The sequence below is a fragment of the Streptomyces sp. NPDC002680 genome (assembly GCF_042889145.1).
GTDB lineage: Bacteria > Actinomycetota > Actinomycetes > Streptomycetales > Streptomycetaceae > Streptomyces > Streptomyces adonidis.
Genome location: NZ_JBIAQP010000001.1, coordinates 1138173 through 1195209, shown reverse-complemented (window position 1 = coordinate 1195209; position 57037 = coordinate 1138173). Strand labels below are relative to the sequence as shown.

50 protein-coding genes and 2 pseudogenes (2 of these 52 only partly in view) are annotated in these 57037 nt (G+C 70.8%); 26 read left to right on the top strand and 26 right to left on the bottom strand.

Going from position 1 to position 57037, the window contains the following annotated elements; genetic code table 11:
* From ACFYXF_RS05415 to ACFYXF_RS05390, 6 genes and pseudogenes are all read left to right on the top strand, one after another.
* A protein-coding gene (locus ACFYXF_RS05415; protein ID WP_389348208.1) for an alpha-ketoglutarate-dependent dioxygenase AlkB family protein crosses the window boundary here: on the top strand, positions 1 to 348 show its 3' portion. The gene continues 294 nt to the left of window position 1, outside the view; only the last 348 of its 642 coding nucleotides appear in the window; the start codon falls outside the window, past its left edge; its stop codon occupies positions 346 to 348.
* 177 nt (positions 349 to 525) lie between these two features.
* A complete protein-coding gene (locus ACFYXF_RS05410) occupies positions 526 to 1746 on the top strand; it encodes an ROK family protein (RefSeq protein ID WP_389348207.1) in 1221 nt (406 codons plus the stop codon).
* Between the two features lie 53 nt (positions 1747 to 1799).
* Positions 1800 to 2288 (top strand): annotated as a pseudogene (locus ACFYXF_RS05405) (ketol-acid reductoisomerase); the annotation flags it as partial.
* 153 nt (positions 2289 to 2441) lie between these two features.
* The gene (locus ACFYXF_RS05400; protein ID WP_389348206.1) at positions 2442 to 2762 is read left to right on the top strand and encodes an SHOCT domain-containing protein; all 321 of its coding nucleotides are present in this window, start codon (positions 2442 to 2444) and stop codon (positions 2760 to 2762) included.
* Positions 2759 to 3511, top strand: coding sequence for an ABC transporter ATP-binding protein (locus ACFYXF_RS05395; protein WP_389348205.1), 753 nt, complete (start codon positions 2759 to 2761; stop codon positions 3509 to 3511). The genes ACFYXF_RS05400 and ACFYXF_RS05395 overlap by 4 nt, the downstream gene beginning before the upstream one ends.
* Entirely contained in the window at positions 3508 to 6090 is a 2583-nt protein-coding gene (locus ACFYXF_RS05390; RefSeq protein ID WP_389348204.1) for an ABC transporter permease, read from the top strand. Before ACFYXF_RS05395 ends, ACFYXF_RS05390 begins: the two co-directional genes overlap by 4 nt.
* 47 nt (positions 6091 to 6137) lie before the next feature.
* Here the strand turns inward: ACFYXF_RS05390 and ACFYXF_RS05385 are convergent, their stop codons facing one another.
* Both ACFYXF_RS05385 and ACFYXF_RS05380 read right to left on the bottom strand, forming a co-directional pair.
* Positions 6138 to 6686 carry an ATP-binding protein gene (locus ACFYXF_RS05385; protein ID WP_389348203.1) on the bottom strand — a complete coding sequence of 183 codons (549 nt, stop codon included), beginning with the start codon at positions 6684 to 6686 and terminating at the stop codon, positions 6138 to 6140.
* Positions 6687 to 6925: 239 nt separating this feature from the next.
* Positions 6926 to 7249 (bottom strand): hypothetical protein, encoded by a 324-nt coding sequence (locus ACFYXF_RS05380; protein WP_369031904.1) that lies wholly within the window; start codon positions 7247 to 7249, stop codon positions 6926 to 6928.
* Positions 7250 to 7585: 336 nt separating this feature from the next.
* Here ACFYXF_RS05380 and ACFYXF_RS05375 point away from each other — a divergent pair, with 336 nt between their 5' ends.
* Positions 7586 to 8713, top strand: coding sequence for a PLP-dependent cysteine synthase family protein (locus ACFYXF_RS05375; RefSeq protein ID WP_389348202.1), 1128 nt, complete (start codon positions 7586 to 7588; stop codon positions 8711 to 8713).
* Positions 8714 to 8794: 81 nt separating this feature from the next.
* Here the strand turns inward: ACFYXF_RS05375 and ACFYXF_RS05370 are convergent, their stop codons facing one another.
* A complete protein-coding gene (locus ACFYXF_RS05370) occupies positions 8795 to 9610 on the bottom strand; it encodes a DeoR/GlpR family DNA-binding transcription regulator (RefSeq protein WP_369031903.1) in 816 nt (271 codons plus the stop codon).
* Positions 9611 to 9989: 379 nt separating this feature from the next.
* Here ACFYXF_RS05370 and ACFYXF_RS05365 point away from each other — a divergent pair, with 379 nt between their 5' ends.
* On the top strand, positions 9990 to 12356 hold the full coding sequence (locus tag ACFYXF_RS05365; protein WP_389348201.1) for a hypothetical protein: 2367 nt from the start codon (positions 9990 to 9992) through the stop codon (positions 12354 to 12356).
* On the opposite strand, the gene ACFYXF_RS05360 is transcribed toward ACFYXF_RS05365, so the two are convergent.
* The 4 genes from ACFYXF_RS05360 to ACFYXF_RS05345 form a co-directional block, all read right to left on the bottom strand.
* Entirely contained in the window at positions 12326 to 14764 is a 2439-nt protein-coding gene (locus ACFYXF_RS05360) for a right-handed parallel beta-helix repeat-containing protein (protein ID WP_389348200.1), read from the bottom strand. The genes ACFYXF_RS05365 and ACFYXF_RS05360 overlap by 31 nt on opposite strands.
* 117 nt (positions 14765 to 14881) lie before the next feature.
* Positions 14882 to 15487, bottom strand: coding sequence for a hypothetical protein (locus ACFYXF_RS05355; protein WP_389348199.1), 606 nt, complete (start codon positions 15485 to 15487; stop codon positions 14882 to 14884).
* A gap of 159 nt (positions 15488 to 15646) precedes the next feature.
* Positions 15647 to 16471, bottom strand: a complete 825-nt coding sequence (locus ACFYXF_RS05350) for an MOSC domain-containing protein (RefSeq protein ID WP_389348198.1) — start codon at positions 16469 to 16471, stop codon at positions 15647 to 15649.
* Between the two features lie 40 nt (positions 16472 to 16511).
* Complete coding sequence (locus ACFYXF_RS05345; RefSeq protein WP_369031898.1) at positions 16512 to 16958, bottom strand: DUF6643 family protein; 447 nt, start codon at positions 16956 to 16958, stop codon at positions 16512 to 16514.
* 284 nt (positions 16959 to 17242) lie between these two features.
* Between ACFYXF_RS05345 and ACFYXF_RS05340 the strand changes: the two genes are divergently transcribed.
* Positions 17243 to 18523, top strand: a complete 1281-nt coding sequence (locus tag ACFYXF_RS05340; protein WP_389348469.1) for a TerD family protein — start codon at positions 17243 to 17245, stop codon at positions 18521 to 18523.
* Positions 18524 to 18533: 10 nt separating this feature from the next.
* Here ACFYXF_RS05340 and ACFYXF_RS05335 read toward each other — a convergent pair whose 3' ends face one another.
* A complete protein-coding gene (locus tag ACFYXF_RS05335; protein ID WP_389348468.1) occupies positions 18534 to 19700 on the bottom strand; it encodes a glycosyltransferase in 1167 nt (388 codons plus the stop codon).
* Between the two features lie 70 nt (positions 19701 to 19770).
* Between ACFYXF_RS05335 and ACFYXF_RS05330 the strand changes: the two genes are divergently transcribed.
* Together ACFYXF_RS05330 and ACFYXF_RS05325 are read left to right on the top strand one after the other, a co-directional pair.
* Positions 19771 to 20556 (top strand): glutamate racemase, encoded by a 786-nt coding sequence (locus ACFYXF_RS05330; RefSeq protein WP_389348197.1) that lies wholly within the window; start codon positions 19771 to 19773, stop codon positions 20554 to 20556.
* Between the two features lie 62 nt (positions 20557 to 20618).
* Positions 20619 to 21170 carry a hypothetical protein gene (locus ACFYXF_RS05325; RefSeq protein WP_389348196.1) on the top strand — a complete coding sequence of 184 codons (552 nt, stop codon included), beginning with the start codon at positions 20619 to 20621 and terminating at the stop codon, positions 21168 to 21170.
* 24 nt (positions 21171 to 21194) lie between these two features.
* Here the strand turns inward: ACFYXF_RS05325 and ACFYXF_RS05320 are convergent, their stop codons facing one another.
* Positions 21195 to 22265, bottom strand: coding sequence for an O-antigen ligase family protein (locus ACFYXF_RS05320; RefSeq protein WP_389348195.1), 1071 nt, complete (start codon positions 22263 to 22265; stop codon positions 21195 to 21197).
* 361 nt (positions 22266 to 22626) lie between these two features.
* Between ACFYXF_RS05320 and lnt the strand changes: the two genes are divergently transcribed.
* Both lnt and ACFYXF_RS05310 read left to right on the top strand, forming a co-directional pair.
* Complete coding sequence (gene lnt, locus ACFYXF_RS05315) at positions 22627 to 24237, top strand: apolipoprotein N-acyltransferase (RefSeq protein ID WP_389348194.1); 1611 nt, start codon at positions 22627 to 22629, stop codon at positions 24235 to 24237.
* Positions 24238 to 24303: 66 nt separating this feature from the next.
* A complete protein-coding gene (locus ACFYXF_RS05310; protein WP_389348193.1) occupies positions 24304 to 24798 on the top strand; it encodes an NUDIX domain-containing protein in 495 nt (164 codons plus the stop codon).
* 46 nt (positions 24799 to 24844) lie between these two features.
* Here the strand turns inward: ACFYXF_RS05310 and ACFYXF_RS05305 are convergent, their stop codons facing one another.
* Together ACFYXF_RS05305 and ACFYXF_RS05300 are read right to left on the bottom strand one after the other, a co-directional pair.
* On the bottom strand, positions 24845 to 26020 hold the full coding sequence (locus ACFYXF_RS05305) for a PucR family transcriptional regulator (RefSeq protein ID WP_389348192.1): 1176 nt from the start codon (positions 26018 to 26020) through the stop codon (positions 24845 to 24847).
* Positions 26021 to 26125: 105 nt separating this feature from the next.
* Complete coding sequence (locus ACFYXF_RS05300) at positions 26126 to 27391, bottom strand: alpha-L-fucosidase (protein WP_389348191.1); 1266 nt, start codon at positions 27389 to 27391, stop codon at positions 26126 to 26128.
* A gap of 207 nt (positions 27392 to 27598) precedes the next feature.
* Between ACFYXF_RS05300 and ACFYXF_RS05295 the strand changes: the two genes are divergently transcribed.
* Positions 27599 to 30547, top strand: a complete 2949-nt coding sequence (locus tag ACFYXF_RS05295; protein WP_389348190.1) for a carbohydrate binding domain-containing protein — start codon at positions 27599 to 27601, stop codon at positions 30545 to 30547.
* A 121-nt stretch (positions 30548 to 30668) separates the two neighbouring features.
* Positions 30669 to 31079: an SseB family protein gene (locus tag ACFYXF_RS05290; protein ID WP_389348189.1), complete on the top strand. Its 411-nt coding sequence runs from the start codon at positions 30669 to 30671 to the stop codon at positions 31077 to 31079.
* A 12-nt stretch (positions 31080 to 31091) separates the two neighbouring features.
* Here the strand turns inward: ACFYXF_RS05290 and ACFYXF_RS05285 are convergent, their stop codons facing one another.
* From ACFYXF_RS05285 to ACFYXF_RS05245, 9 genes are read right to left on the bottom strand one after another with little or no spacing between them, the layout of a single operon-like run.
* A complete protein-coding gene (locus ACFYXF_RS05285) occupies positions 31092 to 32462 on the bottom strand; it encodes an FAD-binding oxidoreductase (RefSeq protein WP_389348188.1) in 1371 nt (456 codons plus the stop codon).
* Positions 32459 to 33625, bottom strand: a complete 1167-nt coding sequence (locus tag ACFYXF_RS05280; protein ID WP_389348187.1) for an acyl-CoA dehydrogenase family protein — start codon at positions 33623 to 33625, stop codon at positions 32459 to 32461. Before ACFYXF_RS05280 ends, ACFYXF_RS05285 begins: the two co-directional genes overlap by 4 nt.
* On the bottom strand, positions 33622 to 34638 hold the full coding sequence (locus tag ACFYXF_RS05275; protein ID WP_389348186.1) for an ABC transporter substrate-binding protein: 1017 nt from the start codon (positions 34636 to 34638) through the stop codon (positions 33622 to 33624). The genes ACFYXF_RS05280 and ACFYXF_RS05275 overlap by 4 nt, the downstream gene beginning before the upstream one ends.
* A 58-nt stretch (positions 34639 to 34696) precedes the next feature.
* Positions 34697 to 35803, bottom strand: a complete 1107-nt coding sequence (locus tag ACFYXF_RS05270; RefSeq protein WP_389348185.1) for an LLM class flavin-dependent oxidoreductase — start codon at positions 35801 to 35803, stop codon at positions 34697 to 34699.
* Between the two features lie 24 nt (positions 35804 to 35827).
* On the bottom strand, positions 35828 to 36799 hold the full coding sequence (locus ACFYXF_RS05265) for an ABC transporter substrate-binding protein (RefSeq protein ID WP_389348184.1): 972 nt from the start codon (positions 36797 to 36799) through the stop codon (positions 35828 to 35830).
* Positions 36796 to 37515: an ABC transporter ATP-binding protein gene (locus ACFYXF_RS05260; RefSeq protein ID WP_389348183.1), complete on the bottom strand. Its 720-nt coding sequence runs from the start codon at positions 37513 to 37515 to the stop codon at positions 36796 to 36798. The genes ACFYXF_RS05265 and ACFYXF_RS05260 overlap by 4 nt, the downstream gene beginning before the upstream one ends.
* Positions 37516 to 37520: 5 nt before the next feature.
* Complete coding sequence (locus ACFYXF_RS05255) at positions 37521 to 38399, bottom strand: ABC transporter permease (RefSeq protein WP_389348182.1); 879 nt, start codon at positions 38397 to 38399, stop codon at positions 37521 to 37523.
* Positions 38400 to 38430: 31 nt separating this feature from the next.
* On the bottom strand, positions 38431 to 39282 hold the full coding sequence (locus tag ACFYXF_RS05250; RefSeq protein ID WP_389348181.1) for a sulfurtransferase: 852 nt from the start codon (positions 39280 to 39282) through the stop codon (positions 38431 to 38433).
* Positions 39279 to 39995 (bottom strand): alpha/beta hydrolase, encoded by a 717-nt coding sequence (locus tag ACFYXF_RS05245; protein ID WP_389348180.1) that lies wholly within the window; start codon positions 39993 to 39995, stop codon positions 39279 to 39281. Before ACFYXF_RS05245 ends, ACFYXF_RS05250 begins: the two co-directional genes overlap by 4 nt.
* 345 nt (positions 39996 to 40340) lie before the next feature.
* Between ACFYXF_RS05245 and ACFYXF_RS05240 the strand changes: the two genes are divergently transcribed.
* Positions 40341 to 41189, top strand: coding sequence for a LysR family transcriptional regulator (locus ACFYXF_RS05240; protein WP_389348179.1), 849 nt, complete (start codon positions 40341 to 40343; stop codon positions 41187 to 41189).
* 59 nt (positions 41190 to 41248) lie between these two features.
* Here ACFYXF_RS05240 and ACFYXF_RS05235 read toward each other — a convergent pair whose 3' ends face one another.
* The 5 genes from ACFYXF_RS05235 to ACFYXF_RS05215 are packed head-to-tail and all read right to left on the bottom strand — an operon-like array spanning position 41249 to position 45854.
* Positions 41249 to 41647 (bottom strand): MarR family winged helix-turn-helix transcriptional regulator, encoded by a 399-nt coding sequence (locus ACFYXF_RS05235; protein WP_389348178.1) that lies wholly within the window; start codon positions 41645 to 41647, stop codon positions 41249 to 41251.
* Between the two features lie 40 nt (positions 41648 to 41687).
* Positions 41688 to 42719 carry a LacI family DNA-binding transcriptional regulator gene (locus ACFYXF_RS05230; RefSeq protein ID WP_389348177.1) on the bottom strand — a complete coding sequence of 344 codons (1032 nt, stop codon included), beginning with the start codon at positions 42717 to 42719 and terminating at the stop codon, positions 41688 to 41690.
* A complete protein-coding gene (locus ACFYXF_RS05225; protein WP_389348176.1) occupies positions 42716 to 43621 on the bottom strand; it encodes a carbohydrate ABC transporter permease in 906 nt (301 codons plus the stop codon). Before ACFYXF_RS05225 ends, ACFYXF_RS05230 begins: the two co-directional genes overlap by 4 nt.
* Complete coding sequence (locus tag ACFYXF_RS05220; RefSeq protein ID WP_389348175.1) at positions 43618 to 44541, bottom strand: carbohydrate ABC transporter permease; 924 nt, start codon at positions 44539 to 44541, stop codon at positions 43618 to 43620. The genes ACFYXF_RS05225 and ACFYXF_RS05220 overlap by 4 nt, the downstream gene beginning before the upstream one ends.
* Complete coding sequence (locus ACFYXF_RS05215) at positions 44538 to 45854, bottom strand: ABC transporter substrate-binding protein (RefSeq protein WP_389348174.1); 1317 nt, start codon at positions 45852 to 45854, stop codon at positions 44538 to 44540. Before ACFYXF_RS05215 ends, ACFYXF_RS05220 begins: the two co-directional genes overlap by 4 nt.
* A gap of 200 nt (positions 45855 to 46054) precedes the next feature.
* Between ACFYXF_RS05215 and ACFYXF_RS05210 the strand changes: the two genes are divergently transcribed.
* The 6 genes and pseudogenes from ACFYXF_RS05210 (at position 46055) to ACFYXF_RS05185 (ending at position 52199) form a co-directional block, all read left to right on the top strand.
* Complete coding sequence (locus ACFYXF_RS05210; protein ID WP_389348173.1) at positions 46055 to 48076, top strand: beta-galactosidase; 2022 nt, start codon at positions 46055 to 46057, stop codon at positions 48074 to 48076.
* Positions 48077 to 48231: 155 nt separating this feature from the next.
* Positions 48232 to 49815: pseudogene (locus ACFYXF_RS05205) on the top strand (arabinogalactan endo-beta-1,4-galactanase).
* A gap of 198 nt (positions 49816 to 50013) precedes the next feature.
* The gene (locus ACFYXF_RS05200; protein ID WP_389348172.1) at positions 50014 to 50301 is read left to right on the top strand and encodes an ArsR family transcriptional regulator; all 288 of its coding nucleotides are present in this window, start codon (positions 50014 to 50016) and stop codon (positions 50299 to 50301) included.
* Positions 50302 to 50498: 197 nt separating this feature from the next.
* Positions 50499 to 50927 (top strand): fluoride efflux transporter CrcB, encoded by a 429-nt coding sequence (gene crcB / locus ACFYXF_RS05195; protein WP_389348171.1) that lies wholly within the window; start codon positions 50499 to 50501, stop codon positions 50925 to 50927.
* Positions 50924 to 51280, top strand: coding sequence for a fluoride efflux transporter CrcB (gene crcB / locus ACFYXF_RS05190; RefSeq protein WP_389348170.1), 357 nt, complete (start codon positions 50924 to 50926; stop codon positions 51278 to 51280). Before crcB (ACFYXF_RS05195) ends, crcB (ACFYXF_RS05190) begins: the two co-directional genes overlap by 4 nt.
* A gap of 85 nt (positions 51281 to 51365) precedes the next feature.
* Positions 51366 to 52199, top strand: coding sequence for an undecaprenyl-diphosphate phosphatase (locus ACFYXF_RS05185; RefSeq protein WP_389348169.1), 834 nt, complete (start codon positions 51366 to 51368; stop codon positions 52197 to 52199).
* On the opposite strand, the gene ACFYXF_RS05180 is transcribed toward ACFYXF_RS05185, so the two are convergent.
* Positions 52139 to 52684, bottom strand: a complete 546-nt coding sequence (locus ACFYXF_RS05180; RefSeq protein WP_389348168.1) for a GNAT family N-acetyltransferase — start codon at positions 52682 to 52684, stop codon at positions 52139 to 52141. The two genes, ACFYXF_RS05185 and ACFYXF_RS05180, sit on opposite strands and share 61 nt — an antisense overlap.
* 201 nt (positions 52685 to 52885) lie before the next feature.
* On the opposite strand from ACFYXF_RS05180, the gene ACFYXF_RS05175 reads away from it, so the two are divergent.
* The 4 genes from ACFYXF_RS05175 to aspA all read left to right on the top strand — a co-directional run.
* Positions 52886 to 53575, top strand: a complete 690-nt coding sequence (locus ACFYXF_RS05175; protein WP_369032004.1) for a FadR/GntR family transcriptional regulator — start codon at positions 52886 to 52888, stop codon at positions 53573 to 53575.
* On the top strand, positions 53572 to 55068 hold the full coding sequence (locus ACFYXF_RS05170; RefSeq protein ID WP_389348167.1) for an amino acid permease: 1497 nt from the start codon (positions 53572 to 53574) through the stop codon (positions 55066 to 55068). Before ACFYXF_RS05175 ends, ACFYXF_RS05170 begins: the two co-directional genes overlap by 4 nt.
* Positions 55069 to 55118: 50 nt before the next feature.
* On the top strand, positions 55119 to 56138 hold the full coding sequence (locus ACFYXF_RS05165; protein WP_389348467.1) for an asparaginase: 1020 nt from the start codon (positions 55119 to 55121) through the stop codon (positions 56136 to 56138).
* Positions 56139 to 56250: 112 nt separating this feature from the next.
* Positions 56251 to 57037: the 5' portion of an aspartate ammonia-lyase gene (gene aspA / locus ACFYXF_RS05160; RefSeq protein WP_389348166.1), read on the top strand. 644 nt of this gene lie beyond the right edge of the window; the window shows 787 of its 1431 coding nt (coding positions 1-787); it begins with the start codon at positions 56251 to 56253; its stop codon lies off the right edge, out of view.

Below are 57037 nucleotides of genomic sequence, written 5' to 3'. Positions count from 1 at the left end.
GCGGCCAGGGCAGCGACGTACGACGGCGGCCCCGACTACGACATCGCGCTGATCAATTTCTACGACGCCGACGCCCGCATGGGTATGCACCGCGACAGCGACGAGCGTTCGGACGCGCCCGTGGTGTCCCTGAGCCTCGGCGACACCTGCGTCTTCCGCTTCGGCAACACCGTGACACGGACCCGCCCGTACACGGACGTCGAACTGCGCAGCGGCGACCTGTTCGTGTTCGGCGGCGCCTCCCGCCTCGCCTACCACGGGGTACCACGGGTGTACGAGGGCACGGCACCGCCCGAGTTGGGACTGACCGGCCGACTGAACGTGACGCTGAGGGTCAGTGGTTTGTAAGCGGTCCGAACAGCGGCCCCTGGAAGGGGCCCCGCAGGGGCAGCCTTCCAGGGGCGCGGGGCTGTGTTGAATTTGCGGCTACCGCCGCGTGGGCGCGACCAGCCCCCACCGGGCCCGCAGCCAACGAACCGCCCAACCAGCGGAGCGCATCGTACGGATCATGGGAGACTCGCCCTCATGAGCGGCAAGGTCGAGGGGACCACTTCAAAGACGCGGTTGGACCGGGGGCGCGGCGCCCTCGGGCCCGCCTTGGAGCTGGTGCACACCGGCCGGGCGCCCACCCGGGCCGTGCTCACCGCCGAGCTGGGAGTCACCCGGGCGACGGCCGGTGCGGTGGCCGCCGAGCTGGAGGCGCTCGGGCTGATCAGCGTCGACGCCCGGCCCGGCGCGGCGGCCGGTTCGCAGGGGCGCCCCTCGCACCGGCTCGACGTCGCCGAGGACGGGCCGGTCGTCCTGGCCGCACAGGTGCACGCCGATGGCTTCCGGGCCGCGCTGGTGGGACTCGGCGGGCGGATCGTCGCCACCGCACCCGGCTGCGAGACCGTCGACGCCGACCCGGCGAAGGTGCTCGGCTCGGTCGTCGACGCCGGCGCCGAACTGCTGCACGACACCGGACGGCGCTGCGTCGGCGCCGGTCTCGCCGTGCCGTCGGCCGTCGCCGAACCCGAGGGCCTGGCCCTGAACCCGCTGCACCTCGCCTGGCCGGCCGGTGCGCCGGTACGGGAGATCTTCGCCGAGCGGGTACGGGCGGCGGGCATCGCCGGACCGGCCTTCGCGGGCAACGACGTCAACCTGGCCGCGCTCGCCGAACACCGGCACGGCGCCGGACGCGGTGCCCGCGACCTGCTGTGCGTGGCGACCGGGCACCGGGGGGTCGGCGGGGCGCTGGTCCTCGACGGCCGTCTGCACACGGGGAGTTCGGGCCTCGCGCTCGAAGTCGGCCACCTCACCGTCAACCCCGAGGGCCGCCCCTGCCACTGCGGCAGCCGGGGCTGCCTGGACGTCGAGGCCGACCCGCTGGCCTTCCTCACGGCGGCGGGCCGCGACCCCGGCCCCGAGGTGTCCCTCCTCCAGCAGGCCAACGACCTGATCCGCGACCAGTACACGGACCCGGCGGTCCGCACGGCCACCGAGACCCTGATCGATCGCCTGGGCCAGGGCCTGGCAGGCCTGGTGAACATCCTCAACCCGGACCGCATCATCCTCGGCGGCCTCCACCGCACCCTCCTGGACGCCGACCCCAACCGCCTGCGCGCGGTGGTAGCCGACCGCAGCCTCTGGGGCCGCAGCGGCGGCGTCCCCATCCTCGCCTGCACCCTGGACCACAACAGCCTCGTGGGAGCAGCGGAGTTGGCGTGGCAACCGGTACTGGACGACCCCTTGGCGGCACTGGCGTAAGGATCCGTCCAGCTTCGAATTCGCGGGAGGAGACGCGCCCCTTCAGGGCGCGGGTGCGCAGCGTCATCCTCGCCGAACAGCGCCTCGGGGCCCGCCCGATGAGCGGCATCGGCGCCTCCCCGATGTGGGCGGCGGGGAAGCGGGTGCGGGCCCGGCGGGCGGAGCGCGAACTGCCCGTCGAGCCGTTCACCGCAGGCGTGTTCGTGGCCACGATGACCGCCCAGATCGACGAGTTCGCCGAGCGCGGCCACCCCTGGTCGGAGATCGTCAACGAGTCCGTCATCGAGGCCGTCGACTCGCTGCTGCCGTACATGCACGCCCGTGACGTGGCGTACATGGTGGACAACTGCTCGCGCACGGCCCGCCTGGGCGCCCGCCGCTGGGGCCCGCGCTTCCAGTCCGCGTACGAGCAGATCGCGTACCCGGCGGCCGAACTCCCCGCCTCCGAAGCCCTGTTGACGGCCTTCCACACCCACCCGGCGCACGAGGCCCTGGCAGCGGCGGCGAAGCTCCGGCCGTCGGTCGACGTGTCCGTCGCCTGACACCAGGCCCGACACCCCGGGAAGCAGCCGCAAGAGGCCCGCGTACTCCCTGGGAGGTACGCGCACTCCCGCCGGCCGTACGACGACCCGGACCCCCTCCCGGCGCGAACGTGGAGTCATCGCACACAACCCCTACCCGGGAGATGACTCGACATGAACACCCTCGCGAACTGGGACGGCGGCCCCGGCCCCTGGATCCTCTTCTTCCCGCTGATCTGGGCGGCCGTCGTGATCGGCGTGGTCACCGTCCTGCGCCGCACGGTCTGGCGCGGACGTCGCGGCGGCCCGTGGCGCGCGATGGACGGGCGCTACGGCGCCCAGGACCGCCTCTCCGGCGACGCGCCCCTCGCCGTCCTCGGCCGGCGTTTCGCCTCCGGCGAGATCGACGAGGACGAGTACTGGCGGCGGCTCTCCGTCCTGGACGAGCAGTTCGGTGCCACGGGCGGCCGTGCGGGCAAGGGCGGTGCGGTATGACCACCGCCACCACCACGACCCGTACGGCGGCCCAGGTCGTCGACGCGGTGAAGGTGTACGGCGGTGGCGACACCGCCGTACGGGCCCTCGACGGCGTGAGCGTCGGCTTTCCGGCCGGGCGCTTCACCGCGATCATGGGGCCCTCCGGCTCCGGCAAGTCCACCCTGATGCACTGCGCGGCGGGCCTGGACACCCTCACCTCCGGCGCCGCGTTCATCGGCGACACCGAACTGGGCTCGCTCGACGACCGGCGCCTCACCCTCCTGCGCCGCGACCGGATCGGCTTCGTCTTCCAGGCGTTCAACCTGGTGCCGACGCTGACCGTCGCCGAGAACATCCGGCTCCCGATCGACCTCGCGGGCGGGGACGGCGACCGGGAGTGGATCGACGCGCTCGTCGACGTCGTCGGCCTGCGCGACCGGCTCCACCACCGCCCCGCCGAACTCTCCGGCGGTCAGCAGCAACGCGTCGCCGTGGCAAGGGCGTTCGCCGGCCGGCCCGACGTCGTCTTCGCCGACGAACCGACCGGCAACCTCGACTCGCGCTCCGGCGAGGAGGTCCTCGGCCTGCTCGGCCGTGCGGTACGCGACATGGATCGCACGGTCGTCATGGTCACCCACGACCCGGTCGCCGCCGCCCACGCGGACCAGGTGCTCTTCTTGGCCGACGGCCGACTGGTCGATCGGATGGAATCCCCGACCGCCGACAAGGTCCTGGACCGCTTGAAAGCCTTCGAGGTGCCGTCATGAGCGACCCCTTGCACCCTCTCCGTCCCACCGTCCGCATCAGCATGTCCTCTCTCCGCGCGCACAAGCGCCGCTTCGCCGGTACGTTCCTGGCGGTGTTCCTCGGTGTCGCCTTCCTGGCCGGGACCCTGGTCATGGGTGACACCCTGCGTGCCAGCTTCGACACCATGTTCGGCGAGGCGACCAGCGGCACGGACGCCGTCGTCCGCAGCGCCGACGCCATCACCACCCCCGGCGAGAGCGAGGGCGTACGCCAGCCGGTCCCCACCGACCTGGTCGAAACCGTCGAGCAGGTCCCGGGCGTCGCGGCCGCCGCCCCCAACATCCAGGGCGCGGGCCAGCTCATCTCCGCCGACGGCGACCCCATCGGCGGCCAGGGCCCGCCCACCCTCGCCGGCAACTGGATCACCGACCCGAAGCTGAACCCGTACCAACTCGCCGAAGGACGCGCCCCGTCGAAGTCAGGCGAGGTCGTCGTCAACCGGGGTACGGCGAAGAAGGGCGACCTGAAGATCGGCGACACGACGATCCTGCGTACGCCCGACCCGGTCAAGGTGACGATCGTCGGCCTCGCGACCTTCGCGGGCGAGGACGGCATGGCACAGGTGACGTTCACCGGGATGACGCAGGCCGACGCCGAGAAATACCTCACGGCGAGGCCCGGAGAGGCGACGAGCATCCAGGTGCGGGCCGGTCCCGGCGTGGGGCAGCAGGAGCTGGTGGACCGGCTGACGTCCGTACTGCCCAAGGGAGTTGAGGCCATCACCGGTCAGGAGTCGGCCGAGGAGAACACCGAGATGATCTCCAGCCAGTTCCTGACCATCTTCACCCTGTTCCTGCTTGTCTTCTCGGGCGTGGCGATCCTGGTCGCGACCTTCTCCATCCACAACACCTTCGCGATCGTCGTCGCCCAACGCACCCGCGAGAACGCCCTGTTGAGGGCGCTGGGGGCGTCCCGGCGCCAGGTCACCGCGGCCACGCTCGTCGAGGCGACCGCCGTCGCCGTGACGGCGTCGATCGCGGGTCTCGCCGGTGGCATCGCCATCGCCGCGGGCCTCCAGGCGCTGTTCCCGGCCATCGGATTCCCCTTCCCCGAGGGCGACTTGGTGATCGGCTGGCTGTCCTTGCTGCTGCCGCTCGCAGTCGGCATCGTGGTCTGCCTGGGCTCCGCCCTGCTGCCCGCCGTACGCGCCGGCCGCACCGCACCCCTGGCCGCACTCCGCGAGACGGCCGTCGACCAGTCGGGCGCCTCGTCCGTCCGGGCGGTCACCGGCGCGGGCCTCGGCGCCCTCGCGATCGCCATGACGCTGACCGGCGTCCTGGTCTCACCGTCCTTGTGGCTGGCGGGACTTGGCGCCGTACTGGCCCTTGTCGCCTTCGTGGTCCTGGGTCCCGTCGCGTCGACCACCGTCGTACGAATCCTCGGCGGCCCCCTCGACAGGCTGCGCGGAGTCACCGGCGCCCTCGCCCGCCGCAACGCCCTGCGCAGCCCCAGGCGGACCGCCGCCACCGCGAGCGCCCTGATGATCGGCGTGGCCGTCGTCTCGCTGTTCACGGTGTTCGGTGCCTCGCTGAAGGCGACCATGGACCAGACCGTGTCGCGGTCCTTCGCGGGCGATGTCGCCGTGAGCACCCCGTCGTTCGGCGCGGGCGGCAGCGGACTCAGCCCCGCCCTCGCACCCGCGATCGCCGAGCAGCCCGTGGTGGCGGACGCCGTCGGACTCGGCCGAGGAGTCGCCGAAGTCGACGGCAAGGGGCGGGCGTTGACCGTCACCGACCCCGTCACCCTCGGCAAGGTCTTCGACCTCGGCCAGATCCACGGCTCGCTCGACAACCTGGGCACCGACGGCATCGCCATCACGGAGTCGGAAGCCGACCGGCAGCACTTGAAGACCGGCGACACGACCCAACTGACCTTCACCGACGGCGAGAAGGAGACCTTCACGGTCCGCGCGGTCTACGGCCGGTCCGAACTCGCCGGCGAGTACGTCGTCACCCGCGCCGCCTGGGCCCCGCACCGCACCCAGGACTCCGACACTCTCGTCGCGGTCTCCTTCAAGGACGGTGTGAGCACGGACGCGGGCAAGGCAGCGGTGGAACAGGTCGCCGCACGATACGGCGACCCCGAAGTCCAGACCCGCGACGAATACGCCCAGTCGTCGGCCGGAGGCATCGACATGATGCTCACCCTCGTCTACGCGCTGCTCGCCCTGGCCGTCCTCATCGCACTGCTCGGCATCGCCAACACCCTGACCCTCGCCATCCACGAACGCACCCGCGAACTCGGCCTGTTGAGGGCCGTCGGCCAGACCCGCGCCCAACTGCGCGCCATGGTCCGCTGGGAGTCGGTCCTCGTCGCCGCCTTCGGCACCGTGGGCGGGCTCGGCCTCGGCGGCTTCCTCGGCTGGGTGCTGGTGAAGGCCTCGGATGGCGCGAGCGACAGCGCCTTCGCCTTCGCGCTGCCGCCCACCCAACTCCTGATCGTGGCCCTGGTGGGCGTCGCCGCCGGAGCACTCGCGGGCCTGCGCCCGGCCCGGCGGGCGGCTCGCCTGGACGTACTGCGAGCCATTGCCACCGAGTGACGTACGGAGACCAAGAAAGGGGAGGGACGCCGGAGGTCACCGCCCGGTCAGCCTGCGACGGCCGACCGGGCGGGAGCGTGTTCCGGCCTGCGCCGGTGAACCCCCGGCTTGTACCCCTTGTCGTCGCACAGCGGCTCCTCGAACACCTGACGCACGGGCGTCGCGCTCGCGGGCCGGGTCTCCGGGGCGGCCACCACCGGCGCGACCGTCGGCAGCGTGAACCACACGACCTTCCCGGACTCGCCGTCCGGCCGCACACCCCAGCTCTCGCTCACCGCGGCGACCATCGCGAGGCCGCGTCCGCAGGTGGCGGTGGGATCCGCGTCCCGCAGCTCGGGAATGCGCGGGTCGTTGTCGTGCACCGAGACGGTGAGCCGGTCGAGCAGGACCTCGATCTCCACGGTGCACAGCTTGTCGGGCTGGGCGTGCCGGTGGACGTTGGTCAGCAGCTCGGTCACACCGAGCGAGGCCCGGTCTATCAAGGGATCCAGATGCCAGTAGCGCAATTGTGCAGAGACGATTCTGCGGACCTGGCCGATCCGCGACGGAAGAGCTTGCAGCTCCACCGTGCAGTGCCTGCTTGGGTGGCTGATCACGGCTTGCGACTCCCCGAATTGAGGTCCGGAAGAAGACACGAGATCGGATCCAGCAGAATGCCTGTGTGCAATGGCCGCCTGCTGTCGTGGCCGGCGGGCTGGTTCGCAGCGTTATCGCCGGTAAACCCAGAGTGACGTGTGACAAGCGTGGCTCAGGGGAGGGAAACCCGCAACTCGCGGCATGGCGCACAGCACGCCAGGTGTCCGTACGAGATACGGCCCCGCGGTCCCCGGCCTGCTCAGCGCCCGCGCCCCGCCGCCTTGCGTACGGCCTCTATGAACCGGCGTGCCGCGGGCGGCCCGGTCTCGCCCGGTGCGGGGTCGTGATCCCCCAGGGTCAGCAGATAGCGCTGGCCGTTGAGGTCCGCGAGCGCCCGGTCGTCGGCCGCGAACCACGGCTTCGACGCGCGCACCGCCTGCACGGGAGCGCTGTCGATCTCGCTGCCGTAGCTGGTGAGCAGCTCCAGCCTGCCGTCGCTGATCCGGACCTGCCCGGCCCGGGTGAGGGAGCGCAGCCTCTTCCCGATTCGCACGCCCGTGGCCGTGAACTCCGGCTCCGCCATGATGCTCCGCCCCCTTGTCGGCTTCCGCCGAGATGCGTGGTGATCCCGCCTGGAACGTGATCCATTGTGCGCCCCCGTGCGTTGCAGTCTGCCTGCCCCCGGCGTCGAGCACCAGTGCGTACGGCACTCTGCGGCAACCGGCGGAAGCACTCACCGGGATGCGCCCCACCACCCGCCGGCTCCCGCCCGACCCGCTGCCGCCCTCTGTCCACAGGCCTGCCTTTGATCCGCCCAAAGGGATGTTTATGCAGGTGAGAGGCGTGTGGAAGGTGTCTATGATCAGAACGTACGGCTGCGCAAGGACGCCGTCGGCACGCGCATCACAAGGAGCCCGACGTGAGCATCCCCGACCCCACCGGGACCGCCGAAACCCTCGACACGCTCGACGTCGACCGCAGTGACGCCGACTACCGTGCCTGGCTCAAAGAGGCCGTCCGCAAGGTCCAGGCCGACGCCAACCGCTCGGCCGACACGCACCTGCTGCGCTTCCCGCTGCCCGAGAAGTGGGGTATCGACCTGTATCTGAAGGACGAGTCGACCCACCCCACCGGCAGCCTCAAGCACCGCCTCGCCCGCTCTCTCTTCCTGTACGGACTGTGCAATGGCTGGATCCGTCCCGGCCGCCCGGTGATCGAGGCGTCCAGCGGCTCCACGGCCGTCTCCGAGGCGTACTTCGCGAAACTGATCGGCGTGCCCTTCATCGCGGTGATGCCCCGCACGACCAGCGCCGAGAAGTGCCGCCTCATCGAGTTCCACGGCGGCCGATGTCACTTCGTGGACGACTCCCGCAAGATGTACGAGGCCTCGGCGGCCCTCGCGGCCGAGACCGGCGGCCACTACATGGACCAGTTCACCTACGCGGAACGGGCCACGGACTGGCGCGGAAACAACAACATCGCCGAATCCATCTTCCGCCAACTGGAGTTGGAACGTTTTCCGGAGCCCGCGTGGATCGTCGCCACGGCCGGCACCGGCGGCACCTCGGCGACCCTCGCCCGCTACGTCCACTACACCCAGCGCGACACCCGCATCTGCGTAGCGGACCCGGAGAACTCCTGTTTCTTCGAGGGCTGGACCACCGGCGATCCGGACGTCACCTGCGACTGCGGCTCCCGCATCGAAGGAATCGGCCGCCCCCGCATGGAACCCAGCTTCGTCCCCGGCGCGGTGGACCGCATGATGAAGGTCCCCGACGCGGCCAGCATCGCCGCGGTGAGAGCCCTGGAACAGACGATCGGCCGCAAGGCAGGCGGCTCCACGGGAACAGGCCTCTGGAGCGCCCTCAAAATCATCGCGGAGATGGTCGCAGAGAACCAACAGGGCAGCGTGGTAACCCTCCTGTGCGACCACGGCGACCGCTACCTGGACAAGTACTACTCGGACACCTGGCTAAAGGAACAGAACCTCAACATCGCGCCTTACGGGGCGAGAATCGAACGGTTCTTGCAGACAGGCGCGTGGTGAGACGAACCTCAGGGGCGCGGGGAACTGCGCGACAAGCCACAACGGCGCAGCACCCGCAAACCCACCCCCGCAGGCACCCCCTTAGGCGCCCTCACCAGCAACAACCAGCCTCCGCAAATGCTCAGAAACCTCATCCCGAGCCTCAGAAACCAACCCCGAGTCCGTAACCAACGTATCCACCTGCTCCAACGCCGCGAACGAACTCAACCCCACAGTCCCCCACTTCGTGTGGTCGGCAACCACAACAACCCGCCGAGCGGACTGCACAAGCCGCCGATTGGTCTCAGCCTCCGCAAGATTCGGCGTCGACAACCCCGCTTCCACCGATATCCCGTGCACGCCAAGAAACAGCACGTCGAAATGCAGCGACGCAATCGCCTGATCGGCCACAGGCCCGACCAGCGAGTCGGACGGCGTCCGCACCCCACCCGTCAACACCACCGTCGCCGCCCCCTGCCGCTGCCCCGACACCCGCTGCGCCGCATGGAACACATCAGCGACCCGCACCGAGTTCGTCACCACGGTCAGATCCGCCACGTCCAGCAGCTGATGCGCCAGCGCGTACGTCGTCGTCCCGCCCGACAACGCGATCGCCGAGCCCGGCGCGACCAGCTCCGCCGCGGCCCGCGCGATGTCCTCCTTGGCCGTCAGCTCAAGGCCCGACTTGGCCTCGAACCCCGGCTCGTGGGTGCTCGCCTCGACCACAGGCACCGCACCGCCGTGGACCTTCTCCAGGACGCCCTGGCGGGCCAGCGCGTCGAGGTCGCGGCGGACCGTCATGTCCGACACGCCGAGCTTGCGGGTCAGTTCGTTGACGCGAACGCCCCCGCGCCGCCGTACCTCGTCGAGGATCAGGGCGCGCCGCTGCTCCGCGAGGAGGTTCTGGTTGTCATTCACGACCGCTCCACGTCCTTCCGGGGTTCCTCCGGGCCTGTCGGTCCACTCGCCCCCACCATCTCCGACCCGTCCCGCACACCCGCTGGAAACCTGCTGCGCACCCGCTCCGACAAGGACATTCCTCCTGCTACCGGCCCGGCGGACGTCCCATACTCGCATGGGCCGGTACTCGTCGCGCCACTGCCCGTCACGACGCGAACATGTCACCCTGGCAACACGGGCTCCTCGCACGTCACACGGATCGGGGAGATTCCGTGACGAGAGGTGTACGCAGCCCACTCGACGGAGATCCTCAAGTCCCGCACGGCATCGTTCCCGACCGGACGACAGCCGTCGGTGTGACACGGGGGAAGTACGAGCAACGGGGGAAGTGCGAACAGTGGAACAGGCACAGGAACGAGCCTCGAAGTCCGGGGCGAACGACGCGGCGAGACCGCTTGAGAAGACGGGGGCGACCAGCGGTATCGCCCTGGAACTGCTGGTCCACGGCGTGGGCGGCGCCACGCCCGAGAAGATGCTCAACGATCCACGGACCATCCGCGTCACCGGCGACGACACGGCCGCCGTCTTTCGGCGCGTGGACGACGCGGACGCGGAGGACCGTCCCGTCGATCCGGACGGCGCACCGGTGCGCGAGGCGTACGTCTGGTGCAACCTCACCTCCGGCAACGGCACGCGCGCCCTGTGGCTGTTGCTGCTGCCCTTCATGGTTGTCAACCTCGCCCATTGGATGCGCCCCACCGCCCGCAACCGGCCGGGCACGGTCCGGCTGTACGGCCTTCTGGTGCGCCTCGCCGGTCTGACCCTCACCGTTCTGCTGGTCGCCGCCGCCTGCGAGGTCGCCCTCGACCTGACGGCCTGGCAGTGCGCGGGCACGCGCGCGTGCGCCGAGGCGCACTCCTGGCTGGGCTTCCTCTCGCCGACCGAGTCGGACGGCGGCTGGTGGAGCGAGCCGGGCCGCCGCCTCGCCCTGGCCGCCGTGGTGCCCGCCGCCCTCACCGGCCTGCTGTGGTTCCTGTCCCGCCGCACCTGGAGTGCGTACGAGTCCCAGAAACCGCTGACCCACGCCCCCGAGGCCGCCGACGACAACATCCGTACGGCGCTGGGGCGGCCCGGGTTCTGGTACGGGCGGCGACTGGTCGCCCGGCTGCGCGCCGCGCACACCGCGGCCGGCCTGCTGACGGTCGCCGCCGCCCTCGGCTCCGCCGCCGCCCGCCACGACCGCGAACCCGGCGGTCCGGCGGTCCTGGAGGCGCTGGCCCGGCTCCTGGACGTGGCGCTGATCGCGGGCGCCGTCGCCGTGGTGTGGGTGGTGTGCCGTCGGGGGCGCAGCGAGAGACGCCTCGACAAGGAACTCGACGCCCGGCTCGTCCGCCTCCTCCCGGGCGGCGCGCTCGCACTGCTGCTCCTGACGGCCGTGTACGCCGGCTGGTCGCGCCCCGGCTGGCGGTCGACGGGTCGGCTGCCGGGCGACACGACCTTCGGCACCCTCGCGCTGCTCCAGGGCCTCCTCGTCCTCGTCCTGGCCGTCGTCGCCCACCTGCTGTACCGCGCCCACCCCGACCCGCGTGCCGCCATGCGCGGCTTCGCCGGACCCGCCGTCGCGACGCTCGCCTGCGCGCTGGGCGGCGTGATGTCGGGCGGTGTGTCCCAGCGGGTCGCCGACTGGCTGGACGGGACCGGCGGCACCATCGCGGGCCCGCCCGTCCTGCTGACCTGGCAGGCGTCCGTGATCCCGGCCGTCCTCCTGGTCGTCCTGGGCCTGGTCGGCTGGCTGGCCCGGCGCACCCTGCAACTGCGCCGTGGCGAGCTGGAGGCCGTGGAACGTGACTACGACGACGGTTCCGGGGAGCGCATGGACGACGCGCGTACCCGCCGGATCGCGAGCACGCGCGCGATGGCCGCCCTCACCGACCGGGGACCCCGCATCCTCGGCATCACCTCCGCCGTGACACTGCTGCTGGGCGCCGCCGCACTGGCCGGGGCCCAGCTCACGGACGACACGCCCGGGGACGCCTCGCACGGCTCGTACGCCATCGTGCAGGGCTCCGCCGAGACCGCCCAGGCACTGGGATCCTGGCTGATCGGAGTCGGTTTCCTGCTGTTCGTCACCTGGGGGCGGCGCGCCTACAAGGACGCCTCCGCGCGGCGCACCATCGGCATCCTCTGGGACGTCGGCACCTTCTGGCCCCGCGCCGCCCACCCCTTCGCACCGCCCTGCTACGCCGAGCGTGCCGTGCCCGACCTGACCTGGCGCATGGCCACCTGGACAGAGGAGACCGGCGGCCGACTGGTCATCTCCGGCCACTCCCAGGGCAGCGTCCTCGCGGCGGCCGCCGCCTGGCAGCTCAAGCCGTCCGTGCGCAAGCGCGTCGCGCTGCTGACGTACGGCTCACCGCTGGAGCGGCTGTACGGGCGCTGGTTCCCGGCCCACTTCGGCCCCGCCGCCCTCACCTCGCTGCACCACGACGTGGCCTGCTGGCGCAACCTGTACCGGCTCACCGACCCCATCGGCGGCCCCGTACACCTGCCCGGCGACTGCGGCCCCGAGGTGGACCGCGCGCCGCTCAAGGACCCGCTCGCCTACGGCCGTACCAAGGAGCATCCGCTGCCCGCGCCGATCCTCGGCCACTCGGATTACCAAGCTGATCCGGCCTTCGCCGAGGAGCGCGAGGAGCTGCTGGCGCGGCTGCGGCCCCGCGAAGGGGTGCCCGCTCAGGGCAGCTCGGGCAGGTCCTCCGGGTAGAGCAGGGTCAGGTCGTCCGTGCTCGGCTCGGGGTGCTGGGCGACCCGGCCCGCGTGCCGCTCGACCATCGCCTCGAACGTCTGCCGGGCCGTACGGCCGTTGCCGAACGTCGCTCCCTTGGGGATCTCCGTGAAGTACTTCAGGAGGGCCTCGGGGGAGCCCGGGCCGAGGCGGTACTCGTGCTCCTCCGACTGCTGCTCCACGATCCGCAGCAGTTCCTCGGGGCCGTAGTCACCGAAGGTGATGGTCCGTGAGAAACGGGACGCCACGCCGGGGTTGACCGACAGGAAGCGGTCCATCTCGGCCGTGTAGCCCGCGACGATCACGACGACGGCCTCCCGGTGGTCCTCCATCAGCTTCACCAGGGTGTCGATGGCCTCCTTGCCGAAGTCCCGGGCGGAGTCCTCCGGGGACAGCGCGTACGCCTCGTCGATGAACAGCACACCACCGCGCGCCCGGTCGAAGGCCTCCTGGGTGCGGATCGCCGTCGAACCGATGTGCTCGCCGACCAGGTCCACCCGGGACACCTCGACGAGATGGCCCTTCTCCAGGACGCCGAGCGCCGCCAGGATCTCGCCGTAGAGCCGGGCGACCGTTGTCTTGCCGGTACCGGGGGAGCCCGTGAAGACCAGATGGCGGCGGGCGGAGGCCGCCTTGAGGCCCGCCAGCTGGCGGCGCCGGCCGACCTCGATCATGTCGGTGAGGGCCCGCACCTCGCGCTTGACGCTCTCCAGGCCCACCAGCGCGTCGAGTTCACCGAGCACGTCCTTCGAGGACCGCGCGGCCTTCTCCGGCTCCGGGGCGGTGCCCGCCGAGTCCTGCTCGGTGGTGCGCTGGCCCGGGATCGAGCCCAGCAGTCCCGGCGACTGTGTGACCGTCTGCACGGCCGTCTCCGGCACCGGGGACGGCCGCAGCGCCGCGCTCTCGTCGCTGGTGCAGTCCTCGACGACCGGACCGCCACCGGGGGCCGTGCCGGGCCCGCCCTCCGCGAACTCGTAACCACCGCGCGCGCACCGCTCCGTGCGGCACTTCGTCAGCGTCGTCCGGCAGCCGTCTATGACATGGAAGCCATAGCCCTCACTGCCCGTCACCCGGCAGTTCAGGAAGGTGCCCCGGCCGCCCGCCGACACATAGAAGCCCGCCTCGGCGGGGGAGTCGACCGTGCAGCGCTCGACTGTGGGATCCGCCCCCTTGGTGACGATCACGCCGGTCTGGGTGCCGACCACCGTGCAGCCGTTGAGCGTGCCGCCGCTGCCGTGGTCGCGGAACCAGGCACCGGTCGCCGCGTCCTTGATCCGGCAGTCGTCGAGCTGGGCGGTCGCGCCGTCGCTGACCGACACGGCCGTGTTGCGGACCTGTGTCAGGTCGCTGTCGACGACGTCCGCGCGGGAGCCCCGGTCGAGCACGAACAGCGCGTCCGGCACGTCGTGCACCCGGCAGGACTCCAGGACCGCCGTGGCGCCGTCGCTGATCCACACCGCCGGGTAGTCACCGGTGCTGTCGAAGATCTCGCACTGGTTGGCGTCCACACGCGTGCCCGGATCCCACACCGACAGCCCGTTGCGCCCGAACTGACGCACCGTCGTGCGCGTCAGCGTGAGGACCGAGCGGGACCGCAGATCGACCGCGTTCTCCGGGATGTCGTGGATACGGCAGTCGGCGAGCGTCAGTACGGCGTCGGTGTCGAGCGTCACGCCGTCCGCGGACGTCCGGTGCACATCGCAGTCGGTGAGGTGGGCGGTGGCCCGGCCGGTGACCTGGACGCCGCTGCCCTTGACCTCGTACACCTCACAACCGATGCCCTCCAGCGCCGAGTTCTCGCCCGAGACGGACAGCCCGACGCCCGAGGCGTGGTGCACCCGGCAGCGCTCCAGACGCGGATGCCCGCCGTCGCGCACGGTCACGCCCGCCTGCCCGGCCGCGACGACCTCGCACTCCTCGAACACCCCGCCCGCGCCGTCCAGTACGGCGATTCCGGCACCGGCAGGGTTGTCGACCGTGCAGCGCCGGACCGTCGGGCGCGCGCCGCCGCGCACCTCGATGCCGGCGGCGGACCGCGTAACGATCCGCAGGTCCAGCAGTTCCGGCGTGCCCTCCTCGACGAGCAGGGCGGGCGCGGTCGAGTCCTGGCCCTCCACATGCAGGTCCTGGACGACCGCGGAGGCGCGCACGGTGAGCGGCACACCGTCGACGGGTGCGATGCGCACGGAGCCGGGGGAGCCCTCGGGGCCGCGCAGCGTCACCGCACGCTGGACGACGAGGTTCTCCCGGTAGGTGCCGGGGGCGACCGTGAGGACGTCGCCGTCCGCCGCGGCCTCCAGGGCGGCGGCGAGCGACGCGTACTCACCCGTGCGGCGCCGCCACCTCGATGTGCCGGTGTGCGTCACCTGGACCGTGCCCTGTGCCATGGCGCTGCTGTGCCCCCACCTCGTGGAACGCGGGATGTCGCGGAAGGTGCCGAACGATGTCGGCCGGTCCACCGTAGCGTGCGCGGGCACGGTGGGTTGACCAGAGCCGGAACGAGGTCAACTGCCGGTCCCGGTCCGGCCCCAGTCGGGTCCGGCCCGGTCCCATGCCTGGTCCCAACGGGCGTACCGGCGACGGACCATGCGCCAGACGATCAGGCGCCGACAGCCCTCGACGAACCCGGCCGACAGGACGGTCGCGCCGAAGCCCGCGAGAACCGCGTGGGTCGTCGCGGTGGCGGTGTCCAGTGGGCGGGCGGTTATTCGCCCCTGTCCGTCCGTCCACAGCGTGAAGTGGTCGCCGGGATGCGGGGTCTTGAGGTTCGCCAGGACCTTGCCGTGCTGCTCGGTGCCGTCAGGCCCCGTCCAGTCGGCCTCCACACGGCTTCTGGCGTCCCGCCCGGAGGACGTCTCGGGGTCGGGCTCCAGCGGGGAGCGGGCGAGCTTCTTGACCACGGTGGCCGTCACGAGATGCCGGGCCTCGCGCTGGTCCCGTACGGCCTGTTGCAGCGCGTCCTGGGCGACACCGCCCACCAGGAGGCCGATCAGGGGCGCCGCCAGCAGGATCAGCAGCAGGGCCGCCAGCGCCACCCAGGCCTCGGCCAGGTCGGTCGCGCGGCGCAGCGGATTGTGCCGCCAGCGCCAGAGTCCGCCGATCGCCCGCAAGGCCGCACCCCCTTCCCGCTCCGTGATAACCCCGGTCGGAGCAGTTCACGCACAAAGCCGGTCGAAGAGAGAGCGAAATCACCTCTCACCGGCTCTTACCGGCCGTCTCGTGAACTTCTCACCAAAGCCAACGGTCAGGCCCCGTGCCGGTGTTCCCGCCTACGCGAGGATCCTGAACGGATCGCCGACCCGGATCGTCCCGGGGTTCTCGGGAACCAGGTTCTGGCCGAACACCAGCTGGTTGCCGAAGCGGCGATGGCGGCCGAGCGTGCGCAGCGGTTCCCGTCCGCGTTCCGCGGTCTCCTGGTCGGTGGTCGTCACCACGCACCGCCCGCACATCTTGGCCACCCGGAAGGCGACCTCGCCGATGGCGACCCGGGACCAGCCGTCCTCGGCCCAGGCGGCGGTCCCCGCGACCACCACGTTGGGTCGGAAGCGGTTCATGGGGAGAGGGCCCTCCTGCGGATGATCCCCCCGCGCGATCAGGGAGTTGAGCGCGTCCAGCGACGCGAGCGTGGTGAGCAGCAGCGGGTAGCCGTCGGCGAAGCTCACGGTCTCGCCGGGCCGAGCGAATCCGGGGTCGACCGCGCGGCGCGTGGCCGGGTCGTCCATGTGCAGGAGACGTACGTCCTCGCCCAGATACCCGCTGCACCAGGCATGCGCACCGGCACCGGCGGGCACGGCCTCCACCTTGGTGCCGAAGATGTCCACCGTCGTCGTGTCCGTCACCTCCGGGACGGACACGGTCAGGGGCGCGCGACCGGGCGCGGACAGACGAATTCCGCCGCCCGGCAGAAGCTCGGCGGCGGCCTGTGCCAGACGCGGTTGCTGGCGCTGTGTGACGACCTTTCCCCCGGCGTCAATCAGTACCCAGCGTCGGTCTCCGGCCAGCCCCCAGGGCTCCACCTCGGCTTGCCGGGGCGACTCGCCCCGGAACGCCTTGACCGGATGGATGTGAATCGAGTGCAGCTCCGCGTTCCCCATACCGCCATCGTGCCAAGGCACGGACACTCCGGGGGCCGGATCAGTACCCGCGGTACTGCTGGTTGTTGTACGGCTCCTGGTACGGCGCGGGGGCCGGGCGGGGAGCCGCCGGGCGCATCGCCTCGTAGCCGGTGGCCGCCGCCGGACGCTGCTGCTGCATCGGCTGGCCCGCGCCTGCGGGGTAGCCGCGCGGCGGTGCCTGCTGCGGGATGTACGCGGCCGGCGCCTGCTGCAGCGGCGAGGGCTGCTGCGCCTGCGGGTAGCCGCCGCCGTAGGAGGGGGTCTGCTGGGACGGGCCGGCCGGCAGCGCGGGGAGCGCCGACGGCAGCGCGGGCAGGTTGAAGCTGCTGCCCGTGTCGTACGCGGCGGGGACCCGGATCGGGGCGATCTGCGGTGTCCCCCGCTCGGCGACGAGCGAGTCGTAGATCGGGGTGTCCGGGAAGGCGGAGTAGTAGCCACCGCCGTAGGTGGAGCGGGGGGAGGTCATGGCACATAAGTTAAGCCCACGATGAGCTGGTTGGGGAGACCGATAAGAGGGTTGTTTTCCGTGTCGGCAGTGACGTGGGACCCCCAATGCGAGCGAACTTGCCAAAAAGGGGCACCAGCTCATGCTGAGATCAGGTAAAGACCAGGTTCCGGGCGGGTTACCGACGGGTCGCCCCGCGTTCCCCATGCGTTCGTCAGGGGAGTTCAACAGGAGTTCACAGGCCCGGGAGAATAGGTTGGGCGGCGAGGCGATCAGAGATGGGGGCAGCCATGGCGGCCATGTCGATGTCCAAGGGATCGAACGTTCCGGTGCCCACGGCGGCGCTCCGGGTCGAGCTGGGCTGGCGCTCCGGGCCGGGCGTCCCCGACGCGGACGCCTCCGCGCTGCTGCTGGTGGCCGGAAAGGTCCGTTCCGACGGCGACTTCGTCTTCTACAACCAGCCCGTGCACTCCTCCGACGCGGTCCGGCACGAGGGCAAGCGTGACAGCGGGGGCCGGGTGACGGACACCCTTCTCGTCGACCTCGCGCGCGTGGAACCCGCGGTCGAGACCGTGGTCCTCGCCGCCTCCGCCGACGGAGGAACGTTCGGGCAGGTCCCCGACCTGTACATCGAGGTCCGGGACGCGGCGCAGGGCACGGTGGTCGCCCGCTTCGACAACGCGGGCGCCAGTGTCGAAACGGCGTTCGTGCTCGGCGAGTTCTACCGCAGGCAGGGCGCCTGGAAGTTCCGCGCGGTCGGGCAGGGCTACAGCAGCGGCCTGGCAGGGCTGGCCACGGACTTCGGCATCACCGTGGACGAGCCCCAGCACACACCCGTCCCGCAGGCCGCCGCCCCCACGCCTCCGCCCGTCGCACCTCCGGTGACCATGCGCCCGCCGGTCGCACCGCCCATGACCCCGCCCCCGCCCGCCCCTCCCACGACGCCGGTACGCCTGACCAAGGTGACGCTCACCAAGGAGGCCCCGTCCGTCTCGCTCACCAAGCAGGGCGGGACCTCGGGCGCGCTGCGCGTCAACCTCAACTGGCAGGTGCACAAGCAGTTCTCGGGGTGGGGCAGCAAACTCGGCCGGGCGATCGCCCAGCACTCCGATCTCGACCTCGACCTGTGCGCCCTCTTCGAGCTCTCCGACGGCAGCAAGGGCGTCGTCCAGTCCCTCGGCAACGCCTTCGGGGCACTGCACCAGCCGCCGTACATCCACCTCGACGGCGACGACCGCACCGGCGCCATGTCCAGCGGGGAGAACCTCACCGTCAACCTGGACCACAAACAGGCCTTCCGGCGCATCCTCATCTTCGTGACCATCTACGCGGGCGCACGTTCCTTCGCCGACCTGCACGCCACGGTCACGCTGACCCCGGCGAACGGCGCGGCCGTCGACTTCTCGCTCGACGAGTGCACGGTGCCCTCCACGGTGTGCGCGCTCGCCCTGATCACCAACACGGGCGGCGATCTGATGGTCCAGCGCGAGGCCCGCTATCTGGTGCCCGAGCGCGGAGTGAGCCCGCAGCGGACCGTCGACCACGCCTACGGCTGGGGCATGAACTGGACCCCGGGCCGCAAGTGACGCAGACCGGTCAGCTCTCGTCCGTGGCGGCTTCCGGACGCGCGTACGTCCGGCCCTTCCAGGCGGCGCCGCGCCCCCGGTAGTGCTGCACCGCCGAGTCGACCGTCATGAGGAGGTACAGGAACGCCGTGAACGGCAGAAGTGGAGCGAGCCACAGCGGCTGCCCGTAGTAGCGCAACATCGGGACGTACGTCCCCGCCATCACGAGCCACGCGAGCCCGCCGCACACCGCCGCGGCCGTCATCCCGGTGACGAGGCCGGCCAGCAGGGCGAACGGCGGCACCAGATACACCAGGGCGAGGCCCAGCACCGTACCGAGCAGGAGGAGCGGGCTGTGGCGCAACTGCGCGTACGCGCTGCGCGAGACCATCCGCCACAGGTCGTGCAGCCGCGGATAGGGCCGGACACTGTCCACCCGTTCGGCGAGCCCCAGCCAGATGTGGCCCCCGCCGCCCTTGACGGCCCGCGCGAGCGCCACGTCGTCGATGACGGCCTGCCGGATGGCGTCCGGGATCCGGGCCCGCTCGGCCGTCTCCGTACGCAGCAGCACGCACCCACCGGCGGCAGCCGCCGTCCGCGACCCCTTCCGGCCGATCCGGCGGAAGGGATAGAGCTGCGCGAAGAAGTACACGAAGGCCGGTACGACGAACCGCTCCCAGACGCTCTCCACCCGCAGCCTGGCCATCAGCGACACGGCGTCGAAGCCGCCGCCCCGCGCCGCCGCCACCAACTCCCGCAGACTGTCCGGCGCATGGGCGATGTCCGCATCCGTCAGCAGCAGGAACTCGGGGCCACGCGCGCGTGCCAGACCGATGCCATGGCGGACGGCCCACAGCTTGCCCGTCCAGCCCGCAGGCGGTTCACCGGGCGAGTCGACGGTCAGCGGCAGCCCGCCGTGGCGCCGCGACAGCTCCCGGGCCAGCTCCCCGGTGCCGTCCGAACTGCCGTCGTCGACCAGGAAGACCTCGGCCCGCCCCGGATAGTCCTGCGCGAGCAGCGACGGCAGGCTCGCGGGCAGCACGGCGACCTCGTCGCGCGCCGGAACGACGACACAAACGGAAGGCCAGGTCTCCGGCTCCCGGTCGTACGACGGCAGTCTGACGTCCGTACGCCAGAAGAAGCCCTGGCACAGCAGCAGCCACAGCCAGGCGGCGAGTGATCCGACGGCGATCCACACAACGGCGCTCACCCGCCGCAGTCTGCCCCACCCCAAAGGGGCGCGGAGGCACGCCGTTTATAGTGACCGGGTGAAGATCGCGCTCATGGACTCCGGAATCGGACTTCTGCCGGCGGCCGCGGCGGTACGGCGGCTGCGGCCCGACGCGGATCTCGTGCTCTCCCTGGACCCTGCGGGCATGCCCTGGGGTCCGCGCACCCCGGAGGACCTCACCGAGCGCGCCCTGGCCGTCGCCGAGGCCGCCGCCGCCCAGCGGCCCGACGCCCTGATCGTCGGCTGCAACACCGCGACCGTGCACGCCCTGACCGCCCTGCGCGCCCGCCTCGAACCGGAGCTGCCGGTCATCGGCACGGTCCCGGCGATCAAGCCCGCCGCCTCGGGAGGCGGGCCCTTCGCGATCTGGGCGACCCCCGCCACCACCGGCAGCCCCTACCAGCGCGGCCTCATCAAGAACTTCGCCGAGGGCGTCGCGGTCACCGAGGTGCCCTGCTGGGGACTGGCCGAAGCCGTCGAACACGCGGACGAGACGGCGATCGGCGCCGCCATCGCCGCCGCGGCCGCCCTCACCCCCGACGAGGTAACGACCGTCGTCCTGGGCTGCACCCATTACGAACTCGTCGCCGAACGCATCCGCGCGGCCGTCCAGCGGCCCGGAAACCCGCCGCTCGTCCTGCACGGCTCGGCCGGCGCGGTGGCCGCCCAGACGCTCCGTAGGCTCGGCGCGCACCCCGCCCCCGAGGCACCGGCCGACGGCACCCTCACCGCGCTGCTGAACGGCGTCGCGCGCCCGCTGCCCGCCCCCGCGCTGGCCTACGAGGAGGGCAGGCTGCTCCAGGCGGCCATCCCCGTCCGCTGACCGGAGCAGTCACCCTCCGCAAGCCACTGCCCGCGCAGCGGAACCTGAGTAGTCTCATAGGCATGAGGGACCAGCCCCACGACGAACACGTCGAAACCGCGCTGACCGACGTCTGGACCGGCCGGGCGACCAACCGCGCCCAGTGGATCCTGGCCCTCGGCGGCTGCGCCTTCATGGCTCTCGGCATCGAACTGGCCGTCGACTCGGCATGGACGTCCGGCGTCGCGCCGCTCGCCATGTCCGTCGTGGGCTGCATCGCGGCCGGCCTGCTCGTCCTCTTCGGCACCATCGCGTTCGTGCACGTCGCCGTGAAGGTCGACGAGGACACCCTCGAAGTGCGCTGCGGCCACATCGGTCTGCCGCGCCGCCGCATTCCGCTGTCCCAGATCGTCGGCGCCGACTTCGTGGCCAGGGTCACCCCGCGCCAGTGGGGCGGCTGGGGCTACCGCTGGCGGCCCCACCAGGGCACCGCGGTCGTCGTACGCCGGGGCGAGGGCCTGGTGCTGCGCCTCGGCGACGGGCATACGTTCACGATCACGGTGGACAACGCGGAGGCGGCCGTACGCGTCATCCGGGACCGGCTGCGGTCCGGCGCGGCGGGGGCCACACACTGACGTTCCCGTCGCCCTCGCGGCGGTCTAACGGCGTTCCCGCGCGCGGGTCGTCGTCGTGTCCGGTGTCTCGTAGACCAGGGGGCGGGCCGTCGCCAGGCCCGCGAGGAGGCCCGCGCCCGCCGTCACGGTGGTGAAGCTCAGTACGTTGCCGACCGTCGCCAGGACGGCCAGGCCGGTCAGAGCCGCGCCGGCGGTCAGGGCGACGGGCGTGGGGCGCGGGGTGCGCCACAGGGCGTACAGCACCCAGCAGAAGACCGCCGCCAGCAGGACCACGCCGACCACCCCCTGTTCGGCCGCCTGCTGGAGCGGCGCGGAGTGCGGTCTGGACTCGGCCGGCAGCGCCTGCGAGGCCGTCTGGCTGAGTTCCGCGAACCTGCCGGGGCCCACACCCAGCGCCGGGTCCCGGTGGGCCAGCAGCAGGGCGTCGCGCCACAGACCGACCCGGTGACCGCTGAGCTGCCCCTCCAGCGAGTCGGCGAGCCCGTCCGGCAGTACGTCCTCGGCGACCGCCCAGGCCGTCCCGGTCACCACGGCCGTCGCCAGCGCCAGCCCGGCCAGGCCCACACCCCGGCGCCGCATGTGGTCGGCGGCGAGCGAGCACAGCAGGACGGCCGAACAGAGGACGAAACCGGCGATCGGGCCGAGGACCAGGGACGCCACCGTGATCCCGGCGGCCAGGACGCGGAGTGCCAGGCGCAGCAGCGGAGGACGGGCCGCCCAGGCGGCACAGCAGGCGGCGCCGGTGGCGAGGACCAGCAGCGCGGCCTCGGCCCCGAGATGCCCGGGCGGGGTGGCGATCTGCGGCCCCGGCAGCGTGTGCGGGGCGGCCACCGCCAGACCGAGCCCGGCCAGCGCCGCCGCACAGGGGGCGGCGACCGGTAGCAGCGCCCCGCAGATCCGGCCCGACGCGTAACCGGCGGCCACCGCGAGCACCGCCAGGAGCACGCCCTCGGGGCGGCCGTCGTGCGTGGCCGCCGTGATCAGCGACCAGGTGGCACACGCGCCCAGTACGACGACGCCCGCCGCGTCGGAAACGTTTCGTCTCTCGCCGTCCGCCGCCTCGTCGGCCGTAGACGTCCTCCCCGTGGAACCCAACCCGCCGCCCCCCGACCTGTGACGGGCCCCGACCGCGCGGGCCGTCACCGGCGCGCACGTCAGAGGCTCCGGCACACGGTAACGGCTGGTGCGTCATTTGTGGACGAGTTGCGCAGGAACGATGCGGCGGACGGGCCGGGGCGGGCCCGGCTGCCGTAGCGGGGCCCCGCAGATCCGGCCTGACCCGTAACCGGCGGCCACCGCGAGGAGCACGCTCTCGGGGCGGCCGTCGTGTGTGGCCGCCGTGATCAGCGACCAGGTGGCGCAGCCGCCCAGCTGCGGCAGCCCGGCCCGGGCGGGCCCCCTCCCACGGGCCGGACCATGCTGTCGGCGTCTTACGCAGGCGCCGTACACTCCCGGAGTGACCGCCACCGCTCCTTCCACAGCCGAGCCGGACCAGCTCGAACCGCAGCTCGCGCCCGCTTCGCGCCGCGCGCGGCTGCTGCGCCTCTGGCCGGCCGCCACCGCCGCGCTCGCCGGAGTGCTGCTGTACGTCAGCTTCCCGCCGCGCACCCTGTGGTGGCTCGCCCTGCCCGCCTTCGGCATCTTCGGCTGGGTGCTGCGCGGCCGGTCCTGGAAGGCCGGACTAGGTCTCGGCTACCTCTTCGGTCTCGGTTTCCTGTTGCCGCTGCTGGTGTGGACCGGTGTGGAGGTCGGCTCGGGGCCCTGGCTGGCTCTGGTCGCCGTCGAGGCGGTCTTCGTCGCTCTGGTCGGCGCGGGTGTCGCGGCCGTGTCGAGGCTGCCCGGATGGCCGCTGTGGGCGGCGGCCGTGTGGATCGCGGGCGAGGCGGCACGCGCGCGTGTGCCCTTCCGCGGCTTCCCCTGGGGCAAGATCGCCTTCGGCCAGGCGGACGGCGTCTTCCTGCCGCTGGCCGCGCTGGGCGGCACCCCGGTGCTCGGCTTCGCGGTCGTCCTGTGCGGATTCGGGCTGTACGAGATCGTGCGCCAGGTGATCGAGCGGCGCCGCACCGGTGCCCTGCCGCGCGCCGCCGCGGTCGTCGCCGCACTGAGCGTGGCCGTCCCCGTGGTGGGCGCCCTCGCCGCGCGGACGCTGGTCAGCGACAAGGCCGAGGACGGCACCGCGACCGTCGCCGTCATCCAGGGCAACGTCCCGCGCGCGGGTCTCGACTTCAACTCCCAGCGGCGTGCCGTCCTCGACTACCACGCGCGGGAGACCGAGCGGCTGGCCGCCCAGGTCAAGGCCGGCAAGGTGGCCCAGCCCGACTTCGTGCTGTGGCCGGAGAACTCCTCCGACATCGACCCCTTCGCCAACCCCGACGCCGCCGCCGTCATCGAGAACGCGGCCAAGGCGATCGGCGCGCCCATCTCGGTCGGCGGCGTCGTCGAACGCGACGGCAAGCTCTACAACGAGCAGATCCTCTGGGACCCGGAGAAGGGCGCGACCGACACGTACGACAAGCGGCAGGTCCAGCCCTTCGGCGAGTATCTCCCGCTGCGCTCGTTGCTCGAACACATCAACAAGAACTGGACCACCATGGTCCGCCAGGACTTCAGCCGGGGCACCAAGCCGGGCGTGTTCACCATGGACGGCGCCAAGGTCGGCCTCGCCACCTGCTACGAGGCCGCGTTCGACTGGGCCGTGCGCGACACCGTCACCCACGGCGCCCAGATGATCTCCGTACCGAGCAACAACGCCACCTTCGACCGCAGCGAGATGACCTACCAGCAGCTCGCGATGTCCCGGATCCGCGCCGTCGAACACAGCCGGACCGTCACCGTCCCGGTGACCAGCGGGGTGAGCGCGATCATCATGCCGGACGGGAAGATCACGCAGAAGACCGGCATGTTCGTGGCCGACTCGCTCGTCCAGAAGGTGCCGCTGCGCTCCTCCGAGACCCCCGCCACCAAGCTCGGCATCCTGCCCGAGATGCTCCTCGTCCTGGTCGCCGCCGGCGGTCTCGGCTGGGCGATCGGCGCCGGTGTGCGCGGGCGGCGCGCCGGTGGCGTGTAGCCGTACGCCGGTTGCACGCCCCCTTGATCAACAGGGGTGACCGGGCGGCCCCGTTAGGGTCGTGGCATGGCTACTCCTGACTTCATCAGCGCCCTCCGTGCCTCCGCCGGCCGCCAGTTGCTCTGGCTCCCCGGTGTCACCGCCCTCGTCTTCGACGACGAGGACAGAGTGCTCCTGGGCCGGCGCACCGACACCCGCAAGTGGTCGGTGGTCGGCGGTATCCCGGACCCGGGCGAGCAGCCGGCGGCGTGCGCGGTGCGGGAGGTCTACGAGGAGACGGCGGTCCGGTGCGTGCCCGAACGGGTCGTGCTCGTCCAGGCTTTGGACCCGGTGACGTACGAGAACGGGGACGTCTGCCAGTACATGGACATCACGTTCCGCTGCCGGGCCGTCGGCGGGGAGGCGCGGGTCAACGACGACGAGTCGCTGGAGGTCGGTTGGTTCACGGTGGACGCGCTGCCGGAACTGAATGAGTTCGCGCTGTTCCGGATCAAGCAGGCGATGTCCGACGCCCAGGCGCCCACCTGGTTCGACACCACGGGTTTCGCCAACTTCGAGTGATCCGGGTTGTCCCGCCGGACACTCCGGCGGGACCCCCGTGGCCCGTTCAGCCCCGCGCGAGCGAGCGCGACACGACGACGCTGAGGACCCGTACGCCGTGGGTGGAGCCCGGTTGGATGCCGGTGAGTTCGTGGGCGCGCTGGAGGCGGTAGTCGAGCGTGCGGCGATGGACGTTGAGGGCCGCGGCGGTGCGCGTCCGGTCCATGTCGTGCCGGTAGTACCCGTCCAGCGTGGCGATGAGATCGGGTCCGAGGGAGAGGCTCCCGGCGATGTCCCGCAGCCAGTCGTCGACCTCCGGCAGCCGCGTGACGCCCAGTTCGACGAAGACGTCGTTCATGGTGTGCGGGCGCCGCTGCCCGGACTGCATCGGCGCGACCCGGCTGACCCGGCGCGCCTCGGCGAAGGCACCGGCCAGCGCACCGGCCGCACCGACACTCGTGCCGATCGCACAACTGCCGCCCACCGCCTCCGTGATGTCGTGTACGACGGCCAGCGCGCGTTCGTTCGCCGCCGCGACTCCGGTCGGCTCATCGGCGTACTCGGGTGTCAGGGCCACCAGTTCCTCGGGGTCGTGCCACATGATCGGCACCTGTCGGCGGCGCAGGAGGGACTCGGTGATCTCCTCGCGGCGGGCGTTCGTTGGACGCGGACGGCCGGGTACGCGGACGACGGTCACCCGATAGCGCGGGTGGACGCGCATACCGACGCCGGATGCCAGGCCCGACGCGGCGGGGTCGTCGGAGAGCAGGGCCTCGGTCAGCAGCCGGACCCGGCCGACGAGGGACATCCGGCGCCGCTGCCCCGACACGAACCCCGACAGGTAGGCCTCGCCGCCGCGTGTGCCCTGGGGGCCGAACCAGCGCATCAGGCGCATGAGGTCGTCGCCGTCGTCGGGGCCGGTCGCCTCGTTGATCTCGCGCAGCATCAACCGGGTGTGCGCGACGACCAGTTGCTGGTGGCCCGGCAAGGACAGCCCCTTCCCGGCCCGCTGTTCGCCCACCGAGGCCATCAGCCTGAGATCGTCCGCGCCGAGCGGCTCTTCCTTCGCCGCCAGTTCGACGGTCCGGCGCCGTAACCACACCGAGTACTCAAGGGCTTCCCGGCGCGAGCGGGCGTCCCGTTCCAGCACCTGGTACTCGGAGACCTCGCGCCGGTAGACGTCGGTCGCGTCCCGGGCGTTGCTGTCGAGCTGTCTGAGCAGTTTCGTGAAGAGATTCCCCATGTCACCCTCCTCATGGCACCGTCGGCGGGGCGTCCGCCCAGGAGCTGTTCGTTCGAACTCCTGTTTTGGATGTCATGTACTGGGTGACATGGGCGACATCGGGTGTCAGTCGCGTCCCGTGCCCCGGTAGAGGTCCAGCTCCCCGTCGAGTTCCACGGCCAGGACGGTCGCGTACTCGTCGAGGTCGGCCGCCCCGGGCGCGTCGATCCAGGTCACGCCGGGCACCTGGTCCAGGCCCCCGGTGACGTGATGGCCCAGCTCGGTGCCCGTACCGACGACGGAGACACGCCGTACGGCGTTGCGCAGGCCCCGGATCGACACGGCCTCGCGCGGCGTGTCGAAGCAGATCAGGTACAGGGTGCGCCGGTCGGCGGAGAGGGTGCTCGGCCCGTAGTGGTGCCCGGCGGGCAGGCCCGCGACCGTGCCGTACACGGCGTCGGCGTGCTTGGTGACCCAGGCGCCGAGTCCCTCCAGGCGCTCCACCTGCTCCTCGGGAATCGTGCCGTCCTCCATCGGGCCGGCCCCGAGCAGCAGATTGCCGCCCATCCCGATCGTCTCCGTGAAGTAGCGCACCAGCTGGCGGACCGACTTGAAGTCGCGGTCCTTGGCCCGGTAGCTCCACGAGTCGTTGATCGTCAGGCACAGCTCCCAAGGGCCGTCCGGGGCGATCAGCGGAACGCCCTGCTCGGGGGTGGCGTAGTCGCCGTAACTGAGCATGCGGGCGTTGAGGATGGTGTCCGGGTTGCCCGCGAGGATCAGCTCGGACAGCTCCCGCATCCGCCACTGCTCCTCGGTGCGCTCCCACTCGCCGTCGAACCAGAGGATGTCGGGGCGGAACCGCTCGACCAGCTCGCCGACCTGGCCGTCGCGGTAGGCGAGATAGCGCGCCCAGGCCTCGGGGTCCTCCTCGCCGGGGCGGGCGTGGGAGTAGTCGTTGGCCTCGACGATGTGCGGGCCGGGGTGGCGCTCGCTCGCGTAGTCGGGGTGGTTCCAGTCGGAGTGCGAGTAGTAGAGGCCGACCTTCAGGTTCCGCTCGCGCAGGGCGTCGACGAAGCCGGTGACCAGGTCGCGGCCGGCCGGGGTGTCCCGGACGACGTCCAGGTTGCGGTGGTCGGTGTCCCACAGGGCCACGCCGTCGTGGTGCTTGGTGGTGAGGACGGCGTACTGGGCGCCGACGCGGGCGAACAGCTCCGCCCAGGCCTTCGGGTCGTAACGCGAAGCCGTGAAACGGTCGAGCTGTTTCATGTACTCCTCGTGCGAGACCTCGCCCGTGTAGAAGGACCAGGACTCGGCCCAGCCGTCCACGGCGTAGATGCCGTAGTGGATGAAGATGCCCAGCTTGGCATCGGGGAACCAGGGTTGCATCGGCATACGAACACGCTAGGCACGGGCCCCGGGAGCGCGCGTGGGCGCCGGTCACCACTACTGGTCCGTTTTCACCATCGGCGCCGGTCGCTGTGACATCCCTTTACGTGACTGTCATGTACCTGTAGCTTCCGCGCTGCAAGTGTTTTCAGGAACTTTCCGGTTCCACTTGCAGTCCAGAGTCGGGCATTCCGGGCCGTATTGGAGTCACGCATGAGGCAACCCCTGGTGGCGCTGGTGGCGGCAGCCGTCCTGGTGGGAGCGGTCCCGCCGGACACGGGCTCCGCGCCCATGGCGGAGACGGCCGTCGCCGCGTCCAACACGGCGACCGTCTTCTACTACACGAAGACCAAGAGCTGGCCCACGACCTATCTCCACTACGCCCCCGACGGCGGCTCCTGGACCACCGTCCCCGGCACCCAGATGGAGTCGGCCTGCACGGACTGGGTCAAGAAGACCGTCGATCTGGGCTCGGCCGCCGGACTCCAGGCCACCTTCAACAACGGCAGCGGCACCTGGGACAACAACGGCGGCAGCAACTACGCGCTCGGCACCGGCACGATCACCGTAAAGGACGGTGTGATCGCCCACAGCGACCCGTGCGCCGACACCGGAACCGGCACCGGAAACCAGGCCACCGTCTACTACTCCACCGCCACCTCCGGCTGGACCACCGCCAACATCCACTACGCGCCCACCGGCGGCTCCTGGACCACGGTCCCCGGCGTCGGCATGACCACGGCCTGCACCGGCTGGTGGAAAAAGATCCTCGACATCGGCACCGCGACCTCGCTCAGGGCCGCCTTCAACAACGGCAACGGCGTCTGGGACAACAACAACAGCGCCGACTACACGATCGTGACCGGCACCACGACCGTGAAGGACCGCACGGTCACCGCGAACGCCACCGACCCCTGCGCCGCGGAACCACCGGACACCGAGGCACCGACCGCGCCCGCCAACGTCACCGCGAGCGCCACCAACACCTCGGTCGTGGTGAGTTGGGACGCGTCGACCGACAACAAGGGCGTGACCAAGTACCAGGTCACCCGTACCGGCGGCCCCCAGGGCACCGTGGTCACGGACATCGGCTCAACGGTGTTCTCCGACACGGGACTTGAGGAGCGCGCGACCTACACCTACACGGTCAAGGCCGTCGACGCGGCCGGCAACACCTCGCCCGCCTCCGCCGCCGCGACGGCCACGACCGGCGACCAGGCCCCCGCACCGGCCTCCGGCACCCCGCTCGGCACCGACCCGCGCAAGGACCCCATCTACTTCGTCCTCACAGCCCGCTTCTACGACGGCGACACGAGCAACGACCGCGGCGGCAGCCAGCACACCAAGTCCGGCAACGCGGCGAACAACGACCCCATGTTCCGCGGCGACTTCAAGGGACTGGTCGAAAAACTCGACTACGTCAAGGCGCTCGGCTTCTCCGCGCTCTGGATCACCCCGGTCGTCCTCAACCGCTCGGACTACGACTACCACGGCTATCACGGCTACGACTTCTACAAGGTCGACCCACGCCTGGAGTCGGCGGGCGCCTCCTACCAGGACCTCATCAACGCGGCTCACGCCAAGGGAATGAAGATCTACCAGGACGTCGTCTACAACCACAGCTCCCGCTGGGGCGCCAAGGGCCTGTTCACCCCCACGGTGTACGGAGTCCGGGACACCCAGTGGAGCTGGTACTACGACGAGAAGGCCGAGGGCTTCGAGTACGACGGTCTCACCGTCGAGCCCAAGTCCGGGAAGTCCTACTACAACGGCGACCTGTGGTCGACGGCCGAACCGACCGGCAACACCTGCCTCAACTGGGGCAAGCTCACGGGCGGAAAGAGCGCCGAGGGTTACACGCTCTACAACTGCCAGTGGCCGAGCCCCACTTCGGGCATGTTCCCGAAGGCGTACTACCACCAGTGCTGGATCGGCAACTGGGAGGGCGAGGACGCCCGTTCGTGCTGGCTGCACGAGGACCTGGCCGACTTCAACACCGAGAACACCACGGTCCAGAACTACTTGATCGGCGCGTACGACAAGTACATCGACATGGGCGTGGACGGCTTCCGGATCGACACGGCCGTCCACATCCCGCGCGTGACATGGAACCGCCGTTTCCTGCCCGCCATTTACGACCGGGTGACGCAGAAGTTCGGCACGGAGGCGGCGAAGAACTTCTTCGTCTTCGGCGAGGTCGCGGCCTTCGTGAACGACAAGTGGAACCGGGGCTCGGTCAACCACTCGGCGCAGTTCTACACCTGGAAGGAACGCAAGGAGTACAGCGCCGACGACGAGACGGCGGCCATCGAGCAGTTCACCTACGAGAACAACCTCGGCACCGGCAACCAGCCGACGTCCACCAACGCCGTCCTCAACGGCAACAGCTACCACACGCCCGACCGCAGCCAGTTCTCCGGAATGAACATCATCGACATGCGTATGCACATGAACTTCGGTGACGCACCAAACGCCTACGGCAACGGCAAGGACTCCGACGACTCCGTCAACGACGCCACGTACAACGTCGTCTACGTCGACAGCCACGACTACGGCCCCAACAAGTCGAGCACCCGCTACAACAACGGCACCGACGCCTGGGCCGAGAACATGGCGCTGATGTGGACCTTCCGGGGCATCCCGACGCTGTACTACGGCTCCGAGATCGAGTTCCAGAAGGGCAAGCAGATCGACTGCGGCCCGACCTGCCCCCTGGCGAACACGGGACGGGCGTACTACGGCGACCACCTCGCCGGAACCGTCACCGCGACCGACTTCGGCACGGTCGGCTCGGCGAGCGGCGAGGTGGCGAACACCCTCGCCCAGCCGCTGGTCAAGCACCTCCAGCGGCTCAACCAGATCCGGGGGGCGGTCCCGGCCCTCCAGATGGGCCAGTACTCCACCGACGGCATCAGCGGCCAGATGGCCTTCAAACGCCGGTACACCAGTGGCTCGACGGACAGCTTCGCGCTGGTCACGGTCACCGGCGACGCCACCTACACCGGCATCCCGAACGGCACGTACACCGACGCCGTCACCGGTGACGTACGGACCGTCTCGAACGGCACGCTGACCGTGGCGGCGCCGGGGAAGGGCAACCTGCGGGTGTACGTCCTGAACGGGCCCGGGAAGATCGGGACCGCCGGGCCGTACCTGAAGTAGCGCGACGCCGGGTCCCGGGCCACGCATGGCCGGGACCCGGTCGGGTAGGCGACCTGTACTGTGCCCGGGACCGCCGTGTCCCGGGCGGCCCGTACGATCCGCCGCTGTCAGGGGACCCGACATGGAGACACCCACGCGCCACCACACCGCAACACCGGCCCGACGCGCGCTCGACGCCCTGGCCGGCAACAGCGAGGACCCGGCCGCGCTGGACGTCCTCGCCAGGAGCGACGTGCTGGTGCCCGTACCGGACGACGTCAGCGACGCGGACGCCGGCCATCCCTCGACGGTGGCGCTGCCCGTCCTGCAGGAGCCGGACGGGCGGGAGGCCGTGCCCGTGTTCACCTCGGAGTCCGAGCTGGCCGGCCTGCTGCCGGCCGTCTCCCGCTACCGTCTCGTCCCACTCGGCGCGCTCGCCGACCAGTGGCCCACCGGCGACCTCGCGCTCACCATCGACGCGGCCTCCCCGCACGGCCTGACGATCACCTCCGAGGGCGTACGCAACCTGCTGGCCAGGCCGTACGAATACTGAACCCCTTTACAGTCAAAGGGACTTGCCCGGGTTGAGGATGCCCCGGGGATCGAACGCGTCCTTGATCCGCCGCTGCAGCGCATGCGCCGCAGGGCCCAGTTCGTCGGCGACCCACTGCCGCTTCAGGACCCCCACCCCGTGCTCGCCGGTCAGTGTCCCGCCGAGCCGCAGCGCCAGGGCGAAGATCTCGCCCGCCGCCTCCCAGGCCGCGTCCGGCAGCCCGTCCAGGGTCGGGTCGACCACGATGATCGGGTGCAGGTTCCCGTCCGCCGCGTGCGCGATGGTGAACACCGGGACGTCATGGCGCCGCGAGATCTCCCGGATCTCCCGAGCCGCCTCCGCCAGCCGGGAACGGGGTACCGCGATGTCCTCGATCAGCGGGCGGCCCAGCCGTTCCAGCGCGGGCAGCGCGCCCCGGCGGGCGGCGAGCAGGGCCTCGGCCTCGGCCGGGTCCTCGGTCGTCTCGACCAGGGTCGCGCGGGTGAGCACGCGGGCGACCGCCTCCGCCTCCGCCCCGGCGCCCGCGCCGTCGCACTGCACCAGCAGCAGTGCCGCGCCCCGCTCCCGCAGCGCCGGGTCGACGGCGTGCAGGACAGGACCGTCGACCAGCTCCGCCAGCGCGGGTACGACCCCGGCCCTGCCGATCGCGTACGAGGCCTCGGCGGCCTCCTCGAAGGACGGGAAGTACGCGGCGACGGTGGCCGTGGCCACCGGCAGTGGGCGCAGCCGCAGGGTCGCCGAGGTGATCACCGCGAGGGTGCCCTCCGAGCCGGTGAGCAGCGCGGTGAGGTCGTAGCCGGTGACGCCTTTGACGGTACGGCGGCCCGTGCGCACCACCATGCCGTCCGCGAGGACCGCCTCAAGTCCGAGCACGCTGTCGCGGGTGACGCCGTACTTGGCGCAGCGCAGACCGCCCGCGTTGGTGGCGATGTTCCCGCCGATCGTCGACAGGGCGGCGCTCGCCGGATCGGGCGCGTACCGCAGGCCGTGCGCGCCCGCCGCCCGGTCCAACTCGGCGGTGATCACGCCGGGTTCGACGACGGCGAGCTGGTCGTCCTCGGACAGTTCGAGGATGCGGTTCATGCCGGAGAGATCGAGGACGAGGGTGCCCTCGCCTGCCGTCGCCCCGCCCGACAGCCCGGTACCGGCGCCGCGCGGCACCACCGGCACGCGCAGCTCGTGCGCGTGCCGGAGGGTGACCGTCACGTCCTCGGTGCGTCGTGCGTGGACCACGGCGAGCGGCCCGCCGTACGGCCGGGTGCCCGAGCGGTCGGTGGTGTGCGCGGCCAGTGTCAGCGGGTCGGTGGCCAGCCGGTCGGGTGGCAGGTCGCGGGCGAGGAGGCCGAGGAGCTGGGCGGAGGCGGTCGTGGTGGGGGCGGTCACTGGTCCTGGTCCTTCTTGTGCGGGGCGTGCGCTTCCAGTGCCTTCGTGCCGATCGCCAGTACGGAGATGTCCTCCTGGGGCGCGTGCACCGGCGCGCACTGGATGTCGCGGAAGTGGCGCTCCAGTGGGTTGCCCCGGGCCAGCCCCGGATTCCCGAGCAGCCGCACGGCCAGCCCTACGGCCTGTACGCCATGACGGTCCGCCAACACCCTTGCTCCCAAGGCCTGTTCGGGGGTGTACGAGGAGTCTGCGGCGTCGACCCGGGCCGCACCGCCGAACACCAGCTGCTCGGCCCCGGCGAGCAGCACCTCGATCTCCCCGGCCGCCCGACGGAAGCGTTCCGTACGGGCCACCGGATGGCCGAGGTTGGCGGGCACCCGGGTCTGCGCGAAGGTGTGGAAGAACGCCTGCGCGGCCCGCGCGACCCCCAAGTACAGGGCGGCCAGCGGCAGATGGAGGGAAGCGCCCGCCCGGTTGTCCTGCTCGGCGGCCGGACCGTACGGCGCGAGGCCGATCACCTGCTCGTACGGCACCTCCACGTCCCGGAAGGTGACATCGTGGCTGCCGCTCGCGCGCAGCCCCAACTGGTCCCAGCGGCCGGTGACTTCGATGCCGGGGGAGTCGCCGGGCACCAGGAAGGTGCCCACACGTGGCTCCGGTTCGTCGGTGGTGGCCCACACCAGGAACCAGTCCAGGCCCTCGGCGCCCGTGACGAACCGCTTCGTACCGCTGATGGCCCAGCCGTCCCCGGTGCGCCTGGCCCGGGTGGCGGGCAGTCCGCCGCGTGCGGGGGAGCCCAACTCCGGTTCCACGCGGGCGTGGTTGACGAGCACGGGACGTACGAGCGACTCCTTGACGACCCGCGCGTACAACTCCTCGGGCCAGTGCGGCTGTACGGCCTGGCGGCCATGGGTGGTGAGGGTCATCGCGGCGATCAGGGCGACGGACGGGTCGCCCTGGCCGAGGGTGTGCAGGATGCGCGCGGTCTCCTCGACGCCCGCGCCCCGGCCGCCGTACCGCTCACCGATGGTGGCGGTGAGCAGGCCGGCCTCGTGGGCGGCCCCCAGGGACTCGGTGGGGAACGCGCCCGACCGGTCGTATCCGGCGGCCAGTTCGGCGATGCGGGCGGTCGCGGCGTCTCGGCCGGTCGCGGGGGCGGTCACAGCTTCTTCTTCAGGTCGGCGGCCAGTTCGGTGTTGAGCTTGGTCGTCCAGAACGACTTCACGTCCAAGTGCGCCTTGAGGGCGCCGAGTTCGGTGAACACGTCCGCCACCTTCTGTTGCGAGGCGATCGTGTCGTCGCCGACCGTGCGGGCCTGGGTCGGGCGCTGGGTCTGGGCGTCGACCAGGTCCTTCTTCGCCTGGGCGAGCGGCTGGTGCGTGTTGTCCGACACGACCTTCGCGAACTCGGCCTCGCGGCCGTCCCGGACGTAGGCGTACGCCTGGGTGATCCGGGCGATCAGGTCGGCCGTCGCCGCCTGCTGGGCCGGGTTCTTGAGGACGCTGTCGCGGGCCGTCCAGAGGAAGTTGCCGGAGAGGATGTCCTTGCCGGAGCCGACCGTGGTGGCGCCCTGCTGGTGGGCGGTGATGATCGACGTGCCGTAGGAGGCGAAGGCGTCGATGCCGCCGCCGTTCAGGGCGGCGAGGCCGTCGTTGGGCAGGAGCGGCTTGGCGTCGACGTCGGACCACTTCAGGCCCGCCTGCTTCAGCAGCTGGTAGAGGAAGTAGTGGGCGGTGGTGTTCTGGACGTAGCCGACCTTCTTGCCCTTGAGGCCTGCGATGTCGGTCACCTTCGAGCCCTTGGGGACGACGACCTCCTGGTTGAGCGTGGCGGCGCGCTGTACGGCGACGACCTTGAAGTTCGGCTTGCCGTCGGCGGCCGCGAAGATCGGCGGGATCTCACTGGAGGAGGCGACGTCGAGGGCGCCGGCGCGGATCGCCTGGAGCTGCAGGTCACCGCCCTGGAACACGCTCCACTTCACCTTGTAGGGGGTGTCGTCGCGGTGGGCGAACTTGAGGATCGCCTCCTCGACCTTCCAGCCGGTCGCGCCGACCCGCAGGGTGACGGCGGACTGGTCGGTCGACGACTCGGCCTCGGCCTGGCTGCCGCAGGCCGCCGTGAGGGCGAGCAGCAGGACGGCGGCGGACGTGCGCAATGAGCGTGAGCGGCGGAACACGGAGTCTCCATAAGGGGATTCGCAGACAGGGGTGGGTGGACGGGGAGTTGACGGGGTGTCAGGCGGCCTGGGTGGCCGTCGCCGCGCGGTGGGCGAGTTCCTGCCGGACCAGCGGAAGGACGTAACGGGCGTAGTCGATCGCGTCGTTGAGCGGGTCGTAGCCCCGGATCGACAGCAGGTCGCAGCCGATGTCGACGTAGTCGAGCAGGGCCGCGGCGACCGTCTCCGGCGTACCGACCAGCGCGGTCGAGGCACCGGCGGCGTTGGTCGCGACCGCGGGTGCGGTCCACAGGCAGCGGTCGTGCACCTCGCCGCGGTCCGCGATGTCGAGGAGGCGCTGGGAGCCGACGTTGGCGGGGCGGCCGGTGGTGCGGTAGTGGCGCAGCAGCTCGGTGTTGGCTGCCTGGTCCTTGAGCGCGCCCAGCGTGCGGTGTGCCTTCTCCCAGGCCAGTTCCTCGGTGGGCGCGATGATCGGGCGGAAGGAGACCCAGATACGGGGGTGGGGGCGCCCGGCGGCATCGGCGACCGCGTTGACGGCGGAGATCTGCTCCGCCGTCTCCTTCAGCGGCTCGCCCCACAGACCGAAGATGTCGCCCTGCTGGCCGCCGACCCGGTACGCGTCCTGCGAGGAGCCGCCGACCGAGACCGGGACCAGCCCGTTGTAGGGCTTCACGTCCGAGTAGTAGCCCTCGAACTTGAAGAATTTGCCCTCGTGCGAGACGGGCCCGTCGGCCTGCCAGACCTTCCGCAGGATCTGGATGTATTCGTCCGAACGCTCGTACCGCTCCGTCTTGTTGAGGTAGTCGCCCTCCCGGTGCTGCTCCTCGTCGCTGCCCCCGGAGATGATGTGCAGCGACAGGCGGCCGTTGCTGATCTGGTCCAGGGTGGCGAGCGCGCGGGCCGCGTGGGTCGGGAAGATCACGCCCGGCCGATGGGCCAGGATCGGGCGGATGCGCTCGGTGTTGGTGGCGACGAACTGGGCGAGCTGGAGCGCGTCCGGGGACGCCGAATGGTAGGCGACCAGGGTGTGGTCGAAGCCGCCGTCGTCCAGGGTGCGGGCGTACTTGCGGACGAAGTCGGGGTCGAAGCCGCCGGTGCGGCTGCTGGAGGCGGGGCCGTTGGATCCGGTGTCGGTGTGGACGGCGCTGATGAACTCGACAGGCATGAGGGAACTCCCTTCGGAGGGCGGCTACTTGAGGAGGGACGCGTCCGCGGACTTGGCCACGTCGACGTTCGGGTCCAGGACACCGATGCTGTTCATGAGGCCGGCCACGTCCTGAACCGTCTTGTTCACGTCGTCGGTGATCGGCAGGACCTCGCCGTACGCAGCGGAGGCCAGCGTCTTCGCCACCGAGGCGTCGGCGCCGTTGCGCTCCACGATGGCCTTCGCGTAGGCGTCCTTGTTCGTGCTGGTCCACTTCAGGGCCGTACCGAGCCGCTTCAGGAAGTCGGACAGCGCGGCCTTCTTCGCCGAGTCGGCGAGGGCCTTCTCGGAGGCGTTGACGAAGCCGTAGCCACTGACCCGGCCGTCCGCGCCGTCGACCAGCAGCTTGCCGCCCTGCTCCAGGGCGACGGCCTGGTAGACACCGAAGATCGCCCAGACCTTGATCTTGCCGGAGGAGAACGCGGCCTGCGCGTCGGTGGGCAGCAGGTACTGCACCTTGACGTCCTTGTAGTCCAGGCCGTTCTGCTTGAGGACGTTGGCCAGCAGGTACTCCGAGATGCTGCCCTTGGCGGAGGACACCACGACCTTCTGGCCCTTGAGATCCTTGACGCTGTCGATGCCGGAACCCTTGCGGACGACGATGCCGACATGCGTGCCGTCGTTCTTCAGCGCGGCGATGTTCTTGATCTTCACGCCACCGCTGAGAGCCTGGAGCGCCGGCAGGTCGGCGGAGAAGCCGGTGTCGGCGGCGCCCGCCTGTACAGCCTGGTAGAGCGGGGCCGCGCCCTCGAACTCGGCCCACTTCACGTTGTACTTGGCGCCCTTGAGCGCGCCGGAGGCGGCGACGATGGTCTGGAGGGTCTTGGCCTGGTCGCCGATGGTGAGGGTCACTTTGGAGCCGCTCCCGGCGGCGTCCGCCGAGGAGTCCGCGCCGCAGGCGGTCAGCGCCAGCAGGGCGGTGACGCTCAGCGCGGCGGTGGCGAGTCTGCGTATCACGAGGGGGTCCCTTCGAGGGTGTGTGCGGTGACACCGAGCCAGCCGAGGAGGCGGGCGCGGAGGGTGACGAACTCGGGCGAGGTGAGATCGCGCGAGCGGGGCAGATCGACGGTGAGGTCGTGGGCGATACGGCCCTCGTCCATCACCAGGACGCGGTCGGCGAGCAGCAGCGCCTCCTCCACGTCATGGGTGACCAGGAGGATCGCGCAGCCGTGCCGCTGCCACAGCTCGGCGACCAGCTGCTGCACCTTGCCCCGGGTCAGCGCGTCGAGCGCGCCGAACGGCTCGTCGAGCAGCAGGAGTTCGGGCTCGCGGACCAGGGCGCGGGCCAGCGAGACCCGCTGTGCCTGACCGCCGGACAGGGTCTTGGGCCAGACGGTCGCGCGCTCCTCGATGCCGACCTCGGCGAGGGCCTTGTCGGCCAGCGCCCGGTCGGGCCGTCCGGGTAGTCCGAGGACGACATTGCGCCACACCTTCAGCCAGGGCAGCAGCCGCGGCGACTGGAAGGCCGCGCTGCGTCGCGCGGGCACGGTCACCTCGCCGCCGATCTCGTCGTCGAGCCCGGCGAGGATCCGCAGCAGGGTCGACTTGCCACAGCCGCTGTGCCCGAGCAGGGCCACGAACTCGCCCTCCCGGATGTCGAGGTCCAGCTCGTGCAGCACGGTGTTGCCGTCGAAGGCCCGCGAAAGCCCCCTGATTTCCACGCTGTTGGCCATGGGGATCACGCCTCGCCCTCGAAGTTGGCCCGCCAGGTCAGCAGTCGGCGCGACAGGACCCGTACGGCGAAGTCGCAGGCCAGCCCCAGCAGCGCGTACACCGCGAGGCAGAGCACGATGATGTCCGTACGGAAGTACTGCTGCGCGTTGCTCATCAGATAGCCGAGCCCCGCGTCCGCGTTGATCTGCTCGGCGAAGACGAGCGCGAGCCAGGCGGTGGAGAGCGCGTACCGGAGCCCCACGAGGGCGCCGGGCAGCGCGCTCGGCAGGATGACGTACTTGATCAGACCGAACCGCCCGAGGCCCATCATCCGTGCGGCCTCGACGAGTTGGGCGTCGGTGGACCTGATCCCGCCGTAGATGTTGAAGTACAGCGGGTAGGTGACACCGAGGGCGACCAGGGCGATCTTCGGGGTCTCCTCGATGCCGAACCAGACGATGAACAGCGGGATCAGACCCACCCAGGGGATCGCCCGGAACATGCCCATCGAGGAGTCGATGACGTCCTCGCCGAGCCGGAACAGCCCGGCGAGCAGGGAGAGAACGAGCGCGACCGTCGCTCCGATGAGGAAGCCGATGGCGGCGCGGCGGCCCGACGCGGCGATGGCGCCGGGCAGTTCACCGTTCTTCGTCAGGTCGACGGCCTGCTTCAGGACGTCCACGGGGGAGGCGAGCACCGACTCGGGCAGCACACCGGTGGCCGAGGTCAGGAACCAGAGGAGTACGAGGCCCACGGGCCCCGCGGCCCGGCGCACCGAACGGGGCAGTTGGAGTCGGCGGGTGGTGCGGGTGGCGCCTCGGATGGTGATCCGGGGTGCCGGTTCCGGGGGAGTGTCGGTGCGCGGCGGAGCCAGGGGCGCCGCGTCGAGCGGTTTGGTGGTCATGGCGGGGTTCCTCTCGCGGGGCCCTGGAGCCTCAGGACGGGTGCGGGCCGGTCGCGGCCGGGCGGGTGGGATCGGTGGACCAGGCGGACCAGGAACCGGCGAAGAGGGTCGCCTCGTAACCGGCGAGGGCGAGCGCGGCGATCTGGTGGGCGGCGGTGACACCGGAACCGCAGTACACGCCGATGCGTGACGCGTCACCGGCACCCCGGTCCTCGAACCGCTTGCGCAGCAGTTCGGGGGACAGGAAGGTCCCGTCGGCCGCGAGGTTCTCCCCGGTGGGAGCGGACACCGCCCCCGGGATGTGGCCGGCGCGCGGGTCCACCGGCTCCACCTCGCCCCGGTACCGTTCACCGGCGCGGGCGTCCAACAGCAGCCCGTCGCGGGCGAGTTCGGCGGCGCCGTCGGCATCGGTGAGCGGTAGCCCGCCCGCGCGCAGGACGACATCGCCGGGTTCCGGATCGGCCGGGATGCCGGACTCCAGCGGCAGTTCTGCCGCCCGCCAGGCACCCAACGCCCCGTCCAGCAAGGTCACTTCGGTGACCCCGGCGTACCGGAGCAGCCACCAGGCCCGAGCGGCGGCGGTGTTGCCCAAGTCGTCGTGGACCACGACCGGTTGGCCCTGTCGGAGCCCCCAGCCCCGGGCCGCCGCCTGCAACTCGCCGATGTCAGGCAGCGGATGGCGCCCGCCCTCGGGGCTCGGCGGCGCGGCCAGCTGGGTGTCCAGGTCGACGTACACCGCGCCCGGGATGTGCGCGTCCGCGTAGTGGTCGCGGCCGTACGGGTCGCCGAGCGCCCAGCGGACGTCGAGGACCAGCGGCGGCCGCTCGGAGGCGAGGGCGTCGCGCAGTTCGGAGACGGTCGTCGTCACACGCGAGGTGCTCATGCGAGGCCCTCCGCGATCGCGGGCAGCTCGGGGGAGAGGCGCAGCCGTTCCAGGAAGAGGACGACCGTGGCGGCGGCCGTGCGGTGCAGCGCGTCGTTGAGCACGTCGTGCCGGCCGCCGTCGAAGGTGACGGTCCGGACGTTCGCGTGCCCCTCGTAGACGTCGAGTACCTGGTCGAGCGGGCTGATCAGGTCGTCCTTGCCGTGCAGGGCGAGTACGGGCACCTCGACCTGGTCGAGCCGCAGCTCCGGCAGGTCGACGGCCGCGTCGATCGCCCCGCGCCGGAACGCGGAGTCGCCGGCGAGGCGCCCCTGGTGGGTCGGGCAGGCGGTCCGCGCCGCCAGCTCGCCCTCCCAACTCCCCGACTCCCAGGGGCTCGTGGGCAGGCCGACGAGGATCAGCGCGTCGACGCCCGCCGGGTGCTCGGCGGCGAGCTGGACGGCGTACCGGGCACCCGTGTCCGAACCGACCAGGACCTTCGGGCCCGGCAGGGACTCGTCGGCGAGGAGCTTGGCCGCCTCGTCGAGCACGGACGGATCGGCGGACGGGTCGCCCAACGCCCGTACCCGGTATGCGTCGAAGGCGAGACGGCGGCCGAACCGCTCGTACAGACCGCCGTGTTCGCCCCGGCCGGGCAGCACGATCAGCGTGCCGCGCCCGGCGAGGCCTTCGGGTTCGTCCCAGGAGGCGGGGGAGGGCAGGGAAGAGGGCATGAGGAAGCAACTCCCGTTGCGGGGTGAGGGAAGAAAAAAGGGGGGCGGAGAGCGTGAGCGGGTACGGCCTACCGGCATGCGGGCAGCGCGGAACCGATCAGTGGAGGCCGTACGGAAACGCCGGGAGGCGGCGTGGGATCAACGACAGCGCGCGGTGCACGCGACGCCGAAGTCGATGACTCGGCGCTGCGTGAGCAGGGCAGCAGATGCGGTCGGATACGCCATGCCCTCATCATGACCGGCACCCGTGTACGACGTCCAACGACGATTCCGCATCGAAATCGATCGCAATCCGTGATCGATCGAGAATGGCGATCGATGACCCGCGCGGGCTACGGTCACCGTATGCCCCAACCAGTCCTCGACATCGTGGCCCTGCGCAGCCTGACCGCGATCGCCGACCACGGCGGCTTCCATCGCGCGGCCCAGGCACTCGCCCTCAGCCAGTCCGCGGTCAGCCAGCACGTCCGCAGGCTGGAGAAGATGCTGGGCAGGCCCGTTGTCGAACGTGAGGGCCGGGGCACACGGTTCACCCCGGAGGGTCGGCTGCTGCTGGAACAGGCGCGTCGTGTCCTCGCCGTCCACGACGAGGCCGTACGGACCCTGCTCGATGTCGACGGCGACACGATCACCCTCGGCTCCACCGAGCACGCCGCCGACCAGTTCCTGCCCCGGCTGACCGCGGCCGTCGAGGCGGTGCGCCCCGGCTGCCGGGTGCGGTTCCGGATCGACCGGTCGGCACGCCTTGTGGAGGCGGTGGAGCGCGGCAGCGTGGATGTCGCGGTGTACGTCACGGAGGCGGCGGCGACGGAGGGCACACCGGTGGGCGGCCTGCCCCTGACCTGGCACGCCCCGCCCGGCTGGGCACCCCCGGCCGCCCCGGCCCCCGTCCCGCTGGTGGCGATCGAGGACCCCTGCGCGATCCGCCGCCGCGCCATCGCGACCCTCGCCGAGCAGGGCGTCCCGGCATCGGTGGTAGGCGACGCGGGCTACCTGGCAGGCGTCCTGGACATGGCCCGCACAGGCAGGGGAGTGGCCCTCCTGGCCACAGTAGGCCCGGCCCCCGACGGCCTCACCCCGTACAAGGGCCTCCCCCCGGTCCCCCCGATCCCGATGAGCGCCCTGGCCCGCCCAGGAGCAGACCCGGCAACGGTAGAGGCAGCGTTCAAAGCGGTAAGACAACTACTGGCCTAAGCCCCGACAGGGGCGCGGGGAACTGCGCGACAAGCCCCCACCGGCGCGCACCAGACGAACTACCTGTCTCCCAAGGACCGTTCCAGGGCAGCCCGTTGAAGCGGCAGTACCTCGTCGTGCAGCTCACGACCACGCGCCGTCAAAGCCACCCGCACCCCCCGCCGATCCTCCACGCACATGCTCCGCTCGACCAGCCCGTCCTTCTCCAGCCGCCCGATGAGCCGAGACAACGCACTCTGACTGAGATGAACCCGTCCGGCGATGTCCTGCACCCGGCACTCCTCGCCCGGATCGGAGGCGGCCGTCTCGGAGACAAGGACGTCGAGCACCTCGAAGTCACTGGCCCCCAGGCCATGCGGATGCAGCACACGATCGATCTCGCACATCGTGCGCGCATGCGCAGCCAGAATGTCCCGCCACTGGTCCGCCAGCCCCGCACCGGCCTTGTTCACTGCCATGCACCCCATGTTAATGCGTATGCATAAAAACAGGCATGCCTCAGGCGGACCCCCGCTTGATCAGCTCGGTCGGCAGGATCACCGCCGCCGGATCCTCCCCGCCGATCTGCGCGAGCAGCACCCGCACCATCTCGGCGCTGATCCGGTCGTACGGCTGCCGGATGGTCGTCAGCTGGGGCCGGGCGGCCAGCGCGGCCGAGGAGTCGTCGAAGCCGCCCACCGACACGTCCCCGGGAACGGACCGCCCCGCCCGCTCCAGCGCCGTGAGCACCCCCTGTGCCATCAGGTCGGACGCGACGAACACGGCGTCCAGGTCGGGGCACCGGTCCAGCAGCCGTTCCGCGCCCGCCTCGCCGCTGGCCCGGCTGTAGTCGCCGGAGACGACGAGGCGGTCGTCGTACTCGATGCCCTCCTCGGCCAGGACCTCGCGGTAGCCGGCGAGGCGCTCCACACCGCCCGGGGTGTCGAGCGGACCGGTCACCACGGCGATACGGCGACGGCCCAGCGACAACAGATGCCGGACCATGTCCCGGGCACCGTCACGGTCGGCCGCCGCCACATAGCTCACCTTGGAGCCGAGCCCGATCGGCTTGCCGCACGCGACCAGCGGGACGCCCGCCTCGCACAGCTCCTGCGCGACCGGGTCGCCGGAGTGGCTGGAGACCAGCAGCACCCCGTCGACATGACCGGCGGTGATGTACCGCGTGATGCGGCGCCGTTCGTCCTCGGTGCCCGCCAGCATCAGCAGGAGCGGGATGTCGTGCGCCGCCAGTGCCTGGGTGCAACCCCGCAGCAGGACATTGAAGTTGGGGTCCTCGAAGAACCGCTCCTGAGGCTCCGTCAGCAGAAAGCCGATCGAGTCGGAGCGGCCGGTGATGAGCGAACGGGCGTGGCGGTTCACCACGTAACCCGTCTTGCGGATCGCGGCGTTCACCGCCTCCTGGGCAGTCGGGCTGACGTAGTGGCCGCCGTTGAGCACGCGCGAGACGGTGCCTCGTGAGACCCCCGCCTCGCGCGCCACGTCGTGGATCGTCGGCGGTTTGCGCCGGCCCCCGGTATTGCTCATGGTCATGACTTTACGGCTCCGGACAGCAGGTCGAGGCTCCAGAACCGCTGGATGACCAGGAAGAGCGCGATGAGCGGGATGACCGCCAGGAACGCGCCGGTGATCACCAGTGTGTAGAGCGCCGGAGTGGCCGCTCCCTGTTCGAGAAGCGTGAACAGACCCAGCGTGATCGGGAACTTCTCGTCGTCGCTGAGCATGATGTAGGGGAGCAGGAAGTTGTTCCACACGGCCACGAACTGGAACAGGAACACCGTCACCAGACCCGGGATCATCATCGGGAGCGCGACCCTGGTGAAGATCCGCCACTCGCCCGCGCCGTCCATCCGCCCGGCCTCGACGACGTCCGCCGGCACCGCTGCGGCGGCGTAGATCCGCGCGAGGTAGATGCCGTACGGGGAGAGGATCAGCGGCAGCAGCACGGACGCGTAGGAGTCCGTGATGTCGGCCTTCGCCAGCAGCAGGTACTGCGGGATCGCGAGGATCACCGGCGGCATGAGCACGCCCGCCATCAGCACGCTGAACACCGTCTCGCGGCCACGGAAGCGGTAGATCGCGAGGGCGTATCCGCTGATGGCGCTCACTGCCGTCGACAGGAGGGCGCCGAGGCCGGCGTACAGGGCGGAGTTGCCCATCCACTTCCAGTAGACGCCGTCGCGGTAGGCGCTCAGCTCCTTCACGTTGTCCGTGAAGCCGCTGCCGGGCAGGAACGTGAACGTGGAGAACAGCTCACTGCCCGATTTCGTCGCCGCGATCACCACCCACGCGACCGGGAGCAGGCAGTACAGCGCGCCCAGCAGAAGCGTGATCGTCGGGATCAGGGCGATCCGGCTGCGCAGGGGCGGGCGTTGTGCGGTGCCGGGCCTGGTGCCCGTCGCCGCTTCCGCCTTGCCCACGGCAAGAGAACTCATCGTGCTGCCTCCTGCTTGTTACGGGAGTTCGCGGCGCGCAGGAAGCCGAACGACAGAACCAGCGTGACGATCGCGATGAGCGTCGCCTCGGCGGCGGCCGAGTAGATGTCACCCTTGCCGAAGGCGTCCTGGTACACCTTCATCAGCGGACTCCACGTCGTGGGCACGGAGTTGGTGAGCGGCTTGAGGGTGGTCGGCTCGCTGAACACCTGGAGCGTCGCGATGATGGAGAAGAAGAAGGTCAGCACCAGTGAGGGCGCCACCATCGGGATCTTGATCCTGAGCGCGATCTGCAGCGGGGTGGCGCCGTCCAGCTTCGCCGCCTCGTACACCTCGGCCGGGATGGACCGCAGCGCGGTGTAGATGACGATCATGTTGAAGCCCGTACCGCCCCACACCGCGATGTTGGAGAGGGCGAGATACAGCGGACCGCCGTCCAGCAGGTCCGGCTGCGGCAGCCCCAGCTTGTCGAGGACGAAGTAGAACGGGCTGACGTCCGGGAGGTAGAGGAAGCCCCAGAGCAGTGCGGCGACGACGCCCGGGATGGCGTACGGGAGGAAGATCGCGAGCCGGGTGAAGGGCGCGAGCCGCACCTTGTCCGCGTCGAGCATCAGCGCGAAGACAAGGGCGAGGCCCAGCATCACCGGGACGACGATCGCGCCGTAGCCGACCACGCGCAGCGCGCCGTCGAGCAGTTCGCTGTCGGTCAGGGCGTCGGTGTAGTTGCCGATCCCCGCCCAGACCTCCTTGCGCGCCCCGGAACCGAGGCCCAGGCCGGACACCTTCACCTTGTGGAGGCTCAGCCAGAGCGCGTAGCCGATGGGCAGCGCGAAGAACAGGGCGAACAGGATCACCGCGGGGAGGAGGAAGGCGTACGGGGCCCCCTTGACCCCGTACGACCTCCGGCGTGCGCTGGTCACTCCGCGACTCCGAAGCCCTGCTTCTTCAGGTCGGCGACCGTGTCGTCCTGCATCGTCGTCAGGGCGGCACCGAAGTCCGACTTGTTCTTCGCGGCGGCGGCGAACGCGTCCTTGAACGACGTGTACGCCACGTTCACGTTCGGGCCCCACGCGGAGGGCGCCGTGGTCTTTGCGATCTCCGAGGCCTTGGTGTAGAAGTCCGCCTGGTTGGAGAAGAAGTCGGGCGACTTGGCGAACGCGCCGCTGAGCTGGGCGCCCGTGGCGGCCGGGTAGATCCCGCCCTCCTTCGCGAGCGCGGCCAGCGCGTCGCCGTCGGTGTTCAGCCAGGCGGCGAACTTCGCGGCGGCCGCCTTGTGGCCGGAGTCCGTGGTGACGGCGGTCGAGGAGCCGCCCCAGCTGCCCGTCACGTTCTCACCGGCCGACCACTGGGGGAGCGGGGCCATGGCCCACTTGCCCTTGGTGTCCGGCGCGGCCGTCGTCAGCGTGCCCGGCGCCCACACCGCGCTGACCCACGCGATCTGCTTGCCGGTGTTGAGCGCCTTGTTCCAGGCCGGGGTGTACATCGGCTGGTTGTCGATGGCGTCCTCCTTGACGAGGTCGCCCCAGAACTTGGCGACCTTCTGGGTCGCCGCGTCGTCGATGCCGACCTTCCACTTCTCGCCGGAGGTCGTCCACCACTTGGCGCCGGCCTGCTGGGCGAGGCCCGCGAAGAGACCGGAGTCGTTGGCGGAGAAGGTGGTGAGGTCCTTGTCCGGGGCCTTCTTCTTCAGGTCACGGGCGGTCTGGGCGAAGTCCTCCCAGGTCGTCGGGACCTTCAGGCCGTACTCCTTGAAGAGGTCCTCGCGGTAGTAGAACATCATCGGCCCGATGTCCTGCGGCACCGCGTACACCGCGTCCGTGCCCAGCGTCGTCTGCTGCCAGACACCCTCGGCGAAGTCCTTCTTCGCGTCGCCGACCTCGCCCGAGATGTCCGCGAGCGCGTCGTTGCTGACCAGCGTCGGCAGCGCCTGGTACTCGGCCTGCACCAGGTCCGGCGCCTTCTTGGCCTTGTGCGCGGTGAGGATCTTCGTGACCAGCGTGTCGCCGGACGCCTGCTTCTTCACCGTGACGGTGATCTGCTGCTCCTTGCCCGGCCCCTTGTTCCACAGGTCGACGACCTTGTCCATGCCGGGCGTCCAGGTCCAGTACGTCAGCGACACCGGGCCGGACTTGGCTTCGCTGTCGTCGTCGGACCCGCATGCGGCGAGTGTGGTGGCGCCGAGCGTGACGGCGACCGCGGTTGCCACGAGGCGCCACTGCTTCGTGTTCGGCATGGAACGTTCTCCCCTGACCATGGGGCTCCCGCCTGCTGCGAAAGCCCGCCATGCTTCTGTGAGCGTTCACAGTAGAGAAACATCCTCGATACTTGTCAATGGTTGTTGCCATGAGGTTATCTAGGCCCCGCGCTGCTAAAGCTGTGTGTGCACGTTCCCAAGATATGTTCCAGAGCGACAGACCGATCGGGAGACAATCCATGCCGGAGACCACCCCCACGGGCCTCACCAGGCTGGCCTTCGGCGGGGACTACAACCCCGAGCAGTGGCCGGAAAGCGTCTGGCGGGAAGACGTCCGGCTGATGCGCGAGGCCGGCGTCACGATGGTCAGCGTCGGGATCTTCTCCTGGGCCCTGCTGGAGACCGCACCCGGGGAGTACGACTTCGGCTGGCTCGACCGGCTCCTGGACCTCCTGCACGAGAACGGCATCCGCGCCGACCTCGGCACGCCCACCGTGGCCCCGCCGGCCTGGTTCTACCGCGAGCACCCGGAGGCGCTGCCGGTCACCCCCGAGGGCGTGCGCTACGAGTTCGGCTCCCGCGCCGCGATCTGCCACAGCAACGCCGACTACCGCGCCGCCGCAGCCAACATCACCACGAAGCTCGCCGAGCGCTACGGCGCCCACCCGGCCCTCGCCATGTGGCACGTCCACAACGAGTACGGCGTGCCGGTCTCGGCCTGCTACTGCGACTCCTGCGCCGCCCACTTCCGCCGCTGGCTGGAGACGACGTACGAGACGGTCGACGGCGTCAACGAGGCCTGGGGAACGGCCTTCTGGGGCCAGCGTTACGCGACCTTCGAGCAGATCAACCCGCCGCGTGCCACCCCCACGGTCGGCAACCCGGGCCAGGCCCTGGACTACAAGCGGTTCGCCGACGCCACCATGCGCGAGAACTTCGTGACGGAGCGGGACATCCTGCACCGCCTCGCGCCCGGCATCCCGGTCACCACCAACTTCATGACCGCGCTCAGTCAGTGCGACTCCGTCGACTACTGGGCCTGGGGCCGCGAGGTCGACATCGTCACCAACGACCACTACCTGATCACCGACGGCCGCCGCACCCACGTCAACCTCGCGATGGCCGCCGACCTCACCCGTTCCGTCGGCGGCGGAGCCCCCTGGATCCTCCTGGAGCACTCCACCTCGGGCATCAACTGGCAGCCCCGCAACCCCGCGAAGGCACCGGGCCAGATGGCCCGGAACTCCCTCGCCCACGTGGCCCGGGGTTCCGAGGGCGCCATGTTCTTCCAGTGGCGCCAGTCCCGGCGCGGCGCCGAGAAGTTCCACTCGGCGATGCTCCCGCACGGCGGCACCGAGACCCGCGTCTGGCGCGAGGTCGTCGAACTCGGCGCCTCCCTCGACTCCTTGACCCCGATCCGGGGCACCCGCACGGTCGCCGACGTGGCCGTCCTGTGGGACTGGCACTCCTGGTGGGCGCAGAACCTCCAGTGGCGCCCCAGCGAGGACCACGACCCGCGCGAGCGCGCCGACGCCTTCTACGAAGCCCTGTACGACCGCCACCTCACGGTCGACTTCGCCCACCCGGAAGCCGACTTGTCGGCCTATCCCCTTGTCGTCGTACCCGCCCTGTACCTGATGACGGAGGCCGCCGGGAACAACCTCAAGGAGTACGTCGAGAACGGCGGCACCCTCGTCGTCTCCTACTTCTCCGGCATCGTCGACGAGCACGACGCCGTCCACGAGGGCCCCTACCCCGGCGCCCTGCGCGACGTACTCGGCCTGACCGTCGAGGAGTTCTCGCCGCTCCTCCAGGGCGACGCCGTACGCATCACCGGCCCCGACGGCTCCGAGCTGACCGGCGACGTCTGGACCGAGTTCGTCGTCCCGCGCGGCGCCGAGACCGTGTGGACCTACGCCGACGGACTCACCGCCGACCAGCCGGCCGTCACCCGCCACCGCCTCGGCGAGGGCACCGCCTGGTACGTCTCCACCCGCCTCGACGCGCACGGCCTGGACGCCCTGCTCGGCTGGGCCACCGAGGACGCCGACCTCGCACCCCGCGCCGACCTCCCGCACGACGTCGAACTCGTCCGCCGCACCGGCGAGTCCGGCACCTACCTGTTCGCCGTCAACCACACCGCGTCGGACGCCAAGGTGCCCCTGGAGACAGCCGGCACCGAACTGCTGACCGGCGAACGAGCCTCGGGCCGCCTTGAGCTGCCCGCCGGAGCGGTCCGGGTCGTACGACTCGACAGCTGAGTTCGAAAGCCGATTTCGACGACCGAGTTCGAGACGGCCGAGCCGCAAGTTCCCCTCCGCCCGTGCGTGCCACGAGAGCCGCGGGCGGAGGGGCCCCTCCTTCCCCTCGGGAGGGACACCCCCAACCCATCACGTCGAAGGGACGACGGACGACGATGTTCCATCCCAGACGCACACCCGGGCGCACCACCAGGCGCGCACTCAAGGCCCTGCTGCTCCCGCTCGCCGCGGGCCTCGCCCTCACCGCCCTCCCCGCCACCTCCGCGCAGGCGGCCAGCACCCTCACCAACGGCGGCTTCGAGGCCGACGGTTCGGGCGCCGCTGTCCCCAACGGCTGGTCGGAGTACGGCAGTACGGGTGCCTCGTACGTGGAGTCCGGTGGCCACGGCGGCAGTTACCGCCTCTCCCACTACTCCGCCTCCGCCTACAAGGTGGAGACCTACCAGTACCTGTCCGGGCTGACCAACGGCAACTACAAGCTCACCGCGTGGGTGCGCTCCGGCGGCGGTCAGAACTCGGCCTACATAGCCCTGAAGAACTGCGGCAGTTCGGAACAGCGCACCGATCTGCCCGTCTCCGCGAGCGGGTGGATCCGGATCGTCGTGCCGATCGCGGTGACGAACAACCAGTGCACGATCAGCATCAACTCCGATGCCAACGCGGGCAATTGGATCAACGTCGACGACCTGACCTTCGCCTCCGGCACCGGCGGGCTGTCGATCAAGGGCGCCGACGTCTCCTCCCTCCCCAAGAGCGAGGCGCTGGGCGGTACTTACAAGACCAGCTCCGGCACGACCACGGACGCGCTGACGGTCCTCAAGAACTCGGGCATGAACTACGCGCGCGTCAAGGTCTGGGTCAACCCGGCCGACGGCTACAACAACAAGACACGCGTCCTCGCCATCGCCAAGCGCATCAAGGCGCAGGGCATGAAGCTGCTGGTCGACTTCCACTACTCGGACACCTGGGCCGACCCGGGCGCCCAGTCCAAGCCGGCCGCCTGGGCCGGACACTCGTACAGCCAGCTGAAGACGGACGTCTACAACCACACGTACGACGTCCTCAACGCCCTCAAGTCCCAGGGCACCACCGTCGACATGGTCCAGGTCGGCAACGAGATCAACGGCGGCATGCTGTGGTCCGAGGGCTCGACCGACAACTGGTCGCAGCTCGCCGGGCTGCTCAACTCCGGCTACGACGCGGTCAAGGCGGTCAACTCCGGTACGACCGTCGCGCTGCACCTGGCCAAGGGCGGCGACCTGGCGGGCACCCGCTGGTGGTTCGACAGCGCGGTCTCCAACGGTGTGAAGTTCGACGTGATCGGCCTGTCGTAATACGGCTACTGGCACGGCTCGCTCTACGACTTCCAGACCACCCTGGACGACGCGGCCTCCCGCTACGGCAAGCCGGTGTACGTCGCCGAGACGGCCTACCCCTTCCGTCTCGACAGCGAGGACTCGCACGAGAACATCATCGACCTGAGCAGTGAACTGGTCTCCGGGTACCCGGCGTCCACGGCCGGGCAGTCGGCCTGGTTCCGGGACATCCTGAACATCGTGGAGGCCGTCCCGAACGGCCGTGGCCTCGGCGTCTTCTACTGGGAGGCGACCTGGACCGCGGTCACCGGCAACGGCTGGGACCCCACGGACTCCTCCTCCGGCAACGGCTGGGAGAACCAGGCCCTGTTCGGCTACGACGACAGGGCGCTCCCCGCGATGACGTGGTTCAGCCACCGCTGAGCCCGAAGTGACAGGGGCCCGGACGCCTGAGGGGGGCGGCCGGGCCCCTGCGCGTTGCTGTGCAAGGGCTTGCTCGAACTCACGTGCGTGGCGAGGAGGGTTCGACCTCGGCCAAGAGGTGCGAAGCCCCGGACGTGGCGGCCCTGTCTGCGGGACATTGGGAAGTGCGGCACGTGGTGGCCGGGACGAGGAGGCGCGATGCTGAAGAGACCGGGGGGCGGGCAACGTCTGCAGATCCTGGAGTGGCTGAAGGATCCGGCCGCGCATTTTCCGCCCCAGCGGCACGGGGATCCGGTCCAGGACGGGGTCACGGCTGCGGCCGTGGCCGCGAAACTCGGGGTTCCGCGGTCTGTTGCCCATAGCCATCTGGGGCTGTTGGCGGGGATCGGGGCTGTTCGCACGAAGCGGATTCGGTGGCGGACGTTTTATCGGCCTGACGAGGTGCGGATTGCTGAGGTGGCTCGGATGTTCGAGAAGGGGTGGTGACTGGTGGGTTGAGTTGGCTGCGGGCCGGTGGGGGCTTGTCGCGCCCGCGCGGCGGAGCCGCATATCGACACAGCCCCGCGCCCCTTTCGGGGCGCTCACCGTAGCCCGGATACCGAGTGCAGCCCTCGCATCCCCGGCGTTACCCTGCTGACCTGCCGTGACTCTCGTTTGCGGCGGTGAGTAGGAGTTGTACGAGCATGACCGCCCCCGCCACCCCCGTTCTGCGCGGTCAGGCGCCCGTCGTCGCCGTGGTCGCGGTCGGTGGTGCGATCGGGGCCTGTGCCCGGTATGGGGCCGCCCTTGTTTGGCCCGCGCAGGTCGGCGGATTTCCCTGGACCACCTTCTGGGTCAACGTCGTCGGATGTGCCGTGATCGGCGTGTTCATGGTCGGCGTCACGGAGATCTGGGCCGTCCACCCCCTCGTAAGGCCCTTCTTCGGTACCGGTGTGCTCGGGGGGTTCACCACCTTCTCGACGTACGCCGTCGACATCCAGAAGCTGGTCGAGCACGGTCGTCCCGGCACCGGGTTCGCCTACCTCGCCGCCACCCTCCTCGCTGCCCTCGCCGCCGTGACGCTCGCGGCGACCGCCACCCGCCGGGTCCTGAAGGGTAAGAAGTCGTTGTGAACTGGCTGCTCGTGATCGCGGGCGGAGCGGTCGGCGCGCCCCTCCGGTATCTCACCGACCGGGTGGTCCGGTCCCGGCACGACAGCGCCTTCCCCTGGGGCACCTTCGCCGTCAACATCGCAGGCTGTCTGATCCTCGGCCTGCTCACCGGCGCCGCCCCGGGCCAGCACCTCCAACTGCTCCTGGGTACGGGCTTCTGCGGTGCGCTGACCACGTACTCGACCTTCTCGTACGAGACCCTGCGGCTGGCCGAGGACGGGGCCGGTCTCCTCGCGGCTGCCTATGTGACGCTGAGCGTGGTGGCCGGGCTCGGGGCCGCTTTCGCGGGTGTATGGCTGGGCGGGGCGCTGTAGGGGCGGGCGGAGGGCGTCCGGGTCTTGCCCGGGTGTAGTAGGACTGGCCGCCGCAGCCCGCCCCTCCCCAGCAGAACTGGATTCCATGAGCGCCATCTCCGTCGGTCAGGCCGTCGTCCTCGGAGCCGTCGAGGGGGTGACCGAGTTCCTGCCGGTCTCCTCGACCGGCCATCTGAAGATCACCGAGGGGCTGATGAACATCCCCGTCGACGACGACGCCGTCGTCGGGTTCTCGGCCGTCATCCAGGTCGGCGCGATCGCCGCCGTGTTCGTGTACTTCTTCAAGGACATCGTCCGGATCGTCTCCGCCTGGGGGAGGGGTCTCGTCAACCGCGACGAGCGGCACCACCACGACTACAAGTTCGCCTGGTGGGTCATCTGCGCCACGATCCCGATCGTCGTCGTGGGCCTCGCCGCCAAGCCGCTGATCGAGGGCCCGCTGGCCTCGCTGTGGGTGGTCGCCGCCTCGCTGATCGTCGGGAGCGGGGTGATGTGGGCCGCGGACCAGATGGGCCGGCACAAGCGCGGTGAGGACGACACGTCGTTCAAGGACGCGATGCTGGTGGGCAGTTCACAGATCCTCGCCCTGCTCTTCCCCGGCTTCTCCCGATCCGGCGCCACCATGTCGACGGCGCTCATCCTCGACCTCGACCGGGTCGCCGCCACCCGGCTCTCCTTCTTCCTCGGCATCCCCGCCCTGACCGGCGCCGGGCTGTACGAGCTGAAGGACGCCCTGGGCGCGGGCGTGGGCGTCGCGCCGCTGGCGGTCGGCACTGCGGTCTCCTTCGTCGTCGCCTACGCCTCCATCGCCTGGCTGCTGAAGTTCGTCGCCAAGCACTCCTTCAACGCCTTCGTGATCTACCGGATCGTCGTCGGGGTGCTGCTGCTGGGGCTGCTGGGGGCGGGCGTACTGAACTGAGTGCCGAGGGTCAGCCGGAACCGCTCGTGCATCCGGCCGGGGTCACGGGGGCGCGGCGAGCGCTCTCCCGTGGGCTGGAACCCCATGCGTCGGTAGAGGCCTCGCGCGGCCGTGTTGCCGTCCACCACCGTCAACGAGACCGAAGTGGCACCGCCCCGAGCCGCGTGCTCGACAGCCGCGTAGATCAACGCTTCCCCCACGCCTCTCCCGCGCCAGGCTGGGACCACCCACATCGCGTCGAGCTGGCGCTCGTCCCCGGACGGCGCCGGCGGAGTCACCAACGCCGCGACGCCCACCGCCTCCTCCGCGGCCCGGGCCAGGAACCAGTCCCCGACCAGGATCCGCCGACGCCAGAACGCCTCGTCCCTCGCGCGCTCCTCGGCCAGGGTGGCACCGAACGCCTCGGGGTCCGCCTCCAGCGCGCGCAGACGCACTGCCTTGAGCGCGGCCCAGTTCTCGTCGCCCACCCGTTCGACTCTCGGCATGCCCACATGGTCGTGGCATCCGGGCAAGGACCTCCACGGATTTTCCCGCCCTGAGCTGCCTCAAGCTGCCTCAGTACCCGGAGTGTGAGGCGGTCCCGGGCCGCGCACCCTTGACAGCCCCGTCCCGCCACCCGGAGTATCACCCCCGTGAACCTGTCAGACAGCCAGACAGGTGGCTCGGTGCCGCGGCGCGTCAGCGCGATGGAAGCGGTCCTCGGTCATCTGCGCAGCGCCATCGAGCGCGGAGACTACGCCGTGGGGGACAAGCTCCCCTCCGAGGCCGAGCTGTGCCGGCGCCTGGAGGTGAGCCGGCCCGTGCTGCGGGAGGCCCTGCGGGCCCTGCAGACCATGGGCCTGACCGTCTCCCGTACCGGCAAGGGCACCTTCGTGGTGTCCAGCACCGTCGAGGACCCCACCTTCGGCGACTACGCGGCCAGCGACCTCCTCGAAGTCCGCCGGCACGTCGAGATCCCGGTCGCCGGCTACGCGGCCGTACGACGTACGCCCGAGGACCTCGACCACCTCGCCCATCTGCTCGACCGCATGGAGCACGAGACCGACACCACCGCGTGGGTCGCCATGGACACCCTCTTCCATCTGGCCGTGGCGCAGGCCGCCCAGAACCCGGTGTTCCGCCGGGTGATCGAGGAGATCCGGGACGCGCTGGCCCGTCAGTCGGCCTTCCTGAACGAGCTGGGCGGCCGGCGTGAGCAGTCCAACCGCGAGCACCGGGCGATCGTCGAGGCACTGATCGACCGCAGCGAGGACGACGCGGTGGACGCCATGTCCCACCACCTCGACCGGGTCTCCCGGACCCTCACCGACATCGTGCGCCCCGCGCACACGGACACTCCCCACGAGACATCCCCGGAAGGCGGAACCGACGCGTGAGCGAGCAATCCCTCCAGGACGGTACGGAGCACAAAAGGGCCGTTCACGTCGACGCCGGTGACGCGGGCTACAGCAAGTCGCTGAAATCCCGGCACGTCAACATGATCGCCATCGGCGGTGCCATCGGCACCGGCCTGTTCCTCGGCGCGGGCGGCCGGCTCGCCGACGCCGGCCCGTCCCTCTTCATCGCCTACGCGGTCTGCGGCATCTTCGCCTTCCTCGTCGTCCGGGCGCTGGGCGAACTCGTCCTGTACCGGCCCTCGTCCGGCGCGTTCGTGTCGTACGCCCGTGAGTTCCTGGGCGAGAAGGGCGCGTACACCGCGGGCTGGATGTACTTCCTGAACTGGGCCACCACCGGCATCGCTGACATCACCGCGGTGGCCACCTACACCCACTTCTGGGGCATGTTCTCCGACATCCCGCAGTGGGTGATCGCGCTGATCGCCCTGGCGGTCGTCCTCACCGTGAACCTGATCTCGGTGAAGATCTTCGGCGAGCTGGAGTTCTGGTTCGCCATCGTCAAGGTCAGCGCGCTCGTCATCTTCATGCTGATCGGCATCTTCCTGCTGGTCACCCAGCACGAGGTCGACGGCACCACCCCCGGCCCGTCCCTGATCACCGACAACGGCGGCGTCTTCCCCAACGGCCTGCTGCCCATGCTGCTGATCATCCAGGGCGTCGTCTTCGCCTACGCCTCCGTCGAACTGGTCGGTGTCACGGCGGGCGAGACCGAGAACCCCGAGAAGATCATGCCGAAGGCGATCAACTCGATCATGTGGCGCGTGGGCATCTTCTACGTCGGTTCGGTGCTCCTCCTCTCGATGCTGCTGCCGTGGAACAAGTACACGTCGGGCGAGAGCCCCTTCGTGACCGTCCTCTCCAACATCGGCATCCCGGCGGCCGGCGGTGTGATGAACCTGGTCGTCCTCACGGCGGCCATGTCGTCCCTCAACTCGGGCCTGTACTCCACCGGCCGCATCCTGCGTTCCATGGCGATGTCCGGCTCCGCGCCGAAGTTCACCGGCAACATGAGCCGCAGCCAGGTCCCGTACGGCGGCATCCTGCTCACCAGCGGTGTCTGCGTACTCGGCGTCGGCCTCAACTTCGTCGTCCCCGAGGACGCGTTCGAGATCGTGCTGAACTTCGCCGCGATCGGCATCCTGGCCACCTGGGGCATGATCATGGTCTGTCACCTGGTCTTCTGGCGGAAGACCGAGAACGGCGAGCTGACCCGCCCGAGCTACCGTCTCCCCGGCTCCCCGTGGACCGAACTCGTGACGCTGGCCTTCCTCGCCTCCGTCCTGGTCCTGATGTACGCCGACGGCGGCGCAGGCCGTACCACCGTGCTGTGTCTCCCGCTGATCGCCGGGGCGCTGGTCGCGGGCTGGTACGGCGTCCGCGCCCAGGTGGCCCGCAAGGCCGCCGAAGGCACCCCGTCCACCCCTTCCAACCCGTCCACCGGATCCAGCGGGTCGGCCGGAGCCGACGCGTGAACCACGCAGTGATGCAGGATGCAGTAATGCAGGAAGCAGCGCAGGCAGGCATGTACGGCAGTTCTCTCGCGGACGCTCCCGCGATCCGCGAACCCCTCCACTCTCCCGTCGCGCACCTCGTGCGCGGCGGGGTCATCGAGGGCATCCACTACGGCTCCGTCGTCGTCCTCGGCGCCGACGGACAGGTGGAGTTGCAGGTCGGCGACATCGAGGCGGCCTTCTATCCGCGTTCGGCCCTGAAGCCGGTCCAGGCGGTGGCGATGCTGCGGGCGGGCCTGCCCCTCGACGGCGAGCTGCTGTCCCTGGCCGCCGCCAGTCACTCCGGCGAGGAACGCCATCTGGCCGGTACCCGCCGCATCCTGGAACTCGCCGGCCTCAGCGAGGACGACCTGCGCAATGTGACGGACCTGCCGTTCGACCCGGTCGTCCGGGACACCTGGATACGCGAGGGCCGGCCACCCTCGCGCCTCGCCCAGAACTGCTCCGGCAAGCACGCGGCCATGCTCTACACCTGCAAGCTCAACGGCTGGTCCCTCGACACCTACCTCGATCCCGCCCACCCCCTCCAGCAGGCGATCGCCGAGATCGTCGAGGACCTCACCGGTCAGCGCATCGCCCAGGTGACCGTCGACGGCTGCGGCGCGCCCCTCTTCTCGATCTCCCTGCACGGCCTGGCCCGTGCCGCCGCCCGGATCACCACGGCCGCCCCGGACACCCCGGAGGCACTGGTCGCCGACGCGATGCGCGACCACGCCGAGATGGCCTCCGGCTCCGGCCGGGACGTGGCCGCGCTGATGCGGGCCGTGCCCGGGCTGCTCAGCAAGGACGGTTTCGAGGGCGTTCAGGTCGCCGCGCTCCCGGACGGCCGGTCCGTCGCGGTGAAGATCGCCGACGGTGCGAATCGGGCGCGGGTGCCGGTGACGGCGGCGGCGCTCGTCCGGGCCGGCGTCGATGCGTCGGCGCTCACCGAGTTCGCGGGCGAGGCGCTGCTGGGCGGTGGCGAACCGGTCGGCAGCGTTCGCGCCGTCCGTGCCCTGGACCCGCTTTCGGCTCAGGTCCGGCCCGCGTAGTTCTTCGGCCCCCCGGCCGGTGGGGGCTGGTCGCGCAGTTCCCCGCGCCCCTTCGGGGCGCGTCCACAGCACGCCCATCAGGACCAACAACCCGAAAGAGGCCCGCCCCACCATGACCGCAGCAGCTCAGCGCAGCGCCGCCGCAGTCCATCGCAGTGAACACGATCTGCTCGGTGACCGTGATGTTCCCGTCGAGGCGTACTGGGGTGTCCACACCCTGCGTGCCACGGAGAACTTCCCCATCGCGGGTATGACAATCTCCGCCTACCCGCATCTCATCGACGCCCTCGCCGCCGTCAAGGAGGCCGCCGCCCTCGCCAACGAGGAGCTTGGTCTCCTGGAGTCGAAGAAGGCCGCCGCGATAGTCGAGGCGTGCCGGGAGATACGGGACGGCAGGCTGCACGACCAGTTCGTGGTGGACGTGATCCAGGGCGGGGCCGGCACCTCGACGAACATGAACGCCAACGAGGTCGTCGCCAACCGGGCGTTGGAGCTGCTGGGCCATGAGAAGGGCCAGTACCAGTACCTGCACCCCAACGAGGACGTCAACCTCGGCCAGTCGACCAATGACGTCTACCCGACCGCCGTCAAGATAGCGACGGTCTTCGCGGTACGTGGACTGCTCAAGGCGATGGCTGTACTGCAGGACTCGTTCGCCCGTAAGGCCGTCGAGTTCCGCGATGTGCTCAAGATGGGCCGTACACAGTTGCAGGACGCGGTCCCCATGACGCTCGGTCAAGAGTTCTCCGCGTATGCCGTCATGATTGACGAGGACCGCAACCGTCTTGACGAGGCCGTCCAGTTGATCCATGAGATCAACCTGGGCGCCACGGCCATCGGTACGGGTCTCAACGCCCCCGCCGGATACGCCGAGTCGGCCCGCCGCCACCTGGCCGAGA

What these genes read in the sequence shown, in the direction of transcription:
- ACFYXF_RS05255 (WP_389348182.1), bottom strand. Translation starts at nt 38,399, where the DNA reads ATGACCACCAAACCGCTCGACGCGGCGCCCCTGGCTCCGCCGCGCACC.
- ACFYXF_RS05245 (WP_389348180.1), bottom strand. Translation starts at nt 39,995, where the DNA reads ATGCCCTCTTCCCTGCCCTCCCCCGCCTCCTGGGACGAACCCGAAGGC.
- ACFYXF_RS05395 (WP_389348205.1), top strand. Translation starts at nt 2,759, where the DNA reads ATGACCACCGCCACCACCACGACCCGTACGGCGGCCCAGGTCGTCGAC.
- ACFYXF_RS05290 (WP_389348189.1), top strand. Translation starts at nt 30,669, where the DNA reads ATGGAGACACCCACGCGCCACCACACCGCAACACCGGCCCGACGCGCG.
- ACFYXF_RS05325 (WP_389348196.1), top strand. Translation starts at nt 20,619, where the DNA reads ATGAGGGACCAGCCCCACGACGAACACGTCGAAACCGCGCTGACCGAC.
- ACFYXF_RS05300 (WP_389348191.1), bottom strand. Translation starts at nt 27,391, where the DNA reads ATGCCGATGCAACCCTGGTTCCCCGATGCCAAGCTGGGCATCTTCATC.
- ACFYXF_RS05215 (WP_389348174.1), bottom strand. Translation starts at nt 45,854, where the DNA reads ATGCCGAACACGAAGCAGTGGCGCCTCGTGGCAACCGCGGTCGCCGTC.
- ACFYXF_RS05230 (WP_389348177.1), bottom strand. Translation starts at nt 42,719, where the DNA reads ATGACCATGAGCAATACCGGGGGCCGGCGCAAACCGCCGACGATCCAC.
- ACFYXF_RS05240 (WP_389348179.1), top strand. Translation starts at nt 40,341, where the DNA reads ATGCCCCAACCAGTCCTCGACATCGTGGCCCTGCGCAGCCTGACCGCG.
- ACFYXF_RS05180 (WP_389348168.1), bottom strand. Translation starts at nt 52,684, where the DNA reads ATGCCGAGAGTCGAACGGGTGGGCGACGAGAACTGGGCCGCGCTCAAG.
- ACFYXF_RS05260 (WP_389348183.1), bottom strand. Translation starts at nt 37,515, where the DNA reads ATGGCCAACAGCGTGGAAATCAGGGGGCTTTCGCGGGCCTTCGACGGC.
- ACFYXF_RS05210 (WP_389348173.1), top strand. Translation starts at nt 46,055, where the DNA reads ATGCCGGAGACCACCCCCACGGGCCTCACCAGGCTGGCCTTCGGCGGG.
- ACFYXF_RS05410 (WP_389348207.1), top strand. Translation starts at nt 526, where the DNA reads ATGAGCGGCAAGGTCGAGGGGACCACTTCAAAGACGCGGTTGGACCGG.
- ACFYXF_RS05350 (WP_389348198.1), bottom strand. Translation starts at nt 16,471, where the DNA reads ATGGGGAACGCGGAGCTGCACTCGATTCACATCCATCCGGTCAAGGCG.
- crcB (WP_389348171.1), top strand. Translation starts at nt 50,499, where the DNA reads ATGACCGCCCCCGCCACCCCCGTTCTGCGCGGTCAGGCGCCCGTCGTC.
- ACFYXF_RS05340 (WP_389348469.1), top strand. Translation starts at nt 17,243, where the DNA reads ATGTCCAAGGGATCGAACGTTCCGGTGCCCACGGCGGCGCTCCGGGTC.
- ACFYXF_RS05295 (WP_389348190.1), top strand. Translation starts at nt 27,599, where the DNA reads ATGAGGCAACCCCTGGTGGCGCTGGTGGCGGCAGCCGTCCTGGTGGGA.
- ACFYXF_RS05225 (WP_389348176.1), bottom strand. Translation starts at nt 43,621, where the DNA reads ATGAGTTCTCTTGCCGTGGGCAAGGCGGAAGCGGCGACGGGCACCAGG.
- ACFYXF_RS05165 (WP_389348467.1), top strand. Translation starts at nt 55,119, where the DNA reads ATGTACGGCAGTTCTCTCGCGGACGCTCCCGCGATCCGCGAACCCCTC.
- ACFYXF_RS05250 (WP_389348181.1), bottom strand. Translation starts at nt 39,282, where the DNA reads ATGAGCACCTCGCGTGTGACGACGACCGTCTCCGAACTGCGCGACGCC.
- ACFYXF_RS05235 (WP_389348178.1), bottom strand. Translation starts at nt 41,647, where the DNA reads ATGGCAGTGAACAAGGCCGGTGCGGGGCTGGCGGACCAGTGGCGGGAC.
- ACFYXF_RS05200 (WP_389348172.1), top strand. Translation starts at nt 50,014, where the DNA reads ATGCTGAAGAGACCGGGGGGCGGGCAACGTCTGCAGATCCTGGAGTGG.
- ACFYXF_RS05360 (WP_389348200.1), bottom strand. Translation starts at nt 14,764, where the DNA reads ATGGCACAGGGCACGGTCCAGGTGACGCACACCGGCACATCGAGGTGG.
- ACFYXF_RS05380 (WP_369031904.1), bottom strand. Translation starts at nt 7,249, where the DNA reads ATGGCGGAGCCGGAGTTCACGGCCACGGGCGTGCGAATCGGGAAGAGG.
- ACFYXF_RS05305 (WP_389348192.1), bottom strand. Translation starts at nt 26,020, where the DNA reads ATGGGGAATCTCTTCACGAAACTGCTCAGACAGCTCGACAGCAACGCC.
- ACFYXF_RS05390 (WP_389348204.1), top strand. Translation starts at nt 3,508, where the DNA reads ATGAGCGACCCCTTGCACCCTCTCCGTCCCACCGTCCGCATCAGCATG.
- ACFYXF_RS05345 (WP_369031898.1), bottom strand. Translation starts at nt 16,958, where the DNA reads ATGACCTCCCCCCGCTCCACCTACGGCGGTGGCTACTACTCCGCCTTC.
- ACFYXF_RS05400 (WP_389348206.1), top strand. Translation starts at nt 2,442, where the DNA reads ATGAACACCCTCGCGAACTGGGACGGCGGCCCCGGCCCCTGGATCCTC.
- ACFYXF_RS05310 (WP_389348193.1), top strand. Translation starts at nt 24,304, where the DNA reads ATGGCTACTCCTGACTTCATCAGCGCCCTCCGTGCCTCCGCCGGCCGC.
- ACFYXF_RS05270 (WP_389348185.1), bottom strand. Translation starts at nt 35,803, where the DNA reads ATGCCTGTCGAGTTCATCAGCGCCGTCCACACCGACACCGGATCCAAC.
- ACFYXF_RS05185 (WP_389348169.1), top strand. Translation starts at nt 51,366, where the DNA reads ATGAGCGCCATCTCCGTCGGTCAGGCCGTCGTCCTCGGAGCCGTCGAG.
- ACFYXF_RS05175 (WP_369032004.1), top strand. Translation starts at nt 52,886, where the DNA reads ATGGAAGCGGTCCTCGGTCATCTGCGCAGCGCCATCGAGCGCGGAGAC.